Annotated in this window: 50 protein-coding genes (1 of these 50 cut by a window edge); 31 read left to right on the top strand and 19 right to left on the bottom strand. The window is 72.4% G+C overall.

All coding sequences use genetic code 11. From position 1 onward, the window contains the following. Window positions 1–806, bottom strand: partial view of a dihydropteroate synthase gene (gene folP / locus ACIQMV_RS28865; RefSeq protein WP_402596275.1) — the 5' portion only. Its footprint begins 151 nt before the window's first position; only the first 806 of its 957 coding nucleotides appear in the window; the start codon lies at window positions 804–806; its stop codon lies off the left edge, out of view. Between the two features lie 101 nt (window positions 807–907). Then, window positions 908–2743, bottom strand: coding sequence for a phosphatidylglycerol lysyltransferase domain-containing protein (locus ACIQMV_RS28860; protein WP_402596274.1), 1836 nt, complete (start codon window positions 2741–2743; stop codon window positions 908–910). Between the two features lie 203 nt (window positions 2744–2946). Between ACIQMV_RS28860 and ACIQMV_RS28855 the strand changes: the two genes are divergently transcribed. Together ACIQMV_RS28855 and ACIQMV_RS28850 are read left to right on the top strand one after the other, a co-directional pair. Next, window positions 2947–4074 (top strand): alpha/beta hydrolase, encoded by a 1128-nt coding sequence (locus ACIQMV_RS28855; protein WP_402596273.1) that lies wholly within the window; start codon window positions 2947–2949, stop codon window positions 4072–4074. Between the two features lie 184 nt (window positions 4075–4258). Further along, window positions 4259–5707, top strand: coding sequence for a hypothetical protein (locus ACIQMV_RS28850; protein WP_402596272.1), 1449 nt, complete (start codon window positions 4259–4261; stop codon window positions 5705–5707). A 97-nt stretch (window positions 5708–5804) separates the two neighbouring features. Here ACIQMV_RS28850 and ACIQMV_RS28845 read toward each other — a convergent pair whose 3' ends face one another. Further along, complete coding sequence (locus ACIQMV_RS28845) at window positions 5805–7142, bottom strand: PH domain-containing protein (RefSeq protein ID WP_402596340.1); 1338 nt, start codon at window positions 7140–7142, stop codon at window positions 5805–5807. A gap of 98 nt (window positions 7143–7240) precedes the next feature. Then, window positions 7241–7747: a PH domain-containing protein gene (locus ACIQMV_RS28840; RefSeq protein WP_402596271.1), complete on the bottom strand. Its 507-nt coding sequence runs from the start codon at window positions 7745–7747 to the stop codon at window positions 7241–7243. Window positions 7748–7778: 31 nt separating this feature from the next. Between ACIQMV_RS28840 and ACIQMV_RS28835 the strand changes: the two genes are divergently transcribed. Next, on the top strand, window positions 7779–8930 hold the full coding sequence (locus tag ACIQMV_RS28835; protein WP_401776408.1) for an NADH-quinone oxidoreductase subunit D: 1152 nt from the start codon (window positions 7779–7781) through the stop codon (window positions 8928–8930). Here the strand turns inward: ACIQMV_RS28835 and ACIQMV_RS28830 are convergent. Then, window positions 8895–10004 carry an SAM-dependent methyltransferase gene (locus tag ACIQMV_RS28830; RefSeq protein WP_402596270.1) on the bottom strand — a complete coding sequence of 370 codons (1110 nt, stop codon included), beginning with the start codon at window positions 10002–10004 and terminating at the stop codon, window positions 8895–8897. The two genes, ACIQMV_RS28835 and ACIQMV_RS28830, sit on opposite strands and share 36 nt — an antisense overlap. Window positions 10005–10142: 138 nt before the next feature. Here ACIQMV_RS28830 and ACIQMV_RS28825 point away from each other — a divergent pair, with 138 nt between their 5' ends. From ACIQMV_RS28825 to ACIQMV_RS28815, 3 genes are all read left to right on the top strand, one after another. Further along, window positions 10143–11348 carry a sensor histidine kinase gene (locus ACIQMV_RS28825; RefSeq protein ID WP_402596269.1) on the top strand — a complete coding sequence of 402 codons (1206 nt, stop codon included), beginning with the start codon at window positions 10143–10145 and terminating at the stop codon, window positions 11346–11348. Window positions 11349–11444: 96 nt separating this feature from the next. Continuing rightward, complete coding sequence (locus ACIQMV_RS28820; protein WP_141359589.1) at window positions 11445–12116, top strand: response regulator transcription factor; 672 nt, start codon at window positions 11445–11447, stop codon at window positions 12114–12116. A 32-nt stretch (window positions 12117–12148) separates the two neighbouring features. Beyond that, complete coding sequence (locus tag ACIQMV_RS28815) at window positions 12149–12817, top strand: AAA family ATPase (RefSeq protein ID WP_402596268.1); 669 nt, start codon at window positions 12149–12151, stop codon at window positions 12815–12817. Window positions 12818–12868: 51 nt separating this feature from the next. On the opposite strand, the gene ACIQMV_RS28810 is transcribed toward ACIQMV_RS28815, so the two are convergent. Then, complete coding sequence (locus tag ACIQMV_RS28810; RefSeq protein WP_402596267.1) at window positions 12869–13975, bottom strand: DUF5937 family protein; 1107 nt, start codon at window positions 13973–13975, stop codon at window positions 12869–12871. A 785-nt stretch (window positions 13976–14760) separates the two neighbouring features. Then, window positions 14761–15966 carry a threonine aldolase family protein gene (locus ACIQMV_RS28805; protein ID WP_402596266.1) on the bottom strand — a complete coding sequence of 402 codons (1206 nt, stop codon included), beginning with the start codon at window positions 15964–15966 and terminating at the stop codon, window positions 14761–14763. A 197-nt stretch (window positions 15967–16163) separates the two neighbouring features. On the opposite strand from ACIQMV_RS28805, the gene ACIQMV_RS28800 reads away from it, so the two are divergent. From ACIQMV_RS28800 to ACIQMV_RS28755, 10 genes are all read left to right on the top strand, one after another. Beyond that, the gene (locus ACIQMV_RS28800; RefSeq protein WP_402596265.1) at window positions 16164–17096 is read left to right on the top strand and encodes a Rossmann-like and DUF2520 domain-containing protein; all 933 of its coding nucleotides are present in this window, start codon (window positions 16164–16166) and stop codon (window positions 17094–17096) included. A gap of 8 nt (window positions 17097–17104) precedes the next feature. Next, window positions 17105–18115: a pantoate--beta-alanine ligase gene (gene panC / locus ACIQMV_RS28795; protein WP_141366382.1), complete on the top strand. Its 1011-nt coding sequence runs from the start codon at window positions 17105–17107 to the stop codon at window positions 18113–18115. Next, on the top strand, window positions 18112–19842 hold the full coding sequence (locus ACIQMV_RS28790; RefSeq protein WP_402596264.1) for an L-aspartate oxidase: 1731 nt from the start codon (window positions 18112–18114) through the stop codon (window positions 19840–19842). The genes panC and ACIQMV_RS28790 overlap by 4 nt, the downstream gene beginning before the upstream one ends. 5 nt (window positions 19843–19847) lie before the next feature. After that, window positions 19848–20825, top strand: coding sequence for a carboxylating nicotinate-nucleotide diphosphorylase (gene nadC / locus ACIQMV_RS28785; RefSeq protein ID WP_141359583.1), 978 nt, complete (start codon window positions 19848–19850; stop codon window positions 20823–20825). A 5-nt stretch (window positions 20826–20830) separates the two neighbouring features. Beyond that, on the top strand, window positions 20831–21628 hold the full coding sequence (locus ACIQMV_RS28780; protein ID WP_141359582.1) for a type III pantothenate kinase: 798 nt from the start codon (window positions 20831–20833) through the stop codon (window positions 21626–21628). 76 nt (window positions 21629–21704) lie between these two features. Continuing rightward, window positions 21705–22514 (top strand): hypothetical protein, encoded by an 810-nt coding sequence (locus ACIQMV_RS28775; protein ID WP_402596263.1) that lies wholly within the window; start codon window positions 21705–21707, stop codon window positions 22512–22514. 54 nt (window positions 22515–22568) lie between these two features. Then, window positions 22569–22757, top strand: a complete 189-nt coding sequence (locus ACIQMV_RS28770; protein ID WP_401776425.1) for a hypothetical protein — start codon at window positions 22569–22571, stop codon at window positions 22755–22757. Between the two features lie 162 nt (window positions 22758–22919). Beyond that, window positions 22920–23384, top strand: coding sequence for a BlaI/MecI/CopY family transcriptional regulator (locus ACIQMV_RS28765; RefSeq protein WP_402596262.1), 465 nt, complete (start codon window positions 22920–22922; stop codon window positions 23382–23384). A 9-nt stretch (window positions 23385–23393) separates the two neighbouring features. Further along, the gene (locus tag ACIQMV_RS28760) at window positions 23394–23927 is read left to right on the top strand and encodes an amino-acid N-acetyltransferase (RefSeq protein WP_141359578.1); all 534 of its coding nucleotides are present in this window, start codon (window positions 23394–23396) and stop codon (window positions 23925–23927) included. A 217-nt stretch (window positions 23928–24144) separates the two neighbouring features. Further along, window positions 24145–24480, top strand: a complete 336-nt coding sequence (locus ACIQMV_RS28755) for an Lsr2 family protein (RefSeq protein WP_141359577.1) — start codon at window positions 24145–24147, stop codon at window positions 24478–24480. Here the strand turns inward: ACIQMV_RS28755 and ACIQMV_RS28750 are convergent. Then, a complete protein-coding gene (locus tag ACIQMV_RS28750; RefSeq protein WP_402596261.1) occupies window positions 24459–25145 on the bottom strand; it encodes an SCO3374 family protein in 687 nt (228 codons plus the stop codon). The genes ACIQMV_RS28755 and ACIQMV_RS28750 overlap by 22 nt on opposite strands. Window positions 25146–25597: 452 nt before the next feature. Between ACIQMV_RS28750 and ACIQMV_RS28745 the strand changes: the two genes are divergently transcribed. Together ACIQMV_RS28745 and ACIQMV_RS28740 are read left to right on the top strand one after the other, a co-directional pair. After that, window positions 25598–28123, top strand: a complete 2526-nt coding sequence (locus ACIQMV_RS28745) for an ATP-dependent Clp protease ATP-binding subunit (RefSeq protein WP_141359575.1) — start codon at window positions 25598–25600, stop codon at window positions 28121–28123. Window positions 28124–28559: 436 nt separating this feature from the next. Continuing rightward, the gene (locus ACIQMV_RS28740) at window positions 28560–29138 is read left to right on the top strand and encodes a M23 family metallopeptidase (protein ID WP_402596260.1); all 579 of its coding nucleotides are present in this window, start codon (window positions 28560–28562) and stop codon (window positions 29136–29138) included. A 58-nt stretch (window positions 29139–29196) separates the two neighbouring features. Here ACIQMV_RS28740 and ACIQMV_RS28735 read toward each other — a convergent pair whose 3' ends face one another. Beyond that, window positions 29197–29793 carry a TetR/AcrR family transcriptional regulator gene (locus tag ACIQMV_RS28735; protein WP_141359573.1) on the bottom strand — a complete coding sequence of 199 codons (597 nt, stop codon included), beginning with the start codon at window positions 29791–29793 and terminating at the stop codon, window positions 29197–29199. A gap of 150 nt (window positions 29794–29943) precedes the next feature. On the opposite strand from ACIQMV_RS28735, the gene ACIQMV_RS28730 reads away from it, so the two are divergent. Next, complete coding sequence (locus ACIQMV_RS28730) at window positions 29944–31536, top strand: MDR family MFS transporter (RefSeq protein ID WP_402596259.1); 1593 nt, start codon at window positions 29944–29946, stop codon at window positions 31534–31536. 274 nt (window positions 31537–31810) lie between these two features. Here the strand turns inward: ACIQMV_RS28730 and cseC are convergent, their stop codons facing one another. The 5 genes from cseC to ACIQMV_RS28705 form a co-directional block, all read right to left on the bottom strand. Beyond that, window positions 31811–33160, bottom strand: a complete 1350-nt coding sequence (gene cseC / locus ACIQMV_RS28725; protein WP_402596258.1) for a two-component system sensor histidine kinase CseC — start codon at window positions 33158–33160, stop codon at window positions 31811–31813. An 11-nt stretch (window positions 33161–33171) separates the two neighbouring features. Next, complete coding sequence (cseB, locus tag ACIQMV_RS28720) at window positions 33172–33873, bottom strand: two-component system response regulator CseB (RefSeq protein ID WP_141359570.1); 702 nt, start codon at window positions 33871–33873, stop codon at window positions 33172–33174. A gap of 210 nt (window positions 33874–34083) precedes the next feature. Further along, window positions 34084–34749: a hypothetical protein gene (locus ACIQMV_RS28715; RefSeq protein WP_402596257.1), complete on the bottom strand. Its 666-nt coding sequence runs from the start codon at window positions 34747–34749 to the stop codon at window positions 34084–34086. Then, the gene (locus ACIQMV_RS28710; RefSeq protein ID WP_100568556.1) at window positions 34737–35276 is read right to left on the bottom strand and encodes a SigE family RNA polymerase sigma factor; all 540 of its coding nucleotides are present in this window, start codon (window positions 35274–35276) and stop codon (window positions 34737–34739) included. Before ACIQMV_RS28710 ends, ACIQMV_RS28715 begins: the two co-directional genes overlap by 13 nt. A 390-nt stretch (window positions 35277–35666) precedes the next feature. Next, entirely contained in the window at window positions 35667–36653 is a 987-nt protein-coding gene (locus ACIQMV_RS28705; protein WP_141359568.1) for an A/G-specific adenine glycosylase, read from the bottom strand. Between the two features lie 203 nt (window positions 36654–36856). Between ACIQMV_RS28705 and ACIQMV_RS28700 the strand changes: the two genes are divergently transcribed. Continuing rightward, window positions 36857–37705: a hypothetical protein gene (locus ACIQMV_RS28700; RefSeq protein WP_402596256.1), complete on the top strand. Its 849-nt coding sequence runs from the start codon at window positions 36857–36859 to the stop codon at window positions 37703–37705. Window positions 37706–37883: 178 nt separating this feature from the next. Here the strand turns inward: ACIQMV_RS28700 and disA are convergent, their stop codons facing one another. Both disA and radA read right to left on the bottom strand, forming a co-directional pair. Then, window positions 37884–39008, bottom strand: a complete 1125-nt coding sequence (gene disA, locus ACIQMV_RS28695) for a DNA integrity scanning diadenylate cyclase DisA (RefSeq protein WP_141359566.1) — start codon at window positions 39006–39008, stop codon at window positions 37884–37886. An 82-nt stretch (window positions 39009–39090) separates the two neighbouring features. Next, window positions 39091–40500, bottom strand: a complete 1410-nt coding sequence (gene radA, locus ACIQMV_RS28690; protein WP_402596255.1) for a DNA repair protein RadA — start codon at window positions 40498–40500, stop codon at window positions 39091–39093. Between the two features lie 254 nt (window positions 40501–40754). Between radA and ACIQMV_RS28685 the strand changes: the two genes are divergently transcribed. After that, window positions 40755–42575 (top strand): hypothetical protein, encoded by a 1821-nt coding sequence (locus ACIQMV_RS28685; RefSeq protein WP_402596254.1) that lies wholly within the window; start codon window positions 40755–40757, stop codon window positions 42573–42575. Between the two features lie 95 nt (window positions 42576–42670). Here the strand turns inward: ACIQMV_RS28685 and ACIQMV_RS28680 are convergent, their stop codons facing one another. After that, window positions 42671–43510 (bottom strand): hypothetical protein, encoded by an 840-nt coding sequence (locus tag ACIQMV_RS28680; RefSeq protein WP_402596253.1) that lies wholly within the window; start codon window positions 43508–43510, stop codon window positions 42671–42673. A gap of 107 nt (window positions 43511–43617) precedes the next feature. Here ACIQMV_RS28680 and ACIQMV_RS28675 point away from each other — a divergent pair, with 107 nt between their 5' ends. The 4 genes from ACIQMV_RS28675 (at window position 43618) to ilvD (ending at window position 48121) form a co-directional block, all read left to right on the top strand. Beyond that, window positions 43618–44544, top strand: a complete 927-nt coding sequence (locus ACIQMV_RS28675; RefSeq protein WP_402596252.1) for a Ppx/GppA family phosphatase — start codon at window positions 43618–43620, stop codon at window positions 44542–44544. 63 nt (window positions 44545–44607) lie between these two features. Then, window positions 44608–45435, top strand: a complete 828-nt coding sequence (locus ACIQMV_RS28670; protein WP_402596251.1) for a sugar phosphate isomerase/epimerase family protein — start codon at window positions 44608–44610, stop codon at window positions 45433–45435. Then, window positions 45432–46037: a TetR/AcrR family transcriptional regulator gene (locus tag ACIQMV_RS28665; RefSeq protein ID WP_225076874.1), complete on the top strand. Its 606-nt coding sequence runs from the start codon at window positions 45432–45434 to the stop codon at window positions 46035–46037. Before ACIQMV_RS28670 ends, ACIQMV_RS28665 begins: the two co-directional genes overlap by 4 nt. A 230-nt stretch (window positions 46038–46267) precedes the next feature. Beyond that, the gene (gene ilvD, locus ACIQMV_RS28660; protein WP_402596250.1) at window positions 46268–48121 is read left to right on the top strand and encodes a dihydroxy-acid dehydratase; all 1854 of its coding nucleotides are present in this window, start codon (window positions 46268–46270) and stop codon (window positions 48119–48121) included. Window positions 48122–48192: 71 nt separating this feature from the next. Here the strand turns inward: ilvD and ACIQMV_RS28655 are convergent, their stop codons facing one another. Beyond that, complete coding sequence (locus ACIQMV_RS28655; protein WP_402596249.1) at window positions 48193–50406, bottom strand: serine/threonine-protein kinase; 2214 nt, start codon at window positions 50404–50406, stop codon at window positions 48193–48195. Between the two features lie 182 nt (window positions 50407–50588). Here ACIQMV_RS28655 and ACIQMV_RS28650 point away from each other — a divergent pair, with 182 nt between their 5' ends. From ACIQMV_RS28650 to proC, 6 genes are all read left to right on the top strand, one after another. Beyond that, the gene (locus ACIQMV_RS28650; protein ID WP_141359558.1) at window positions 50589–50927 is read left to right on the top strand and encodes an SH3 domain-containing protein; all 339 of its coding nucleotides are present in this window, start codon (window positions 50589–50591) and stop codon (window positions 50925–50927) included. Between the two features lie 43 nt (window positions 50928–50970). Next, on the top strand, window positions 50971–51474 hold the full coding sequence (locus ACIQMV_RS28645; RefSeq protein WP_401776455.1) for an EamA/RhaT family transporter: 504 nt from the start codon (window positions 50971–50973) through the stop codon (window positions 51472–51474). Window positions 51475–51559: 85 nt separating this feature from the next. Then, entirely contained in the window at window positions 51560–52339 is a 780-nt protein-coding gene (locus ACIQMV_RS28640; protein ID WP_402596248.1) for a class I SAM-dependent methyltransferase, read from the top strand. 59 nt (window positions 52340–52398) lie between these two features. Next, window positions 52399–53196, top strand: a complete 798-nt coding sequence (locus tag ACIQMV_RS28635; RefSeq protein ID WP_402596247.1) for an ABC transporter ATP-binding protein — start codon at window positions 52399–52401, stop codon at window positions 53194–53196. Beyond that, complete coding sequence (locus ACIQMV_RS28630; protein WP_141359554.1) at window positions 53193–53966, top strand: ABC transporter permease; 774 nt, start codon at window positions 53193–53195, stop codon at window positions 53964–53966. Before ACIQMV_RS28635 ends, ACIQMV_RS28630 begins: the two co-directional genes overlap by 4 nt. A 77-nt stretch (window positions 53967–54043) precedes the next feature. Continuing rightward, entirely contained in the window at window positions 54044–54853 is an 810-nt protein-coding gene (gene proC, locus ACIQMV_RS28625) for a pyrroline-5-carboxylate reductase (RefSeq protein ID WP_141359553.1), read from the top strand. 47 nt (window positions 54854–54900) lie between these two features. On the opposite strand, the gene trpS is transcribed toward proC, so the two are convergent. Then, the gene (gene trpS, locus ACIQMV_RS28620; protein WP_141359552.1) at window positions 54901–55902 is read right to left on the bottom strand and encodes a tryptophan--tRNA ligase; all 1002 of its coding nucleotides are present in this window, start codon (window positions 55900–55902) and stop codon (window positions 54901–54903) included. Window positions 55903–56548: the final 646 nt, after the last annotated feature.

Below are 56548 nucleotides of genomic sequence, written 5' to 3'. Positions count from 1 at the left end.
ACCTCGTGGACGCGCACGGCCCAGGCGCCGGCGTGCGCGGCGAGGGCGGAGACGGCGGCGGTGGCGGCGTCGCGCTCGCGCGCGGGCGGGGGCGCGCCCTCCGGGCCTGCCAGCACCCGCCCGAGGAACCGCTTGCGGGAGGCGGCGACCAGGACGGGGTGGCCGAGCCCGCGCAGGCGGTCGAGGTGGGCCAGGAGCGTGAGGTCGTGCCCGGCCTCCTTGGAGAAGCCGAGACCGGGGTCGACGACGATGCGGTCGGCGGCGATCCCGCCCTCCAGGACGGCCTCCACGCGCGCGTGCAGCTCGTCGACGACCTCGGAGACGACGTCCTCGTACACCCCGCTGACGTTGCCGCCCTCCAGGAAGCCGCGCCAGTGCATCACGACGAAGGGGGCGCCCGCCTCCGCGACCACGGGGATCATGGCGGGGTCCGCGAGGCCGCCGCTGACGTCGTTGACGAGGGCGGCACCGGCCGCGAGGGCCTGTTCGGCGACGCGGGCGCGCATGGTGTCGACGGAGATCGTGACACCCTCGGCGGCGAGGCCGCGCACCACGGGGATGACGCGCCGCAGTTCCTCGTCCTCGTCCACGCGGGTGGCGCCGGGCCGGGTGGACTCGCCGCCGACGTCGATCAGGTCCGCGCCCTGGGCGACCAGGTCCAGGCCGTGCTTGACGGCGGTGGTCGTGTCGAACCAGCGGCCTCCGTCGGAGAAGGAGTCGGGGGTCACGTTCACGACCCCCATGACCGCGCACCGGCCCCACGCCGGAAGGCCCGCCACGCGGCCGCGCCCGCTGAAGTTGCTCATACGTTCAGCGTAGGCCCCGTCCCTGCCCCCCTCGTGCCGTGGCCCGGGCGGAGCCTCCCTGTGCTGGAGGGGGCGGGAGGTCCGCCCGGGCCGGTCGGGGGTCATGCCGCGCGCACGTCCCCTTCCGCCACCGAGTGCGCGCAGGCGCTCCGGGCGGCGGAGCGGCGGCGCAGGAAGCGCGGCAGCGGCAGAGCGAGGTCGACGAAGCCCTCGGCCTGCATGGCGGCGAAGCCGATGCGGGGCAGGTCCGAGGAGGCGCGGTAGACGACGAACCGCGGCTCCCAGCGGGGCTGGAACTTGGCGTTGAACTTGTACAGCGACTCGATCTGGAACCAGCGGGAGAGGAAGACCAGCAGCCCGCGCCAGGCGCGCAGCACCGGGCCCGCGCCGATCTTCTCGCCCCGCGCCAGCGCCGAGCGGAACATCGCGAAGTTCAGCGATATGCGGGTGATGCCGAACTTCGGGGCGGCCTGGAGCGCCGCCACGATCAGCAGTTCGTTCATGCCGGGGTCGGCCGAGCGGTCGCGCCGCATCAGGTCCAGGGACACGCCGTCCCCGCCCCACGGCACGAAGTGCAGGATCGCCTTCAGATCGCCGTACTCGCCCGGCTCCTCGTCCTGCTTGTGGGCGGTGGCGATGAGGCACTCGCCGTCGGCCGGGTCGCCGATCCGGCCGAGCGCCATGGAGAAGCCGCGTTCGGTGTCGGTGCCGCGCCAGTCCTCGGCGGCCCGCCGGACCCGCTCCAGCTCGGTGCCGCCGAGGTCACGGATGCGCCGCACCCGGGTTTCGTAGCCGGCTCGCTCGATGCGCTTGACCATCTGGCGGACGTTGCGCATCGCGCGTCCGGCGAGCGAGAAATCCGCGACGTCGACCACCGCCTCGTCGCCCAGTTCCAGGGCGTCCAGACCGGTCTCCCGGGTCCATACCTCGCCGCCGGTCTCGGAGCAGCCCATCACGGCGGGCGTCCAGGAGTGGGCCTTGGCCTCGTCCATGAAGCGCTCGATGGCACCCGGCCAGGCCTCGACGTCGCCGATGGGGTCGCCGCTGGCGAGCATCACGCCGGAGACGACGCGGTACGTCACCGCCGCCTTGCCGCTGGGGGAGAACACGACCGCCTTGTCGCGGCGCAGCGCGAAGTGGCCGAGGGAGTCGCGGCCGCCGTGCCGGTCCAGCAGCTCACGCAGCCGGGTCTCGTCCTCCTCGGTCAGACGCGCCGCCGGGTGCTCGGGCCGGAAGGCCAGATAGACGGTGGTGACGGCGGTGAGCCAGCCGAGAGCGCCGAGGGAGAAGGCGACGGTCCAGGAGGTGTTGCCCTGGTAGTCCACCGGGCCCTCGAAGCCGATCAGGCCGTAGACGACATGGGTGAGCCGGTCCGCCACGCTGGGGTCGCCGACCATGCGGTGCGTGTGCACGCTGACGATGATCAGGCCCAGGGCCAGTGAGCCGGCGCTCATGAGGACGAAGTTGGCCAGCGCCCGCCAGCGGCTGCGCGGGTCCGGCAGCGCGGCGAACTCGCCGCGGTGGATCAGCAGCGGCGCGAGCAGCGCCAGCGAGATGACCACCCCGACGATCGAGTGCCGGTAGACGAACTCCGCCGCCGCACCGGCCGGCAGCAGGACCACCGCCGCGCGCCAGGCCCGGCGCTTGCGCCGTTTCAGGCCGTGCGCGAGCAGCAGCAACAGCACGCCCACGCTGAGCGAGAGCGCCGCGGCGAACGGGCCGAACGAGCCCGGCAGCACCTCGGCCAGGGCGTGCATGCGGCTGTGCCGGAAGCGCGGGAAGACCCCCGCGGCGATGTCCAGGAGACCGACGACCGCGCAGGCCCTGGCGACCAGCACGGGGACGGCCTCGGGGCGCGGGCCGCGGAGTATGCGCCGCACCCTGCTCGATCGGTCCGGAACCCCGTCCGACAATTCCCCATCTATCCTGACAGACATCGCATCCCGTAGTTCTGCGAGAGACCTTGAATCCGGTGCCGATCCGGGCATCCGGCGACATTGCGCCCTCTAGGACGGTGTCTCGGGGAGAGAGGTTCACTCCCCACCGGAAAGTCGGGTCAAAGGGCAGGGAAAGTCCAAGGCAAGCCCTCGCAAGGAAGCGTCGGCGGGCCCTGGGCGGGAAGCGCAGGCAGGAAAAGCCCATGGGTCTCATGAGCAACAAAGTGCTGGTACTGGCGATCCTCTGCGCCGTGCTGCTGTTCGTCGGCACGGTGTGGCTCTGGCCGCGTCTGGCCCACGGCACCTGGCGCGCGGTGACCGGACGCGTCGGCATTCTGCTGGCCACGCAGGTGGCGGTTTTCGCCTGCGCCGGACTCGCCGCCAACCAGGCCTTCGGTTTCTACGCCAGCTGGGCGGACCTGTTCGGGCAGGAGAACGCGCCCGGGGTTGTCATGAACAACTCGGCGCACGGCCGCACCGGCGGACCCCTCCAGGTGATCGGCACCCAGCATGTGCGGCTGGACAACGGCGACCGACCGGACGTCTCCGGCCAGATCCAGCAGGTCGCCATCGTGGGCCGTACGACGCACATCGCCTCGCCCGCGTTCGTCTACCTGCCCCCGGAGTACTTCCAGCCGCAGTACCGGACCCGTACCTTCCCGGCGGCCGTGGTCCTCACCGGCTACCCGGGCACCGCGCAGTCGCTGATCAGCAAGCTGCGCTACCCGCACACCGCGCAGGAACTCGCCAGGACCGGGCGGATGCAGCCGATGATCCTGGTGATGCTGCGGCCCACGGTGGCGCCGCCGCGTGACACGGAGTGCGTGGACATCCCGGGCGGCCCGCAGACCGAGTCGTTCTTCGCCAAGGATCTGCCGGACGCGGTTCTCGCGCACTACCGGGTCGGAAAGAAACCGGGCAGCTGGGGCATCGTCGGCGACTCCACGGGCGGTTACTGCGCGCTGAAACTCGCCCTGCATCATCCCGAGGTGTATGCCGCGGGCGCGGGCCTGTCCCCGTACTACAAGGCGCCCACCGACCCGACCACGGGTGATCTTTTTCAAGGGGACAGGAACCTTCGGAATCGTGCCGATCTGATGTGGAGCATCAAGCACCTGGCGGCGCCCGACACTTCGCTGCTCGTCACCAGCAGCAGGCTCGGCGAGACCAACTACAGGTCGACGCTCAGGTTCATCGACGCGGTGAAGGCGACGAACAGGACGCGGATCGCGTCCATCATCCTCGACAGCGGCGGCCACAACTTCAACACCTGGCGGCGCGAGATCCCCGCGACGTTGCAGTGGTTGAGCGACCTGCTCGGCGACCACTGAAAATGATCTTGTTGAAACGCCGGCGGAAGTGAAGGAAGGAGAGCGGGCCGGAGCGACGGAAGGCGAGGGGAGAAGCGGAGGAAAACGCGGCCGGAACTTCCGCTGTCACATGAAGGTTTCGTTATGGCTGTCTTTTTGCGGGGCGGCCCGGCATGATTCGCGTACGCGCGGTAAGTTTCTGGCCATGCCACGTGGACGTCACCGCCATTCCCCACCCCTGCACAGGCTGTTGCCTTCCTCGGCGATCGCCGGCGTCGCTGTCGTCTGCGCCCTTGGTCCCTGGGCGTTCACGGACGCGGTGGTGCTGCGGTTGCTCGCCGGGACCGCCGCGGTGACCGCTGTTCTCGGCGCGTTCGTCATGCGCCGCTGGGACGCGCAGGCCGGACGGCGGGTAGCCGACCTCACGCGCGCGCGTGCGAGCGACGAGTGGCGATTCGAGGAACGGGTCGCGGAACTCGAGACCGACCTCGAGGAATCGCGCGAACTGCGCGGCCGCCTCGAGCAGAAGCTGCGCGCCAGGCGCACGGAGCTCGCGGGGCTGCGCAACGAGCACGCGTCGCTGCTGCGGCGGTACGCCACGGCGGAGACCGAGCGCGCGAGCGCGCTGGAGGGCCGCCGCCTGCTGGAGATCGAGACCGACTCCGACATGCTCGCGCTGCCCGCCGCGCCGACGGCCGCTCCGGACGACGCGGGCACGGAGACGCACGAGTCCGCGGCCCCCGCGACCGGGCCCACCGAGGAGAAGCCGGGGGCCGCGGCCCCCGCCGTGTTCTCCCCGGAGGGGTCCGAGCTGTACCTGCGTGCCGAGGCCGCGCTGTCGCGGTTGGGCAAGGGCGGCGCCCGGGCGGCGCGGACGGACGAGGCCACGAAGACGGGCTCCTCCGAGGAAGCTGACTCGGCGTCGGAGACCGACCCGGTGCGGGAGACGGCCGTGACGGCGGACGGCGACGCCGACCCGGATCCCGCGCGGGAGACCGGGACGGGCGAGACGCCCGAGCATGCGGCCGCCACGCCCGAGCATGCGGCCGCCACGCCCGAGACGGCTGAGACGACCGAGGCGGCCGACCCGAGTGACCCCGCCGAGGTGACCGGGGTGGCTGAACCCGCCGGACCCGCCGGACCCGCCGGACCCGCCGGACCCGCCGGACCCGCCGGACCCGCCGGACCCGCCGGACCCGCCGGACCCGCCGGACCCGCCGACCCGGCCGAAGCTGCCGACCGGTCCACCGCCGCCGATTCGGGCGAGCAGGCCGCACCGGTCCCCTCCGCCACGGCGGTCGAGCCGGCCAAGGCCGCGCCGCAAACGCAACTGCCCTCCGGGCACTTCACCGTGCCGACCGCGGTGGCCGTCGTACCGGCCGCGCCCGCGCGGCGCCCGCTGGTCGAGGGCGGATTCGACTTCTTCGGCACGAAGAAGGAAGCGGCGGACACCGGGCCGGGCACCGTCCGGAACGACGGCCTCGCCGACGTGGTGGGCCAGGAGGCGCTCGCCCTGCACAAGGCGGAGGCCGAGTCCCAGTACAAGCCGGCCGACGCCGACGCGCCGGCCGCCGGCCGTCAGATCATCGACCTGACGGCCCACGACGAGACGGAACGGATCGACCTTCCGGGGTTGCGCACCGCGGCCTCCTGACGGCCGTCTCCCACGTCACACCGCGACGCCGGGCGCCCGCCCGGCGTCGCGCTCGTTTCATCCGCCGGCCCGCCATCCGCCGGCCCGCATCCGCCGGTCAGGTCATCCACCGGTCGGGTCGAGCGCTCCGGCGGCCCGTGCGCGACCTCTCCGCCTGGGCCCGCAGCAGTCGGGCCGCCTCCTGAGCGTCCCGCAGGCGGGCCGTCACGGTCTTGTCGGCCCCGTTGTCCACGTGCACGCCGGCGAGGCCCCACACGCGCTGCCAGGGCCCCTGCCGCAGCCGTACGCTCTGCACCTTCGCGTGCGGCACCAGCGCGAGCCGGCGCCGCAGCAGTCCGTGCCGCGCGGCGAACACCGCGTCGGTGACGGCGATCCCGTGCCCGCGCCACCACACCGGCGCGCACCACCGGGCGCGCCGCGGCGGCCGGAGCAGTTCGGTGGCCTGCGGCACCGTCACCCCGGGCAGGACCCGGGCGATCACCGACTCGGCGACCTCCCGCGGAGCGACCGGCAGCAGCACGGAGTTCGACGACCCGGCGACGTCCAGCTCGACCCGCACCCAGCCGCGCCGGCGCCACAGCAGCGGTTCCACGATCCGCACGGTCTGCACCCGCCCCGGCGGCACCGTCTCGTGCGTGCGGTCCAGCAGTCCCCGGTCGATCCGCAGCCCGTCGGGCGATTCGCTCACCTGCCAGTCGTACTCGGCGGCGAAGCGCCCCGCGCTGTTCGCCACGGCGCTGCCGAGCAGCGGCAGGAAGGTGGCGAGCACCGTCCACAGGCTGTGGGTGGCCAGCCACAGCAGCGGCGGTACGACGGCGGCGGCGACCAGCGATCCCCAGGTCGCGCCGGTCAGCAGCAGCGAGACGGCGATCACGCGCCCGGGTACGCGCACCAGCTCCCGCGCGGGTGCCTCGCCGACCTCGTGCGCCGTCTCGGGCGCGAACCCGGCTGCGCGCGCGAGCAGTTCGGCGCGCAGTGCCCGGGCCTCCTCCTCGCCGAGGAAGGCGAGTTCGTCCTTCTTGTCCGTCCCTACGACGTCGAGTTTCAGCTTGGCCACCCCCGCGACCCGTGCGAGCAGCGGCCGGGTGACGTCGACGGCCTGGATCCGCTCCAGCCGGATGTGCGCGGTGCGGCGGAAGAACAGCCCGGTACGGATGCGCAGTTCGGTGCCGGTCACCGCGAAGTGCGTGAACCACCAGGACAGGAAGCCGTAGAGGGCGGCCACGGGTATGACGACCGCGAGCCCGATCAGCAGCGTGGTCGTCGTCAGCCGCGTCAGGTGCCGCTGCGCCTGGTCGGGGTCGTGCACGGCCCAGCCCGTGAGCACGGCGACCGGCGCCCACGCCCGTCTCAGGGGCGTGACGGGATGCAGCCGCCGTTCGGTCACGGGCCGCCCGTCGCGCACGGCCGTGTCGCTCACGGCCTTCTCGGACATGTCCCCGTCGCTCACGGCCTCTTCGGGCACGGCTTCTTTGCGTAGGGCTTCTCCGCGTACGGCCTTTTCGCGTATGGCCTCTTCGTCCTCCGCCGCCGTCACAGCCCCGCCGATCGTGCCTCGCCGAGTTCGGTGAGCCGGTCGCGCAGCCGTTCCGCCTCGGCCGGGTCGAGGCCGGGGATGGTCGCGTCGGTCGCGGCGGCGGCCGTGTGCAGTTGCACGGTGGCCAGCCCGAAGTGCCGCTCGACGGGTCCGGAGGTGACCTCGACCAGCTGCATCCGCCCGTAGGGCACGACGGTCTCCCCGCGCCACAGCACACCCCGGCTGATCAGCAGGTCGTCGGCGCGCTCGGTGTACCGCCACGAGCGCCAGTTGCGGCCCAGCAGCACCCAGCCCCACGCCATCACCGCCAGCGGCAGCAGCGCGAACGCCGACCAGGCGGGACCGGCCAGCAGGCCCGGCAGCAGCCCCGCGGCCAGGGCGAACAGGCCCATCCACACCACCAGCAGCAGCCGGCGCATCCGCAGCAGGCCGCGCGGCAGCGCTCTCCAGGCCGGCTCGCCGTCGGCCGCCGCCCGTTCGTCCTCCGGGATCCCCGTTTCCATGGGGCAAGCGTACGTACGAGAGACTGTGTCCATGACTCCCACGAAGGAGACCACGGTCGGGATCGGCGGCGCCGCGGAGAGCACCGACATGGTGCTCAACATCGGGCCCCAGCACCCGTCCACGCACGGTGTTCTGCGGCTGAAGCTGGTGCTGGACGGCGAGCGCATCATCCGCGCCGAGCCGGTGATCGGCTATATGCACCGCGGCGCGGAGAAGCTGTTCGAGGCACGGGACTACCGCCAGATCATCATGCTGGCCAACCGCCACGACTGGCTGTCGGCCTTCTCGAACGAGCTGGGCGTGGTCCTCGCCGTGGAGCGGATGCTCGGCATGGAGGTGCCCCCGCGCGCGGTGTGGACGCGCACCCTGCTCGCCGAGCTGAACCGGGTGCTCAACCACCTGATGTTCCTCGGCTCCTACCCGCTGGAGCTGGGCGGCATCACCCCGGTCTTCTACGCGTTCCGGGAACGCGAGGTCCTCCAGAACGTCATGGAGGAGGTCTCCGGCGGCCGGATGCACTACATGTTCAACCGCGTCGGCGGCCTGAAGGAGGACCTGCCGGCCGGCTGGGCCACGCGCGCGCGTGCCGCGGTGGCCGCCGTGCGCTCGCGGATGGACGTCTTCGACGACCTGGTGCTCGGCAACGAGATCTTCCGGGGCCGCACCCGGGGCGTGGGCGTCCTCTCCCCGCGGGCCGTGCACGCCTACGGCGTGAGCGGTCCCATCGCGCGCGCCTCGGGCGTCGACTTCGACCTGCGCCGCGACGAGCCGTACCTGGCGTACGCGGAGGTGCAGGACACCCTGAAGGTGGTCACCCGGCAGGAGGGCGACTGCCTGGCCCGCTTCGAGTGCCTGCTGGAGCAGACCCACAACGCGCTGGACCTCGCCGACGCCTGTCTGGACCGGCTGGCCGAGCTGCCGCCCGGCCCGATCAACCAGCGGCTGCCGAAGGTCCTCAAGGCACCCGAGGGGCACACGTACGCGTGGACCGAGAACCCGCTCGGGATCAACGGCTACTACCTGGTCAGCAAGGGTGAGAAGACCCCGTACCGGCTCAAGCTGCGCTCGGCGTCGTACAACAACATCCAGGCGCTCACCGAGCTGCTGCCGGGCACGCTGGTGGCAGACATGGTGGCCATCCTGGGGTCAATGTTCTTCGTGGTCGGGGACATCGACAAGTAGGGCCGCCGCGTCCGCCTCCGCGAGGCCGACAGGCTGCACCAGCCAGCCGAAGTCGCCGAGCCCGCCCGCCGCGGTGAGTTCGGCGGCCTCCCCGGCGCGTGCGAGGGCGCGTACGTACTCCGAGGGGTGCGTGGAGGCGAGCGTGAGCGGGGGGCGTTCGCCGGTGATGCCCAGGGCGTGCAGGGCCTCGCGCTGGGTCAGCAGCCGGGCGCCCGGAGGCGCGCACGCGGCGCAGGCGTCCAGAGCGACGTGCGCTGTGATGTCGCACGAGCCGTCCGGCACGGGCGCCGTCTCCCGGCCTTCCCGGAAGCCGGTGAGCGTTCCGAAGGGCGGTCGCGCGCCGGCCGTGTGCGCGTAGTCGACGGCGACCGCGAGACCCCGCTCGACCCGCGAGACCGCGTCGGTCCAGGCGGTGTCGCGGGGCAGCCCGATCTCCGCGCGCAGACCCTGCTCGGCGGGCAGCGGCCACCACCGGGCCAGCCACCGCGCCTGCGCCCCCGACAGCGGCTCCCCGAGCCGTTCCGCGCCGTCACGCCGGACCAGGACCCGCCGGGGTACGCCCGCGGAGTCCACCTCCGCGACCTCCAGCGGCACGTTGTCCAGCCACTCGTTGGCGAACAGCAGCCCGGTGATCCCCCGCGGGGCCTGCCCCGACCATGCGATCCGGGCGTCCAGGCCCTCCGGCCGGGCGGCGATCTCGACCGCGTGCACGCGCGTGCGTGCCGCCACGTCCGCCGGGAGCGCGCCGAGCACGCCCGTGGCCAGCTCGCCCCGCCCGGCCGCCATGTCGACGAAGTCGAGCGCCGCCGGGCGGCCCAGCGCCACGTCGACCCGGCACAGCAGCCGCGCCACGGCCGCCGCGAACAGCGGCGAGGCGTGCACGGACGTACGGAAGTGACCGGCCGGGCCCTCGGGCCGCCGGTAGAAGCCGTCCGGCCCGTACAGGGCCTCCTCGGTCGCCGCCCGCCAGCCGTGCCACTCCCCGGCCCGGCCCTCCGCCGTGCTCTGCGCCGTAGTGCGCCGGGTGCTGCCGGCCGTGGTGCGCGCGGTGCTGCCCGCCGTGTCGTCCGCCACCCCGACAGACTAGGGTCCGTCCGGCGGAGCGAGGCGCACAAGTGATCACTGCCTCCACCTTGGGGAGTACGAGGGGCCCGTACGGATCGGCCCTTCGGTTGACCCCCACACCTGTGCCGCTTCCCTACTCTGGGTTACGTGCAGCGCCTCTATGACTTCCTCCGCAGGCACCCGATGTGGGTGGACGGCTCCTGGGCCCTCATCCTCCTCGGGCTTTCCGGCGTGAGCGTGTCGAGCATCAACGGGGCGCCCGGCCACCACGGTTCGGTCGGCGCGACCCTGGCGCTGTCCCTCGTGCTGTGCGTGGTCGTCGCACTGCGCCGCCGGGTGCCGGAGAAGATGCTGGTGCTGGCGGGCGCGGCGGGTGTGGCGCAGCTCGTCCTGGACGTCGAGACGATGGTCGCCAACTTCGCCATGCTGGTGATCATCTACACGGTCGCCGCGATAGGCGCCCGCTGGGCCTCCCGGTTCGCCCTGGCCGGCGGGCTGTGCGCGGCGACCCTCGCGCAGATGCGCTGGCCGCAGCACGACGCGAGCGCCCTGAGCAACGTCGCGATAGCCGTCTTCCAGACGGTGCCGTTCGCCCTCGCCTGGGTGCTCGGCGACTCCATGCGCACCCGCCGCGCCTACTTCGCGCAACTGGAGGAGCGCGCCGCCCGTCTGGAGAAGGAACGCGAGGCGCAGTCCAAGGTCGCGGTCGCCGCCGAACGCGCCCGGATCGCGCGTGAGCTGCACGACGTGGTCGCGCACAACGTGTCGGTGATGGTGGTGCAGGCCGACGGCGCCGCCTACGTCCTGGACGCCGCGCCCGACCAGGCCAAGAAGGCCCTGGAGACGATCTCCTCCACCGGTCGCCAGGCCCTCGCCGAGATGCGCCGCCTGCTGGGCGTGCTGCGCACCGGCGAGCACCAGGAGAGCGGCGAGTACGTGCCGCAGCCCGACGTCGACCAGATCGAGGACCTGGTCGAGCAGTGCCGGGGCTCCGGACTGCCCGTCGACTTCCGGATCGAGGGCACCCCGCGCCCGCTGCCCAGCGGGGTCGAGCTCACCGCGTACCGCATCGTGCAGGAGGCCCTCACGAACACCCGCAAGCACGGCGGACCCAACGCGGGCGCGAGCGTGCGTCTGGTCTACTTCGACGACGGCCTCGGACTGCTCGTCGAGGACGACGGCAAGGGCGCGCCGCACGAGCTGTACGAGGAGGGCGGCGCCGACGGCGAGGGGCACGGCCTGATCGGCATGCGCGAACGCGTCGGCATGGTCGGCGGCACCCTGGACGCGGGTCCGCGTCCCGGCGGAGGCTTCCGCATCAGCGCCCTGCTGCCGCTCAAACCGGTGCACTGACGCCGGCGCACACCCCGCGGACCCCGGTCACGCACCCGCCCGCCAGCCGACGACGAACGGACCCGAACCGCCGATGACGAACGGAAGAGGACCCCGATGACGATCCGCGTGATGCTCGTGGACGACCAGGTGCTGCTGCGCACGGGATTCCGGATGGTGCTCGCCGCCCAGCCGGACATGGAGGTCGTCGCGGAGGCGGGCGACGGTGTCGAGGCCCTCCAGGTGCTGCGCGCCACCGCCGTCGACGTGGTGCTGATGGACGTGCGCATGCCGAAGCTGGACGGTGTGGAGGCCACCCGCCGCATCTGCTCCGAGCCCGACCCGCCGAAGGTGCTCATCCTGACCACCTTCGACCTCGACGAGTACGCCTTCTCCGGGCTGAAGGCGGGTGCCTCCGGGTTCATGCTCAAGGACGTGCCGCCCGGCGACCTGCTCGCCGCGATCCGTTCCGTGCACAGCGGCGACGCCGTCGTCGCGCCCTCCACCACCCGCCGGCTGCTCGACCGGTTCGCCCCGATGCTGCCCACGGCCGGCAAGGAGCCCCAGCACAAGGAGCTCCAGCGGCTCACCGAGCGCGAGCGCGAGGTCATGGTCCTGGTCGCGCAGGGCCTGTCGAACGGCGAGATCGCCGCCCGGCTGGTGCTGTCCGAGGCGACGGTGAAGACCCACGTGGGCCGCATCCTGACCAAGCTGGGGCTGAGGGACCGGGTGCAGGTGGTGGTCCTGGCCTACGAGACGGGGCTCGTCCGGGCCGGCGGACACGGCTGAACGGCGTACGCGGCCGTCGGTAGGGTCTGCGCATGCTCCTGTGGATCAACGGCCCCTTCGGGGGCGGCAAGACACAGACCGCACACGAGATCCAGCGCCGTCTGCCCGGCAGCGTCGTCTGCGATCCCGAGCATGCCGGGTTCGGCCTGCGCCGCATGCTGCCACCCGGACTGCGCGCGGACTTCAGGGACTTGGTGGCCTGGCGGCAAGGGGTGGTGGAGGTCCTGGACCTGGCCCTCACCCGGCACGAGGGGGTCGTGATCGCCCCCATGACCGTCACGGACTCGGGTCAGTTCGCCGAGACCGTCGGGCGGCTGCGCGAACTGGACCACGACGTACGGCACTTCACGCTCCTCGCGGAACGCGAGACCGTTCTGAAGCGGCTGCGGGAGCGCGGGTTCGGTCACCTCGTCGGGCATGTCGCCGGGAAGAACTCCGGTCCGGGCCGGGAGAGCTGGGCCGTGCGGCAGCTCGACGACTGCCTCGAGCGGCTGCGCGAGCCGGAGTTCGCCGAGCACCTGTGGACCGACCACTCGACCGTGCCGAAGACCGCGGACCGGATCGCCGTCCTGGCCGGCCTGACGCTGCGGCCCAACACCGAGGGCCCGCTGCGGACACGGCTGCGGCAGGCGAAGGTCGGTGTCCGGCGCATCCGGTTCGACGGGCCCCGGCGCACGCCGGACTCCGGCTCAGCTGACTAGTGCTGTGGCCGGAAAGGTTTGCCGAGCCGGTGAACCTTTCCGGTCACAGCACTAGCGCAGCACGCCTTCGAGGAAGTCGCTGCCCAGCCGGGCGACCATCGCGACGTCCAGTTGGTGCAGCACGTACCGCCCCCGGCGCCGGGTGGTGACCAGGCCTGCCTTCTTCAGCAGGCTCAGGTGCCGGGATATCTCCGGCGCGGTCATGCCGTGCACCTGGGCCAGCTCGCTGGTGGTGAACGCGCTGCGGGCCAGGCTGCGGCACAGCCGCATCCGCACCGGGTGGGACAGGGCGGTCATCCGCAGGGTCAGCTGCTCCACCGAGGGCGGGGCGGCGAGCTCCGGGGAACCGACCGGGTAGTGCAGCACCGGCTGCCAGCCGTACCGGTGCAGCACCATCAGGTGGGGCCAGCCCAGGCTCGTCGGCACGAGCAGCAGGCCGCCCTCCGCCGTGGCCGTGCGGCCCTCGCCCAGCTTGTCGACGGTGATCCGGCAGCCCGCCTCGTCCAGCGTCACCGCCGGGGACACCGCCGCAAGGGCCTCGGCCAGGCCCTTGCGGCGCAGCAGCTCCGTCTTGTGCCGGGTGTCGGCCGCGAGCTGGTGGCGCAGCCGGGACCAGGTCTGCGCGAAGAACGCCTCGTCGCAGTCCTCGAGGAACTGCCGCAGCCAGGCCCTGATGCGCGGCGGGTCGGCCAGCAGCCGCTCGGTGAAGCGGACCTGCTGCGGCCCGCGCGCCGCGGCCAGCTCCACGGCGCGGCGGCGAAGACCGGCGTCGGCGAGCGGTCCCGGGCCCGGCAGGCCGTACGGCAGGGCGCAGGTGAACTCCAGGGCGGCGTCCACGAACTGCTCGTCGGACAGCTTGTCGAGGATGTCCAGTTCGTCGGCGAGCGTCGCGCCCGGGAGCGTGGAGCCGCCGGGCACGCCCGCGCACGGCAGGAAGAGGTCGGAGAACGTCGTCCGCCACAGGAAGTCCGCCTCGCACATCCGGTCGGCCAGGTGCGAGTCGAGCCGGGCGGTGACGCCGGTGACCCAGCCCTGCAGACCGGGGTGGTGTCCCGGCTCCGACAGCGCGTGCAGCGCCATGCAGAGCTCGGCCAGGGGCGCGGGCACGACGGCCACCCTCTCCGGCCGCAGCCCCGCGATATCGATCCGCACGCTCATGCCCCCATGGTGCCCGCCCCCACTGACAACACGTCCGCCCGCCGCCCAGAACCGCCCCGCCCACGCCCGGCCCGACCCCCACCGACGACCCCGGCGGCCCGCCCCGGCCCGGCACCCGCGCCTGCCCCGGCCGGCACCCGCGCCTGCCCCGCCCGCCGCCTGCGAGCGGCTGGTGGGGGGTGAACAGCAGGATTGCCGGGCCTGTACCGGCGCCTTGGCGCAGTCTTGGGACGCCTGGCGTGGCGGTTCCGCCGGCGCCCGCCGCCCCGACCGTCCGCCGACGCCGGGCCCTGCCCAGGGCCGACCGGCGACGCGGTGGCCCACCCACGCCGGACACTCGCGCCCTCCCACGCCGGGCCCGAGGGCGGCAAGTGGTGCGCGCGAGCCGAGGGACGGGCGGCGTTCTGGGCGGTGTCCCGGCACAGACCCGGAACGCCCGGCGTGGCGGAACGGCCCACGCCCGCCGCTTGTCTCCGGCCCGCCCGGCCCGCCCAACCCCGCCCCGTCGCCGCAGCCGTCGCCCGGCTCGCTGCCCGTGCCCAAGCCGCCCCGTCGCCGCAGCCGTCGTCCGTGCCGTGCCCAAGCCGCCCCGTCGCCGCAGCCGTCGTCCGTGCCGTGCCCAAGCCGCCCCCGCCGCCGCGGCCGCCGTCCGTGCCGCGCGCTGCCCGCGGTCGGCGCGCGCGGGTGGCACGTGGTGTGCGAGCCGAGGGACGAGCGGCGTTCCCCGTGGTGTACCGGGTGGTCGTCCGGACCGCGGGTGGACGCGGCTCGGTGGGGCTGGTGGGTTACTCGTCGAGCTCCTTGGGGAGGCGGGCGGTGAAGTCGGCGACCGCTCCTCGCACGTCGGCCGCGGTCCAGGCCAGGCCCTCGGCCCGGACGGAGACCTCGGTGCGGGCCAGGCGGGGGGCCGGGGCGTCCCAGCCGCCGGTGAAGAGCATCGTGCCCGTCTCCTCCGCGGTCCGGATCGCGGTCCGGGCGACCGCCTCGGCGTCGTACGGCAGCCAGACCTGGAACTCGTGGGTGTGCGGCTCGGCCGGGTGGACGTGGCTCCAGGGCAGCCCCGCCGCGGCGAACCCCTCGCGCAGCGCGGCGGCCACCACGCGCGCGTGCCGCACGTACTCCGGCAGCCGGGGCAGCTCCCGCTCCAGCCCGGCCAGTGCCGACAGCGCCGTCGGGAACTGCTGGAAGACGTTGCCGCCGTACCGGTGCCGCCAGGCCTTGGCCTCCTCCACCAGCTCCCGCGGCCCGGCGAGCGCCGCGCCGCCGTAACCGGCGAGGGACTTGTAGAACGACACGTACACGCTGTCGGCCAGGTCCGCGATCTCCTCCAGCGGCCGGCCGAAGTGCACGGTGGACTCCCACAGGCGCGCGCCGTCGAAGTGCACCACCGCGTCCCGCTCGCGTGCCGCGTCCACGAGCTCGAGGAGCTCCTCCCACGTGGGCAGCAGGAACCCGGCGTCCCTGAGGGGCAGTTCGAGCATCAGCGTCCCGAAGGGCTCGTCGAGGGTGCGCACCTCCTCGGCGGTCGGCTGGCGCGGCTCGCTCGTCACCCGCACCGGCCGCAGCCCGGCGACCTGGCTGAAGGCCTGCCTCTCGTGCACCTCGGGATGGGCCAGCGCGTGCAGCGCGACCGCCGGGTTGCCGGTGCGGCCCGCCCAGCAGCGCAGGGCCACCTGCTGGGCCATCGTGCCGGTCGGGAAGAAGGCGGCGGCCTCCTTGCCGAGCAGGCCGGCGACCTTCTCCTCCAGGGCCTCGACGACCCCGTTGCCGTACATGTCCGACGCCTCGTCGAGGTCGTACACCTCCCGCGCGCCGTCCAGCAGCGCCAGCCGCTCCCGGAGCGTCCCGAGGAACGCGGGGCGCGCCAGCACGCGCTCCGCGCTCCGGCACGCGGCCGCGCGCCGTTCCCGGAGCCGCTTGTGCCGCTCCCCGTCCGGGACCCGCTCTTCGGGCCGTACGTCTCGTGCGTCCTGCTCCGCCGTATCACTCATGTCCTGGATCATCGCGCGTCCGGGACACGGCGGTCACCCGCATTTCCCGCCCCGCGGCCCGTCGTCTCCCGCCCCGCGGCGCTGTGGGCCGACCCACAGCCTGAGGGCGACCGGACCGCCCCCGGAACCGATCGCGTTAACATGACGAGAAATCGTCCGGTACCCCGAGCGGACTGGAACGGGAAGGTCACCGTCGCGTGAGTAGTAGCCAACAACCAGACCCCAGGGACCGCCCCGCACGGCTCACCGTCGGCGTCGTCGGCGCCGGCCGGGTGGGCCCCGCCCTCGCCGCGTCCCTCCAGCTGGCCGGGCACCGCCCGGTGGCCGTCTCCGCGGTCTCCGACACCTCCAGGCGCCGTGCCGGGCTGATGCTCCCCGACGTGCCCATGGTGCCGCCCGCCGACGTGCTCGAGCGGTCCGACCTGGTGCTGCTGACCGTCCCCGACGACACCCTGCCCGGACTGGTCGCGGGCCTCGCCGAGACCGGCGCCGTACGGCCCGGGCAGCTGCTCGTGCACACCTCCGGGCGGTACGGCGCGAAGGTGCTGGACCCCGCCCTGCGCGCGGGCGCGCTGCCGCTGGCCCTGCACCCCGCGATGACCTTCACCGGCACGCCCGTGGACGTGCAGCGGCTGGCCGGCTGCTCCTTCGGCGTCACCGCCCCCGCGGAGCTGCGGCTGGCCGCCGAGGCCCTGGTCATCGAGATGGGCGGCGAGCCGGAGTGGATCGCCGAGGAGATGCGCCCGCTGTACCACGCGGCGCTCGCGCTCGGCGCCAACCACCTGGTCACGCTGGTCGCCCAGTCCATGGAGCTGCTGCGCGAGGCCGGCGTCGAGGCCCCCGACCATATGCTCGGCCCGCTGCTCGGCGCCGCCCTGGACAACGCCCTGCGCTCCGGCGACGCGGCCCTGACCGGACCGGTCGCGCGAGGGGACGCCGGCACGGTCGCCGCCCACGTCGCCGAACTGCGCCGGCACGCCCCGCAGACCGTCGCCGGCTACCTGGCGATGGCCCGCGCCACCGCCGACCGCGCGCTCGCTCACGGCCTGCTCAAGCCCGAGCTGGCCGAGGACCTGCTGGGGGTACTCGCCGGAGGCACGAACCTGCCCGAGAACGGGGAAGACCGATGAGCCGTCGCATGTTCGAACTCGCCCCCACGGTGGACGATCTGGAGTACGTGCGCGACCACTACGCGGTCCAGGGACGCACCGCCGTCGTCATGACCATGGGCGCCCTGCACGAGGGCCACGCCGCCCTGATCCGCGCGGCCCGCGAGCGCGTCGGCCGCAAGGGCTTCGTGATCGTCACCGTCTTCGTCAACCCGCTCCAGTTCGGCGCGGGCGAGGACCTCGACCGCTACCCGCGCACCCTGGAGGCCGACCTCAAGGTGGCCGAGCAGGCGGGCGCCGACGCCGTGTTCGCGCCGTCCGCCGAAGAGATCTATCCGGACGGCGAGCCGCAGGTCAGGATCACCGCAGGCCCCATGGGCGCACGCCTGGAGGGCGCCAGCCGGCCCGGGCACTTCGACGGCATGCTCACCGTCGTCGCCAAGCTGCTGCACCTCACCCGCCCCGACGTGGCCCTGTACGGGCAGAAGGACGCCCAGCAGCTCGCCCTGATCCGCCGCATGGTGCGCGACCTCGACATGGGTGTGGAGATCGTCGCCGTACCGACCGTGCGCGAGGACGACGGACTGGCCCTGTCCAGCCGCAACCGCTACCTCTCCCCGCAGGAGCGGTACACCGCCCTGGCCCTCTCCCAGGCCCTGTTCGCGGGCCGCGACCGGCACGCGGCCCAGGAGGCGCTGCGCGCGCGGGCCCGTGAGGTGCCCTCCACGCGTGCGCGTGCCGAGGCCCTGAGCGCCCTCGGGGAGTCCCGCGCGGCGGCCGACGCCGCGGCCGTCGCCAAGGCCTCCCCGGGCGCCGCGGCGGCCGTCCGCGCGGCCGCCCAGCTGGTCCTGGACGAGGCCGCGCGCCTCGACCCGCCGCTGGAACTCGACTACCTGGCCCTGGTCGACCCGTCCGACTTCACCGAGATCGGCGACGGCTTCACCGGCGAGGCCGTTCTCGCCGTCGCCGCGCGGGTCGGGGCGACCCGGCTGATCGACAACCTCCCGCTCACCTTCGGAACCCTGGGAGCCGCCTCGTGACCAGCACAGGCATACGACTGCACGCGCCCGCGCCCGGCTGGTCCATCGCGGCGGACGTCGTGGTCGTCGGCTCCGGCGTCGCCGGCCTCACCGCCGCCCTGCGCTGCGAGGCGGCCGGCTTGACGACCGTCGTCGTCACCAAGGCCCGCCTCGACGACGGCTCCACCCGCTGGGCCCAGGGCGGCATCGCCGCGGCCCTCGGCGAGGGCGACACCCCCGAGCAGCACCTGGACGACACCCTGGTGGCGGGCGCCGGCCTGTGCGACGAGGAGGCCGTACGGATCCTCGTCACCGAGGGCCCCGACGCCGTACGCCGGCTGATCTCCACCGGCGCGCACTTCGACACCGACGGCGAGGGCGGCATCCAGCTCACCCGCGAGGGCGGCCACCACCGCCGCCGGATCGCGCACGCGGGCGGCGACGCGACCGGTGCGGAGATCTCCCGCGCCCTCGTCGAGGCGGTACGCGCGCGTGGAGTGCACACCGTCGAGAACGCGCTCGTCCTGGACCTGCTCACGGACGCCGAGGGCCACACCGCGGGCGTGACCCTGCACGTCATGGGCGAGGGCCAGCACGACGGCGTGGGCGCCGTGCACGCGCCCGCGGTGGTCCTCGCGACCGGCGGCATGGGCCAGGTCTTCTCCGCGACCACCAACCCGTCCGTCTCCACCGGCGACGGCGTGGCGCTCGCCCTGCGCGCGGGCGCCGAGGTCTCCGACCTGGAGTTCGTGCAGTTCCACCCGACGGTGCTCTTCCTCGGCGCGGACGCGGAGGGCCAGCAGCCCCTCGTCTCCGAGGCGGTGCGCGGCGAGGGCGCCCACCTGGTCGACGGCGACGGCGTGCGCTTCATGACCGGGCAGCACGAGCTGGCCGAACTCGCGCCCCGGGACATCGTCGCCAAGGGCATCATGCGGCGGATGCAGGAGCAGGGCACCGAGCACATGTTCCTCGACGCCCGGCACTTCGGCGCCGACATGTGGGAGCACCGCTTCCCGACGATCCTGGCCGCCTGCCGTGCCCACGGCATCGACCCGGTCACCGAGCCCGTCCCGGTCGCGCCGGCCGCCCACTACGCCTCCGGAGGCGTGCGCACCGACTCCCGCGGCCGGACGACCGTGCCGGGCCTGTACGCGTGCGGTGAGGTGGCCTGCACCGGCGTGCACGGCGCCAACCGCCTCGCCTCCAACTCCCTCCTGGAGGGCCTGGTCTACGCCGAGAGCATCGCCGCCGACATCGCGCGGGAGCGGTCGGGGAACGGCCTGCACGCGCGCGTGCCGGAACCCGTTCCGTACACCGAGCGGCCCTCCCACCCCCTGCTCGCCCCCGAGACCCGATTCGCCATCCAGCGGATCATGACCGAGGGGGCGGGCGTGCTGCGGTCCGCCGCGTCGCTGGCCCGGGCCGCCGACCAACTGGAGCGGCTGCACGCCGAGGCCCGCTCGGCCCTGGAGGAGAACGGCAAGACCGCCGAGCCGGGCGTCGACACCTGGGAGGCCACGAACCTCATGTGCGTGGCCGGCGTCCTGGTCGCCGCCGCCCGGCTGCGCGAGGAGACCCGCGGCTGCCACTGGCGCGAGGACCGCGCCGAGCGGGACGACACCCACTGGCGCCGCCACATCGTCGTACGGCTGAACCCCGACGGCACATCCGCCGTGCACACCACGGACACCGCAGAGTTCCCCCCGACCCGCCCCGGGGCCCCGGCCCCGCGTCCTCTGGAGCAGTGACACAAGTGAGCAGCGAAGACCTTCCCCTCGCCCCGAGCGGCGGCTGCGGCGACGGCTGTGCCTGCGGCGCGGACGCCGACGAGGAGTACCTGGAGTGCGGGCTCGACCCCGCGCTCGCCCAGCTCCTGGCGGACGCCGGACTCGACCCCCTCGAGGTCGAGGACATCGCGAACGTCGCCATCCAGGAGGACCTCGACAACGGCGTGGACGTGACGACGGTCGCGACCATCCCCGAGGACGCCGTGGCCACGGGCGACTTCACCGCGCGCGAAGCGGGCGTGGTGGCCGGCCTCAGGGTCGCCGAGGCGGTGCTCTCGGTGGTCTGCACGGACGAGTTCGAGGTCGAGCGGCACGTCGAGGACGGCGACCGCGTCGAGGCCGGGCAGAAGCTGCTGTCGGTCACCACGCGCACGCGTGACCTGCTGACCGGCGAGCGCAGCGCGCTCAACCTGCTGTGCCGCCTGTCCGGCATCGCGACCGCCACGCGCGCCTGGGCGGACGCCCTGGAGGGCACCAAGGCGCGCGTGCGCGACACCCGCAAGACCACGCCGGGCCTCAGGTCGCTGGAGAAGTTCGCCGTCCGGTGCGGCGGCGGCGTGAACCACCGCATGTCGCTGTCGGACGCGGCCCTGGTCAAGGACAACCACGTGGTGGCGGCCGGCGGCGTGGGGCAGGCCTTCAAGGCCGTACGGGAGGCCTTCCCGGACGTGCCGATCGAGGTCGAGGTCGACACCCTGCACCAGCTGCGCGAGGTCGTGGACGCCGGCGCCGATCTGATCCTGCTGGACAACTTCACGCCCGGCGAGTGCGAGGAGGCCGTGGCCATCGTCGACGGCCGGGCACTGCTGGAGGCGTCGGGCCGACTGACTCTGGGGAACGCCGGGGCGTATGCCGAGACGGGCGTCGACTTCCTGGCCGTCGGGGCCCTGACCCACTCCTCGCCGATCCTGGACATCGGCCTGGACCTGCGCGAGGCGGAGTGACGGCCATGCTTCTGACGATCGACGTCGGCAACACGCACACCGTGCTGGGCCTGTTCGACGGGGAGGACATCGTCGAACACTGGCGCATCTCCACCGACGCGCGCCGCACGGCCGACGAGCTGGCGGTGCTGCTTCAGGGCCTGATGGGCATGCACCCGCTGCTCGGCGACGAACTGGGCGAGGGCATTGACGGCATCGCGATCTGCGCGACCGTCCCGTCGGTGCTCCAGGAACTGCGCGAGGTGACGCGGCGCCACTACGGCGACGTACCCGCCGTGCTCGTCGAACCCGGCGTCAAGACGGGCGTGCCGATCCTGTTCGACAACCCCAAGGAGGTCGGCGCCGACCGCATCATCAACGCGGTGGCGGCGAACGAGCTGTACGGCGGCCCGGCGATCGTCGTCGACTTCGGTACGGCGACGACCTTCGACGCGATCAGCGCGCGCGGGGAGTACGTCGGCGGGGTCATCGCGCCCGGCATCGAGATCTCCGTCGAGGCGCTGGGCGTCAGGGCGGCGCAGCTGCGGAAGATCGAGGTGGCCCGCCCGCGCAGCGTGATCGGCAAGAACACGGTCGAGGCGATGCAGGCCGGGATCATCTACGGGTTCGCCGGGCAGGTCGACGGCGTGGTCAGCCGGATGGCCCGGGAGCTGGCCGACGAACCGGACGACGTGACGGTGATCGCGACGGGCGGGCTGGCGCCGATGGTGCTCGGCGAGTCCTCGCTGATCGACGAGCACGAGCCGTGGCTGACCCTCATCGGGCTGCGACTGGTCTACGAGCGGAACGTCTCGCGCCTCTGAGCGGGGCGGCGACACCCTCGCACGCCACACCCGCGCCTTATGTCGAATTTGTCTGATTAGCGCGTATCGTCGGCCTATGCCTACGCCATACGGAACCCGCGGCGGCATGGCGTTCGGCGCGGAGGAGCTGCCTGTGCTCCGCCGCGCCCTCGCCCTCGCCCTTCAGCCCCGTCCCGCCAGCGCCGAAGACGTGCAGGAGTGCCGCCGGCTCGCCGAGTCACTCGACGAGGCGATGCACGAGGTTGTCCGGCTGCGCGCGTTCCTGGTGGCCGATCTCACCCGGTACCGCGCCGCCCTCCCCGGCGCGGCCGCCGGCTACCTCGTGCTCCTCGCCGACTGCCTGGACGCGGGCCACCGGCCCACGGCCGACGACCTGGCCGCCCTGGGTGCCCTGCGCGGCGCCCCGGCCGCCGCGGCCCTCCTGCGCCGCTGCCGGACGCTCACCCCGCCCGTGGCGCCCCCTGGCGAGTCGGCCTCCGCGCACCCGGTCCCGGCCACCCACCCGGCCCCCGCCGAACCGCCGGCCCCGGCCCCCGCCGAACCGCCGGCCCCGGCCGCCCGGGCCGCCGCCCCGGTCCATCCGGCCGGCCCACTCCGCACCGGTCAAGCAGCCCCGTCGGCCGTCACGGCCTCCCTCGGCGTGCTTCAGGCGCTCATGGGCGGTCCGCCGGGCGGCCGGGGGGCGCAGCAGGAGGACGGCGGGGACGAGAAGCCCGCCCAGAAGCCCGCTGCGAAGCCGGGGGAACGGCCCGCCCCCGCGCAGCCCGGGACGGCGCCCGCGCCGAAGCCCGTTCGGCGGCCCGTGCCCACGCCGGGCGAGGTCTTCCCGCGGCGGAAGCCGGGCCCGCCCTCCGGGAAGCCGCAGCAGTGTCTCGCGGCGGTGTGACGCTCCGGACCACCCCGCCCCTGTTTGTCCCGCCACCGTGACTACTCTGGATCCATGGACTACGTCTCCGCACTCGTTCCCCCGGTCGTCATGGCCGCGTTCTTCATCGCTCTGGTCAGGGTGATCGTGAAGACCCAGGGCGGGGCCGCCAAGGCCAAGGAGGACGCGGCCGTGGACGCCGCCCTCGCGCGCGCACAGAGCGGCTCCCAGACCTCCGGAGCCGGCGCGCCCACCGACGCCTGAAGCGGCGTACGGCCCCCGTGTGAGGACACCTCACCACGGGGTCGTACGCCCTTTTTGTTCGCGTTTGACACCGAAGGCGTATGTTCGGCACGCCATTGACGGGTTCTCCCACTAGGGTGCTGAGTTGTGCCTCGGCCCCTGGGAGAACTCGAAGACGCGGTCATGACGCGGGTGTGGAAGTGGAACCGCCCGGTGACCGTTCGAGAGGTCCTGGAAGACCTTCAGCGCGAGAGGTCCATCGCGTACACCACGGTGATGACCGTTTTGGACAATCTCCATCACAAGGGCTGGGTGCGCCGCGAAGCCGAGGGCCGGGCCTATCGATATGAGGCCGTCTCCACCCGTGCCGCCTACGCCGCCGCACTGATGAACGACGCCTGGTCCCAGAGCGACAACGCCGCCGCCGCTCTCGTCGCCTTCTTCGGGATGATGAGCGACGAACAGCGGCAGGCCCTGCGGGATGCCGTGCGCATCGTCGAAGGCACCGCCGAAGGCCCCATCCGGGGAACCGGTACACCCGAAGTCGCCGGTGAAGTCCCGGATAGCGCCCAAGCCCCGGATACCGTCCCAGCTCCGGAAACCCGTGACGAGAACCCCGGCTCGGCACGGGACGGCCGCGGGCGATAGCGTCCGCTCATGTCCGTAGAACGCCCCGAAGAGACCGCAAAATCCATCACCGTCCGACGGGCCCGGACCGGCGATGTCCCCGCAGTGCGCCGACTGCTGGACGCCTACGTTCGCGGGCGCATCCTGCTCGACAAAGCCACGGTGACGCTTTACGAGGACATCCAGGAGTTCTGGGTCGCCGAACGGGACGACAACGCCGAGGTCGTCGGCTGCGGCGCACTGCACGTGATGTGGGAAGACCTGGCGGAAGTGCGCACTCTCGCGGTGAAGCCCGGTCTCAAGGGCGCCGGGGTCGGACATCGGCTGCTGGAGAAGTTGCTCGAGACGGCACGCCGGCTCGGCGTTCGCCGCGTATTCTGCCTGACCTTCGAAGTGGACTTCTTCACCAAGCACGGCTTCGTGGAGATCGGCGAGACGCCCGTCGACGCCGATGTCTACGCGGAGCTGCTGCGTTCCTATGACGAGGGCGTCGCGGAGTTCCTGGGTCTCGAACGAGTGAAACCGAACACCCTGGGCAACAGCCGGATGCTTCTGCATCTGTGATCCACATTCCGGCCGGCCGGGCATGCCCGCGTTCCCTATGTCCGAAACGCGCATGTTTCCGGACGGGGTGAGTGCCTGGTCTCTCCCAGGGGTTTGTGTTTTTCCCGCAAAAGCGGTTTGCTTTCCGACGTACTGCTGCACTGCATATAACAGGGGACGGCGAATCGGCGGACACCGACCATCCCCGGTCCTCACGTTATCGATGAAAGGAAATCCGGTGGCACAGAAGGTTCAGGTCCTTCTTGTCGACGACCTCGACGGCGGCGAGGCGGACGAGACCGTGACGTTCGCGCTGGACGGCAAGACATACGAGATCGATCTCACCACCGCCAATGCGGACAAGCTCCGTGGCCTTCTCGAGCCGTACCTCAAGAGCGGCCGGCGCACCGGGGGCCGCGCTTCGGGCGGACGTGGAAAGGCGCGTGCCGCTTCCGGCGGCAGCCAGGACACCGCGCAGATCCGCGCCTGGGCGAAGGAGAACGGCTACGAGGTCAACGACCGCGGCCGGGTCCCCGCGTCCATTCGCGAGGCCTACGAGAAGGCCAACGGCTGATCAGGGGCCTGTGCCAGGCCCTCGTGGAACGGGAACGGCTGGGCGCACGCGCGCCGCAGCCGGATCCGGTGGACGTGTGTCGCCACCGTGTCCACCAGACGTACGAGATCGGGGGTGCCCCCACCGGCCCCCACGGCCGACAGTGTCGGCAGCGAGGCCTCGACCTCGCACGCGGACCCAGGGGGCCGCAGCCACACGGCGGCCCCCTGTGAACCGGAGCGGCCGGGGCTGACCGGCCGCGGCCCGAGCGGACCGGCGCCCGGAGGCGGCGGCGCGTCCATCAGCGCGCCCGCGCCCAGGGCCACCAGGTCCAGGCCCAGCACCGACGGGCCCCACTCCAGCCACTCCAGCAGCCCCGGCAGCTCCTCCGCGCTGCCCGCCGCCATCAGCAGCCGCATCCGGTCCCCCCGCAAGGCCACCGGAGAGCCGGGCCCCAGATGGCGCAGCGCCGCACGCCCGGCCTCGGCGGGCACGTCCAGGACGTCGAAGTGGCGGCCCACCACAAGTCGTACCGGTGCTCCGGGCACCGTGGCCCAGCCCAGTTCGTTCTCGTACCAGTGGCGCCGGCACAGCCGGTGCCGCGACTGCCGCCCCCCGTCGCCGGGGACCGGCGGCCGACGGGGAGACGGAACCGGAACGGGGACCGTGGAAGGGCTGCCGACCATGCCTGAGAAACCATCCGAAACACGCTGGAGTTACGCTCGGTATCAGCGTGTGTGCGAAATGTCGTGGGCGAGAGGGGCGCGCGGGGGCGGGAAAGGGCGCAAGGTTGTTCGCCCATAGCTGAGGGAACCCGGTCACGCGGCATGCATGGTCAGTCGGTACGGGTAAGAGATGCCTAGTGGGAGGGGGCGACACGCAGGCGGCACCCGGGCAGCGGAGTCTCACGTTCGCCATCGGCGTACTGGCGACTGGGGTAACTGCCTGGCCTGCGGGAACATCGTCTCGCACCATCGGGTTGGAGCAGATGTCGGCGTTCGGGGTCAGGAGGCAGTGTTGGTTCTCGGTCCGGTGTCGGCAGTTGGAATGAGCGGTCCCCGCTTGCGGGACTAAGCTGCGGAAGGACAGGGAGGGGAAGTTCCCCCCACTGCCTGACCGCTCTGAGGAGCGATTAACGATGTTCGAGAGGTTCACCGACCGCGCGCGGCGGGTTGTCGTCCTGGCTCAGGAAGAAGCCCGGATGCTCAACCACAACTACATCGGCACTGAGCACATCCTCCTGGGCCTGATCCACGAGGGTGAGGGTGTCGCCGCCAAGGCCCTTGAGAGCCTCGGGATTTCGCTCGAGGCGGTCCGCCAGCAGGTGGAGGAGATCATCGGCCAGGGCCAGCAGGCGCCCTCCGGCCACATCCCCTTCACTCCCCGTGCCAAGAAGGTCCTGGAGCTGTCGCTCCGGGAGGCCCTTCAGCTGGGCCACAACTACATCGGCACGGAGCACATCCTGCTCGGCCTGATCCGTGAGGGCGAGGGCGTCGCCGCCCAGGTCCTGGTCAAGCTGGGCGCAGACCTCAACCGGGTGCGGCAGCAGGTGATCCAGCTGCTCTCCGGTTACCAGGGCAAGGAGACCGCCACCGCCGGCGGCCCTGCCGAGGGCACCCCCTCGACGTCCCTGGTCCTCGACCAGTTCGGCCGGAACCTCACGCAGGCCGCTCGCGAGTCCAAGCTCGACCCGGTCATCGGGCGCGAGAAGGAGATCGAGCGGGTCATGCAGGTGCTGTCCCGTCGTACCAAGAACAACCCGGTGCTGATCGGTGAGCCCGGCGTCGGCAAGACCGCCGTCGTCGAGGGCCTCGCCCAGGCCATCGTCAAGGGCGAGGTGCCCGAGACCCTCAAGGACAAGCACCTCTACACCCTCGACCTCGGTGCCCTGGTCGCCGGCTCCCGCTACCGCGGTGACTTCGAGGAGCGCCTGAAGAAGGTGCTCAAGGAGATCCGCACCCGCGGCGACATCATCCTGTTCATCGACGAGCTGCACACGCTGGTCGGTGCGGGTGCCGCCGAGGGCGCCATCGACGCGGCGAGCATCCTCAAGCCGATGCTGGCCCGCGGTGAGCTGCAGACCATCGGTGCCACCACCCTGGACGAGTACCGCAAGCACCTGGAGAAGGACGCGGCCCTGGAGCGCCGCTTCCAGCCCATCCAGGTCGCCGAGCCGTCCCTGCCGCACACGATCGAGATCCTCAAGGGTCTGCGCGACCGGTACGAGGCGCACCACCGCGTCTCCATCACCGACGAGGCGCTGGTCCAGGCCGCCACCCTGGCCGACCGGTACATCTCGGACCGCTTCCTGCCGGACAAGGCGATCGACCTGATCGACGAGGCCGGCTCCCGGATGCGCATCCGCCGGATGACCGCGCCGCCGGACCTGCGCGAGTTCGACGAGAAGATCGCCGCGGTCCGCCGGGACAAGGAGTCCGCGATCGACTCGCAGGACTTCGAGAAGGCCGCCTCCCTGCGCGACAAGGAGAAGCAGCTCCTGGCCGCCAAGGCCAAGCGGGAGAAGGAGTGGAAGGCCGGCGACATGGACGTCGTCGCCGAGGTCGACGGCGAGCTGATCGCCGAGGTCCTCGCCACGGCCACCGGCATCCCGGTCTTCAAGCTGACCGAGGAGGAGTCCAGCCGCCTGCTCCGCATGGAGGACGAGCTCCACAAGCGGGTCATCGGTCAGGTGGACGCCGTCAAGGCGCTCTCCAAGGCGATCCGCCGTACGCGTGCGGGTCTGAAGGACCCCAAGCGTCCGGGTGGCTCGTTCATCTTCGCCGGCCCGTCCGGTGTCGGTAAGACCGAGCTGTCCAAGGCGCTCGCCGAGTTCCTCTTCGGCGACGAGGACGCGCTGATCTCCCTCGACATGTCGGAGTTCAGCGAGAAGCACACGGTCTCCCGCCTCTTCGGTTCGCCCCCCGGCTACGTGGGCTACGAGGAGGGCGGCCAGCTCACCGAGAAGGTGCGCCGCAAGCCGTTCTCGGTCGTCCTGTTCGACGAGGTCGAGAAGGCCCACCCGGACATCTTCAACTCGCTGCTGCAGATCCTGGAGGACGGTCGCCTGACCGACTCCCAGGGCCGGGTCGTGGACTTCAAGAACACGGTCATCATCATGACGACCAACCTCGGCACCCGGGACATCTCCAAGGGCTTCAACCTGGGCTTCGCGGCCTCGGGCGACACGAAGACCAACTACGAGCGCATGAAGAACAAGGTGTCGGACGAGCTCAAGCAGCACTTCCGGCCCGAGTTCCTCAACCGCGTCGACGACGTGGTGGTCTTCCCGCAGCTGACTCCGAACGACATCCTGCGGATCGTCGACCTGATGATCGGCAAGGTGGACGAGCGCCTGAAGGACCGGGACATGGGCATCGAGCTCTCCCAGTCGGCCAAGGAGCTGCTGTCCAAGAAGGGCTACGACCCCGTTCTGGGCGCCCGGCCGCTGCGCCGGACCATCCAGCGCGAGATCGAGGACACGCTGTCGGAGAAGATCCTCTTCGGTGAGCTGCGCCCCGGTCACATCGTGGTCGTGGACACCGAGGGCGAGGGCGAGTCCCAGACCTTCACCTTCCGCGGCGAGGAGAAGTCCGCGCTGCCGGACGTCCCGCCGATCGAGCAGGCGGCCGGAGGGCCCGGGCCGAACCTGAGCAAGGAGGCGTAAGCCTCAGCGGCAACCGAAAGGGGCCGGTGCCTTCGGGCACCGGCCCCTTTCGCGTGCCCGTGTGCCCGCGGCCGAGGGGGCCGTCCGTGAGACGGGGGCCACATGGCCTCGGTCACAGGGAAAGAGGGCCCACCCCCGCTCACCGGTGACATGGCACACAAGCGCTCCGACCCGTACTACGGTGCTTAGTGGGGGACAGGGGCTGAAAAAGCGGACATGTAAGACAATGAAATGTTACGAAACGGGTCCTCTGCAGGGCATTTGTCCTGAATGGGGGAGACGTCAAGAGACGTACGACACTGCCCCCTCTTACTACGTTCCGTCGTAGTGGGGGTGTTTGAGCGGCAGTGACCGGCGGGGTTACCAAGGGATGGCCCGCCCGGCGAAGGCACATGCGTCCGGGTGGTCCTCATGTCCCCCACCCCCAGAGGTTTCGATGTTCCAGCGCGCCACGTCCCGTTCCGCCCGTACGACCAAGCTCCGTACCCGCGCCGCCGTCCTGGCCGCCGGTCTGGGGGTCTCCGTCGCCATGGGTGCGGGAGTAGCGTCCGCCGCCGAGACCACGGCGGCCCCCCACGCCGCCGTCGCGCAGGCCGCCGCCTGGACGGCGCCGGTGAAGCAGTTCGCGCTCAGCGCCGGCTTCAACCAGGCCGGCGGTCACTGGGTACACAAGCACAGCGGCCAGGACTTCGCCGTGCCGACCGGCACCAAGGTCGTCGCCGCGAACGCCGGCACCGTCGTCAAGGCCGGTCCCAACGGCGCCGGCGACGGCCCCGCCTACGGCAACGCCGTCGTCATCAAGCACGCCAACGGCACGTACTCCCAGTACGCCCACCTCTCGCGCGTCGACGTGAGGATCGGCCAGGCCGTCGCCACCGGTCAGCACATAGCCCTGTCCGGCAACACCGGCAACTCCACCGGCCCGCACCTGCACTTCGAGATCCGTACCACCCCGAACTACGGCTCCGCGCTCAACCCGCTCGCCTTCCTGCGCTCGCAGGGCGTGGCCGTCTGACCGGCCGAACAGCGCACCGCACCGCCGCCCTGCCGACCAACGGCGGGCGGCGGACGCGTCAGGACTCCCGCGCGCCCCGGTGTGCCTGAGTCACCAGGTCGATGGCGACCTCGAGCACGGCCTTGCGCCGCTCCTCGGGGTCGCCTTCGATGTCCTGCATGACGAACATCCCGGCGTGCAGCGTGAAGATGGCGCTGACGCAGCGGACCTGGTCGGCCAGGTTCGCGCCCGGGTCGATGATGATGTCCCGCAGGCCGCGCATCCGGTCCTTGAAGGCGTCCCCGATGCGCAGCTCCCGCACGGTCGCCTGGTTCTCCTGCATGAAGCGGAACAGCGGCGCCGCGTCGGCGAGCGCCTGGTCGTAACGGCGGACGATCTCCTGCTTGGTCTCCAGTGTGTGCGGCTGCCGCCGCCCCCACTCGATCAGCTCCTCCATCGGACGCGTGAGGCTTTCGAACAGGCTGACGAGGATCTCTTCCTTCGTCTTGAAGTGGTAGTACAGGGCCGCCTTGGTGACGTCGAGACGCTCGGCGATCTCGCGCAGGGAGGTCTTCTCGTAGCCTTGCTCGGCGAAGAGTTCGAGCGCCACGTCCTGGATGCGCTGGCGGGTGTTTCCGCGGCGCTGCTGCCTGGTGCCGTCCATCGTGACGTCCATCCTCGTACTCCTCGAGCTCCCTGGACACCTTGCCTGCCGGCCGGTCGGCAAAACTTACTTGACGACCGGCTAGCTGGAGGTCTACTTTCCAGAGTGTAGTCAACTTGCCGGGCGGCAAGTAAGTCCCAATCGACTGGGGGAGCAGGACGGATGGCGGACAGCGCGAAAGCCGGGCCCGAGACGGCTCAGGCCGGCAAACAACCCAGGAGCGTGCGGGTCGTCCTGCTCGCCCTCATGATCGCGATGATGCTCGCGATGCTCGACAACATGATCGTGGGCACCGCGATGCCGACGATCGTCGGTGAGCTCGGCGGCCTTCAGCACCTTTCCTGGGTGGTCACCGCCTACACCCTGGCCACCGCGGCGGCCACCCCGCTGTGGGGCAAGCTCGGCGACATGTACGGGCGCAAGGGCGCCTTCATGACCTCGATCGTCATCTTCCTGCTCGGGTCCGCGCTGAGCGGCATGGCCCAGAACATGGGCGAGCTGATCGGCTTCCGCGCCGTCCAGGGCCTCGGCGCGGGCGGTCTGATGGTCGGTGTGATGGCCATCATCGGCGACCTGATCCCGCCGCGGGAGCGCGGCAAGTACCAGGGCATGATGGCCGGCGTCATGGCGCTCGCGATGATCGGCGGCCCCCTGGTCGGCGGCACGATCACCGACAACTGGGGCTGGCGCTGGTCCTTCTACATCAACCTCCCCCTCGGCGCGGTGGCACTCGTCGCGATCAGCGCCGTACTGCACCTGCCGAAGAAGCGCTCCCAGGCGCGGATCGACTACCTGGGTGCCGTGCTGCTGACCGTGGGCATCAGCTCCATCGTGCTCGTCACCACCTGGGGCGGTACGGAGTACGCCTGGACCTCCGCGCGGATCATGGAGCTCATGGCGATCGGCGTCGTCGCGCTCGTCGGGTTCGTGCTCTGGCAGACCAAGGCCGCCGAGCCGATCGTGCCGCTGCACATCTTCCGCAGCCTGAACTTCAGCCTGATGTCGCTGATCGGCTTCATCACCGGCTTCGTGATGTTCGGCGCGGTGCTGTTCCTGCCGCTGTACCAGCAGTCGGTGCAGGGCGCCTCCGCGACCAACTCCGGTCTGCTGCTCCTGCCGATGCTGGCCGCGATGATGGTCGTGTCGCTGATCGCGGGCCGGGTCACCACCAACAGCGGCCGGTACAAGGTCTTCCCCATCGTCGGCAGCGTTCTGATGATCGCCGGGCTGTACCTGCTGTCCCTCATGAACACCGGCACCACCCGCCTCACCTCCGGCCTCTACATGGCCGTCCTGGGCGCGGGCATGGGCTGCCTGATGCAGATCACCATGCTGGTCGCGCAGAACAGCGTGGAGCTGAGGGACATGGGCGTGGCCTCCTCGTCCACCACCCTCTTCCGTACGCTCGGCTCCTCCTTCGGTGTCGCGATCATGGGCGCGCTGTTCAACAACCGCGTCCAGCACGAGATGGCCGAGCGGGCCGGCGCCCTGGGCCGCGGGATCACCGAGCAGTCCGCGCAGCTGGACGCGGCGAGCCTCGCCAAGCTGCCGGCCCAGGCCCGCGAGGCCTACCAGCACGCGGTGTCCGCCGGCACGCACTCGGCGTTCCTGCTGGGCGCCGTGGTGGCGGTGGTCGCGCTCGTCGCGGCGGTGTTCGTCAAGGAGGTCCCGCTGAGGGGGGCGGGACCGGCCACGGGGGACCGCGCCGACGCGGGCGAGGCGCAGGCACGTCAGGACGTGGCGGAGGCCGTCTGACCGCCCGAGCCGAACGTGGGTGACCGAGGGGCCCGTGGAAGTCCGCCGGAAGCGGATTTCCACGGGCCCCCGGCATGTCCGCCCCGGCCCGCGGCCGTCCGCCCTCCTCTGCCGCAGGATCACGGCGGGGGCGGCCCCGTACGCCACGCCCGGCCGGCGCCCGGTGGCCGGCCCCGCAGCGTCCCGGTCGGCACCGCGGTGGCCGGGGACCGCGCGTCCCCGGGGCCCGGAGGCAAGTGCCCGGGGACGGCCCTCGTGCGTCGGCCGCCGGGCGTCACTGCCCCGGAAGCAGGGGATGGCTGCCCGTGTTCGTCGGGGCGTGTTCGGGCAGCCACAGGACGGCGACGGCGCCCTCGGCCGGGATGTGGTCAGGGGCGCCCGCGGGACGGACGTTGCGGAAGGTCAGACGGGCGCCGAGGACGCGGGCCTGCCCCGCGGCGATGGTCAGGCCGAGGCCGTGGCCGTGCCCGGCGCGGTCCCTGCTGCCGGTGCGGAACCGGCTCGGGCCCTCGGCGAGCAGGTCCTCGGGGAATCCGGGGCCGTGGTCGCGCACCCGGATGACCCGGCCCTCGACGGTCACCTCGATCGGCGGCTTGCCGTGCTGGGCGGCGTTGGCGAGCAGGTTGAACAGCACCCGCTCCAGCCGCCGCGGGTCGGTGGTGACCTCGGACTCGTGCACCACACGAACCTCGACGTCCGGGTCCTTGGCCGCCACCCGCCGGGCGACGAACTCGCCCAGCACGATGTCCTGGAGTTCGGCCCGCTCCGAGGCGCCGTCGAGCCGGGCCACCTCCAGCACGTCCTCCACCAGCGTGCGCATGGCTTTCGCGCGGTCCAGGACCAGTTCCGTCGGCCGGCCGGGCGGCAGCAGCTCGGCCGCGGTCAGCAGCCCGGTCACCGGGGTGCGCAGCTCGTGCGCGATGTCCGCCGTGACCCGGCGCTCCGCCTCCAGCCGCTGCTGGAGCGCGTCCGCCATCGCGTCCACCGCCCGCGCGAGGTCGTCGGTCTCGTCGCGTACGACACCTCCGATGGCGTCCCGGACCCGTACGTCCGTCTCACCCTTGGCGACCTGGTTGGCCGCGGTCGCCGCCTTGCGCAGCCGCCGCGAGAGCTGACCCCCTATGAGCACGCCCAGCGCGCTGCCGCCGAGGACGACCGTGATGGAGCCGATGACCAGGGCCTGGTCGAGGTCGTTGAGGATGTTCGTGCTGCGGTCGGTGAAGTGCGTGTGCAGGGACAGCACGTGGCCGTCCTTGACCGGTACGGCCGCCCAGATGTCGGGCAGCTTGCCGGCGCGGTCGGTGACGTATGTCGCACGCCGGCCCTGCTCGACCTTCTCCCGCAGCTCGGAGGGCAGTGCCGGGTCGTCGATCCTGATGCCGGGGAAGTTCGGCCGCCCCGACAGTTCGAAGTTGCGCTGGGCGATCTGGACCCGCTCGTCCGCCAGGTCGCGCGCGTTGTCCATCATCGACACCCGTGCCGCGTTGTGCACGACCAGGCTGAGCGCGACCGCCACCAGCGCGCCGACCAGCGCGATGGCCGCGCTGAGCTTCCACCTCAGCCCCGTGCGGATGTCCGCGCGTTCCAGGCGCTCGGGGAGCAGGCGCCGTGTGATCCCGGGCATGACCGCCCCGCTCAGGCCTTCAGCTTGTAGCCGAAGCCGCGCACCGTCTCGATGCGGTCCTGGCCGATCTTCGTACGCAGCCGCTGCACATGGACGTCGACCACGCGGGTGTCGCCGCCCCAGCCGTAGTCCCACACCCGCTCCAGGAGCTTGTCCCGGGAGAGCACCGTGCCCGGAGCCGAGGAGAATTCGAGCAGCAGCCGCATCTCCGTGGGCGTGAGCGCCACCGGCTGCCCGGCCCGGCGCACCTCCATCCCCTCGGTGTCGATCTCCAGGTCGCCGAAGCTCAGGACCCCGCCGTCCACCGCGGCCGGGTCCGCGTCCGCCCGGACGCCGCCGGCGTGCCCGAAACGGCGCAGCACGGCGCGGATGCGGGCGACCAGGACGGCGCCGTCGAACGGCTTGGTCACGTAGTCGTCGGCGCCCGCCTCAAGACCCAGCACCACGTCGATGGAGTCCGCCCGCGCCGAGAGCATGATCACCGGAACGGTCGACTCGTCGCGGATGCGGCGGCACAGGCTGACCCCGTCGAGGCCGGGAACCATGACGTCCAGCAGCGCGATGTCGGGCCGCCTGGCCCGGAACGCCTCCAGGCCGGACAGCCCGTCGGGCATCGCCGTGACCGCGAAGCCGACCCGCTCCAGGGCGAGCTGTGTGGCCTCGCGGATGACGTCGTCGTCCTCGACGAACAGGACGTGGGTCTGTTCTGCCATCCGGGTGCTCTCAGTCCTCGTGTGCTTCTCGTCGTGCGCTCTGGTCGTGCGCTCTGGTGTTCGTGCGCTCCTGGCCCACCGTGCGGGCACGTCCGCGGCCGGACGCGTCCATCCGTGACCGGTTCACCGGGAGACCGGACGGGTGGCCCCGGCCGCCTCACGCCCTCGCCATTGTCGCGCGGCCGCCGCCCGGGCTCCCCCACGCTGCCGTCAGTGGCCGGGAACCGGCGTCGCGATGCCCCCGGCGGCCTTGCTGTACTCGTTGCGCGTGCTGAACTCCTTGGTGAACCGGCCCGCCGACCAGCGGTACGTGATCACGTCCTCGCCGGACGGACTCGACACCGGGTCCCCCCGCGCGTACACCTGCTTGGTCACCACGAGGTCGCCGCGGTCGATCTCGGCGTAGACCGGGGGCTCCTCGGCCGTGAAGACGTTCTCGTACCGGCCCCCCTGCTCGCGGTACACATAGGCACCCACACCCACCGCGTCTCCGCAGGTCAGCACGTTGACGACGATGTCCTCGGCCGATCCCGAGGTCAGGTCGCCGTACGACACGTCGACGGGGTAGTCCTCGGCCACACACGGCTTGAGGCCGCGCTTGACCGCCGCCGAGACCTGCGGGTCGTCCATGATCAGCCGGACCGCGTCCACCTGCTGGGCCCGGCCGGTGGGGTCGGGGGAGGGGGCCGGGACGGTGCCCGCCACCGAGCCGGCGCGGGCCGGTCCCTCGTCGCGCGCGCCGGTCCCCCCGGTGCCGCAGGCGGACGCGGAAAGGGCGAGGGCGGCGAGCACGGCCGTCGCCGTGATCGCCGCCTGCAAGGTGTCCCGGGCGCGCCTGGGCCCCGAGCCTGTACCCCTGCCGGTCAGGCCGCGCAACGCTCCCGCTCCTCACGCTCCAGCGCGCGTGCGTCCAGATCGCGCGCCTCCAGCTCCTCGCGGAGCCGGGCGAGCGCCCGGTGCAGCGTGCTCTTGACCGTACCCGCCGACATGCCGAGGGCGGCGGCCGTCTCCTCCGTGGACATCTGCTCCCAGTGTCGCAGCACCACGACACTGCGCTGTTTGGGAGCGAGCACTTTCAGGATGTCCATGAGGAGCGCGCGGTCGGCGTGCTGCTCGGTGGAGTCCTCGACGCGGGCGTCCGGGAGCTGCTCGGTGGGGACCTCCTCCAGCTTCCGGGCCCGCCACCACTCGGTCCGCGTGTTGATCATCACGCGGCGCAGATAGGCGTCCGCGAGCCGCTTGTCGGCGATGCCCTCCCAGCGTCCGTAGGTCCGCGCGAGTGCCGTCTGGAGCAGGTCCTGGGCTTCGACCGGGTCCGGTACCAGCCGGCGCGCACTGCGCAGCAGCGCGTCCTGCCGGGTACGCACGTACTCCTCGAACTCGAGCACCTCTCCCTGCGCCATGTACGACCGCCTCCGATCCCCGTTTCCCGACCCGCCTGCCGCCGGTCTCCAAGCCGTGAGTGGACGGGCTGTGGTCGGCAGCCGTCCGGTGCCTGTCAGGCACGCAAATGAAGGTACGGAGGCGTTGTCACGGCGCTGTCCGAAGCAGCCTGCGGCCAGCCCTCGGCTGTGCGTCGGTTGTGTAACGGAAGTAGGAACGGGGTAAAGCGGTGTCCCGATTGGTCCCCTTTGAGGGTGATTTGAGGGGTCGGGGGGTGTGCGGGTGTGTGACACGAACAGCCGCGACGCGCCCTGAAGGCGTGGCGGGCCTGTGGGGTGACTTCGAATCAGGTGTCCGGGGTCGGATGCGGGGTGTCAGGTGCCGGGTGTCAGGGGTCGGGTGACGGAAGGTCAGGTCAGCGGCAGTCGGTACAGTCCGCCCGGCAGCGGCTCCACCAGGCCGTCCGCGACGAGACCGTCCAAGGCGCGGGCCCGCTGGACCGGCTCGTGCCAGACCCGGTCGAGCACCGGCTGCGGGACGGGCGCGTGGGCCTCGCGGAGCACGGCGAGCAACTTGCCGCGGACCTGCCGGTCCGTGCCGGCGTACGTCTGCCCGCGGCGCGGCGGCCCGTCGTGCGCGGGCTTGCCCGCGAGCCGCCAGGCGCAGTGCGCGGCGATCGGGCAGCGCGGGCACGACTCGTTCTTCGCCGTGCACACCAGCGCGCCGAGCTCCATGGAGGCGGCCGCCCAACGGGCCGCGGTCCCCTCGTCCTCGGGCAGCAGGGCGCGTGCCAGACGCCGCTCGGCGGCGGTCGTGGCGTTCGGCGGGTACTGCACACCGGTGACCGCGCGGGCCAGCACCCGGCGGACGTTGGTGTCCAGGACGGCGTGTCGCTGTCCGTAGGCGAAGGAAGCGACCGCAGCGGCCGTGTACTCGCCGATGCCCGGCAGGGCGAGCAGTTGCGCGTGCTCGGTCGGCACGTCGCCGCCGTGCCGTTCCGTTATGGCGACCGCGGCGCCGTGCAGGCGCAGGGCGCGGCGCGGGTAGCCGAGCCGGCCCCAGGCGCGGACGGCCTCGCCCGGCGCCTCCTTGGCGAGGTCGGCGGGCCGGGGCCAGCGGTCGAGCCACTGCTCGTAGACCGGCAGCACACGGCTCACCGGCGTCTGCTGGAGCATGAACTCGCTGACCATCACGCCCCAGGCGCCGGCGTCGGAGCGTCGCCAGGGCAGGTCGCGGGCGTGGTCGTCGAACCAGGTGATGACCTGGGTGTGCAGAGTCGGGCCGAGGGAGGTGCCGGAGGCCTCGGCGCCGGCGGGCGTGCCGGTGCCCGTCCGGGCACCGGTGGCGTTGGCCGGGGTGTCGGGGCTGCTGTGCGGGGGCAGTGTGGGCGCAGTCATGGCCTTCCGATCCTGCCACGTGGGGGTGGGCGGCCGTGTGACCCGGCGCGGGCCGGTGTCGTCACGAACCGTGCCCGGGTGATCACGGCGAGGCCAAAGCGGCCCGTGAATATGGGCGTTGCCGTGATGATGATCCGGAAAAGTTGTCGCCGGCGCGGCGGGTGGGGCCGGGGAAGCCGACGATCTCTCGTACAGTTTGGGCCGTGGGATCTCTGCGCAATCCGGTCGGTCCGCTTCCCGCCTCCATCTACTGGCGACGGCGGCTCGTCATGCTGTCCGTGGTCGCCCTGCTGGCGCTGCTGATCGTCTGGATCGTCCCCCTGGGGGGCGGGGGCCGCAAGACCAACGGCGAGGGGCCGGACGGCAAGCATCCGGCGCCCTCGGCCTCGACCATCACGCCGGGTCCCTCCGGTTCCGGTCCCGCGATCAGCCAACATCCCGGCGGCCGGGAAGAGTCCGGCGGCGGTGACTCGGGTGGATCGGGGTCCGGGACCGGCGGCATCGGGGGCACCGCCGGTTCCGACGGCGACGGCGCCGGGGGGAGCGGAGACGGCGCCGGTTCCGGTTCCGGCGGGTCCGCCGGCGGCGGGGACGAGGGTGCCAAGGGCCGCGGCGGTCCGGGTGCGGTGCTGCCGGCCGGCAGCACGTTGCCCAACTGCACCGCGAACGCGGTGAAGGTGACGCTGCGCAGCGTGGGCAACTCCTACGGGCCCGGCCAGACGCCGGTGTTCGAGCTGACCGCCGCGAACTCCTCCGGAAGCGACTGCAAGGTCGATCTCGGGCCGAAGTCCGCGGTGGTGACGATCAGCCAGGCCGAGAGCAGCTCCGCCTACTGGTCCTCGGCCGACTGCCCCACGACGGCCGGGAGCCGGCTGTACCGGGTGCCGGCGGGCAGCGCCATCACCTACACCGTCCGCTGGGACCGCAAGCCGAGCGCCCCGCAGTGCGCGACACCGCCGGCCGGGTCGGCCGGGGCGGGCACCTACCTGGTCGAGGCGAAGGCGCCGGGGTACGCGAAGCAGCGGACGTCGTTCGTGCTGTCGGAGGACTGAGCGACCCGGGGCCGAGCGACCCGGGGCCGAGCGACCCGGGGCCGAGCGACCCGGGGCCGAGCGACCCGGGCCGACCGGGCCGAGGGTGACCGAAGAGAGCCAGGAGGGTCAACGGTCACCGAAGAGGCCCGAAGAGGCCCGAAGAGGCCCGAGGCGGGCCGGCCGTGGCCGGCGTCGGTCAGACGTAGCGCTCCAGGATCGACGACTCCGCCAGCCGCGACAGGCCCTCGCGGACGCTCCGCGCCCGCGCCTCGCCCACACCGTCCACCGTCTGGAGGTCGTCGACGCTCGCGGCGAGCAGTTTCTGCAGGCCGCCGAAGTGCTCGACCAGGCGGTCGATGATGGCGCCGGGCAGCCGGGGCACCTTGGCCAGCAGGCGGAAGCCGCGCGGGGAGACCGCGGAGTCGAGGGTCTCCGGAGAGCCGGTGTAGCCCAGGGCGCGGGCGACGGTGGACAGTTCGAGAAGCTCGGCGTGGGAGAGCTTGTCGAGCTCGGCCAGGGCCTCCTCGACCGTGCGGGAGCGCTTGGCGGTGGGCTCGGGGACGTAGTCCCGCACCACCAGTTCGCGCTCCGGCTCCACGCCCGCGATCAACTCGTCGAGCTGGAGGGCCAGGAGCCGGCCGTCGGTGCCCAGCTCCACCACGTACTCGGCGATCTCGGTGGCGATACGGCGCACCATCTCCAGGCGCTGCGCGACCGCCGAGACGTCCCGGACCGTCACCAGGTCCTCGATCTCCAGCGCCGACAGCGTGCCCGCCACCTCGTCCAGGCGGAGCTTGTAGCGCTCCAGGGTCGCCAGGGCCTGGTTGGCGCGGGAGAGGATCGCCGCGGAGTCCTCCAGGACGCGCCGCTGGCCGTCGACGTAGAGGGCGATCAGCCGCATGGACTGCGAGACCGAGACCACGGGGAAGCCGACCTGCTTGCTGACCCGGTCCGCCGTACGGTGCCGGGTGCCGGTCTCCTCGGTCGGGATCGTCGGGTCCGGAACCAGCTGCACGCCCGCGCGCAGGATCTTCGACAGGTCGGACGAGATCACGATGCCGCCGTCCAGCTTGCACAGCTCCCGCAGCCGGGTCGCCGTGAACTCGACGTCCAGGACGAAACCGCCCGTGCACATCGACTCCACGGTCTTGTCGGCGCCGAGCACGATGAGCCCGCCGGTGTTGCCGCGGAGCACCCGTTCGAGGCCGTCCCGCAGGGCCGTGCCAGGTGCCACGGCGCTCAGGGAGGCGCGCATCAGGCCATCGGCGCCGGAACTCCCGCCGGACTTTCCGGGAGCTGCTGCCCGGTCGTTGGCTGCCACTGCACTCCTCCGGTCGCAGGTTCTTCAGGCGCTGCCGTTTCGCACACTCGGTTCGTACGGACGGGCGAGACCAGGGCAAAGTCTACCGGCGCTCCTCCTGCTCCCGTGGGGCGTCCCGGCGACGCGAGCGGGGCAGGACCCGCAGCGCGTCGCCTATGTCGGCCACTTCCAGGACCTTCATCCCCGCCGGGACCTTGCCCGGGTCGCCCGGCACGAGGGCGTGCGTGAAGCCCAGGCGGTGGGCCTCGGCGAGCCGGCGCTGCACGCCGGTGACCCGCCTGACCTCGCCCGCCAGACCCACCTCGCCGATCGCGACCAGGTTCTTCGGCAGCGGGGTGTCGCTCGCCGCCGAGGCCAGCGCGAGGGCGACCGCGAGGTCCGCGGCCGGCTCGGAGAGCTTCACCCCGCCGACCGTCGCCGAGTAGATGTCCCGCTTGCCCAGCGCGCTGATCCGGCCCCGCTGCTCCAGCACGGCCAGCATCATCGAGACCCGGGAGGTCTCCAGGCCCGACGTCGTGCGGCGCGGGGAGGGGATCTGGGAGTCGACGGTGAGCGCCTGCACTTCCGCGACCAGGGGGCGGCGGCCCTCCAGGGTGACGGTCAGGCAGGTGCCGGGCACGGGCTCCGCCCGGCGGGTCAGGAACAGGCCGCTCGGGTCGGCCAGGCCGGTGATGCCCTCGTCGTGGAGTTCGAAGCAGCCGACCTCGTCCGTCGCGCCGTAGCGGTTCTTGACGCCGCGGACCAGGCGCAGGCGCGCGTGCCGGTCGCCCTCGAAGTGCAGCACCACGTCGACCAGGTGCTCCAGCAGGCGCGGGCCCGCGATGGCGCCGTCCTTGGTGACGTGGCCCACCAGGAGCGTGGACATGCCGCGTTCCTTGGAGGCGCGGATCAGCGCGCCCGCGACCTCGCGGACCTGCGCCATGCCGCCGGGCGCGCCGTCGATCTCGGGCGAGGCGACCGTCTGCACCGAGTCCAGGATGAGCAGGGAGGGCTTGACCGCGTCCAAGTGGCCGAGGACGGCGGCCAGATCGGTCTCGGCGGCCAGATACAGGTGGTCGTCGATGGCGCCGATGCGGTCGGCGCGCAGGCGGACCTGGCTCGCGGACTCCTCGCCCGTGACGTAGAGCGTGCGGTGCTCGTCGCTGGCGGACTTGGCCGCCACGTCCAGCAGCAGCGTGGACTTGCCGACCCCGGGCTCGCCCGCGAGGAGGACGACGGCGCCGGGGACGAGCCCGCCGCCCAGGACCCGGTCGAGTTCGGGCACGCCGGTGGGGCGGGCGGTGGCCTGGCGGCCGTCGACCTGGCCGATGGGCACCGCGGAGGTGGTGACCCGGCCCGGCGTCGTCGTACGGACCGCGGGCGTGCCGTACTCCTCGACCGTGCCCCAGGCCTGGCACTCGGGGCAGCGGCCGAGCCACTTGGCCGTCTGCCAGCCGCACTCCGTGCAGCGGTAGGACGGGCGGTCCTTGGTGGTCTTGGTACGGGCAGCCATGGGGAAAACCGTAACCGCCGGCACCGACAGCCCGGCCGCCGGTGGCCCGGTGCGGGCCCCGCGCCGGACCCTGTGCCGGACATCGTGCCGGACCCCGGGCCGGCCCCGCGCCCCGCCGTCGTCGGGCGGGCACACTCGAACGGGTCATGGAACCCGAGGTTCCGTTCCCCTTAAGAGGGATCGTTTCACCCGTACGGATTAAAAGTGCTCAAGGTGCACAGAGGGACGATCCCGGGCCGCCTACGGTCGCACAGGTGATGAGCAGCAGTCCGGACACCTCGCCCCGCACGACCGGTGCGCATCGGGCACACCGCGAGGCGCGCGACCGCGCTGCCGCGCACGCCGTGGCGTGCCGCCTGCCCGCGCGCTACGAGCCTTATCTCGACGGCCTGTTCACCTACTGCCTGTCCGTGCTGTGCGACCACGAGGCGGCGACCGCCGCCCTCGGGGACGCGCTGGTGTTCGCCGAGCGGCGCGGACAGCGCGGACCCGGGACCGCGGGCGAACGCCGGGCCTGGCTGTACGCGCTGGCCCGCTGGGCGTGCCTGCGCAAGCTGGCCGAGGCCAAGCAGAAACGTCAGGGCACGCACGCCGCGGGCCGCACCGGCGGCGACCGGCACGCCGCCGCGCGGGCCGTACCGCCGCCCGTCCCCGACGAGGTCCGGCGGGAGCGGCGCCGCGAACTCGCCCAGCTCGCCTGGCCGGAGGCCGCCGGCACCACCCCGGAGCAGCGCGAGGCGCTCGAACTCGCCGTACGCCACCACCTCGCCGCACACGAGGTCGCCGCCGTCCTCGGCATGGGCCTCGCCGCCGCGCGGGAACTGCTCGCCGCGGCCGCCTGCGAGGTGGAGCGCACCCGTGCGGCGCTCGCCGTGGTGGAGACCGGCACCTGCCCGAGCGTGTCCCGCCTCACCGGGGACAGCCGGCTCGTCCTCGGCGCGGCACTGCGGCGCGAACTCGTCCGGCACGTCGACGACTGCCCGCGCTGCCGCCGTACCGCCGAGCGCGCCCTGCCCGGTCAGTGGCCCGGCGCCACCGTCACCCCCGCCGAACTGCCCGTACTGCCCGCGCCCCGCGCGGCCCTCCACAAGGCCCTGGCCCACCACCCGCGCGCGCGGAGCACCGCTCCCCGGTTCGACCGGCGCGGCTTCCCGATGGACCCGAAGGACCGCGCCGCCCGCAGGGACCGACTCCGCGCGCGTGCCGTCACGACCACGGTGGTGGCCACGGTGGTGGCCGCGCCGGTGCTGGCCCTGTGGGCCGCCTACCGCGGCGGCCCGGCCGGCGAGGGCCCCGACGGTCCCGCCGCCAGCGCGCACGAGGGGCACGGCCCCGGCGTCCTGGGCGGCGACGGGGCCGGCAGGGGCTACGAGAACACCGGCAACGCGGGGCCCGGGCCCGACACCCGCTTCGGCACGAGCGGCCGGCCGGACGTCTCCGTGGAGGTCATCAGCGTCACGGGCGCCGGCCACAAGGACGGCCGCCTGACGGTGAGCGCCGACAACACCGGTGACACCACCCTGATCACGCTCACCGCCGCCGGGGCCGGCCCGGTCCACTGGTCCGCGTCCACCGGCGCGGCCTGGCTCTACCCGAGCCGCTCGTCGGGGACCCTCCAGCCCGGCGAGTCGTTGACGATCAAGGTGTACGTCGACCACCTGCGCGAGCCCTCCGGCCGCTGGAGCGCGCGTGTGGCGATCGCGCCCGCCGGTGCCGTCGTCTCCATCGACGGCTACGGCACGGCACCCAGCCCCTCCGGAGCCGGGCCCAGGCGCCCGGCCGACCCGCCCGCGACGTCCGGCCCACGCCCCACGCCGACCACTCCGGCGCCCTCCGAGCCCACCCCCACCCCGACCGACCCGCCGTCGACGACCGACCCCACGCCCACTCCCACCGAGCCGTCGCCGACCGACCCGGACAGCACGCCCCCGCCGTCCGCGGGCGGCGACACACCCAGCGCGGCCGAGGGCCGGCCGGGGGGACGGCGCGAGGGCAGGGCGTGCGACGGCTCGGGCCGGCACGCCAAGCGCGACCGCGGATGCCCGGCCCCGGCCTCTGCGGGCGGCCGCCGGTAGCGGGCCCCGATCGCCGGAGGGTCCGCCACCGGCGATCGGGGCCGGGCACCTGCGGGGCCTTCAGGCGAGCCGCCGAGGCGGCGGCCGGCGGCCCGTCAGACGGCCGGATCCGCCGGATCCGCCGGATGCGGCGCCACCAGCGGCAGCCCGGAGGCCAGACGCTGCTCGCACAGCTCGACCAGGCGGTCGTAGCCGGCCTTGCCCATCAGCTCGGTCAGCTCGGCCCGGTAGGAGACGTACACCGGCTCGCCCGCGCCGTGCGCCGACGTCGCCGAGGTGCACCACCAGTGCAGGTCGTGACCGCCCGGACCCCAGCCCCTGCGGTCGTACTCCCCGATCGACACCTGCAACACGCGTGTGTCGTCGGGCCGGTCGATCCACTCGAAGGTCCGCCGGATCGGCAGCTGCCAGCACACGTCCGGCTTCGTCTCCAGCGGCTCGCGGCCCTCTCGCAGGGCCAGGATGTGCAGCGAGCAGCCCATGCCGCCGGCAAAGCCGGGCCGGTTCTGGAAGATGCACGAGCCATGGAAGGGGCGCGTCTGCCGGGAGCCCTCCTCGTCCTCGGCCACCCAGCCGTTCTCCACGCCCTCGGCATGGTTCTGCCAGATGTCCGGTGTGAGCCTCGCCACGTGCTCGGCGACCCGCTTCTCGTCGTCCTCGTCGGAGAAGTGGGCGCCCAGGGTGCAGCACCCGTCGTCCGCGCGGCCCGCCTGGATGCCCTGGCAGCCGCTTCCGAAGATGCAGGTCCAACGAGAGGTCAGCCATGTCAGATCACAGCGGAAGACCTGCTCGTCGTCCGCCGGATCCGGGAACTCCACCCACGCGCGCGCGAATTCGAGCCCCTTCTCGTCGGATTCCGCGCCCCGCTTCTTCGGCCTCACTGCTTTCGCCGGGTTCGCCGATTTATCGGTCTTCGCCTTTTTCGTCTTTGGCACCCGTCCAGGGTAAGTCGCCGGGCAGCCGTGCCGGCACCCTCCCGAGCCGTGCCTCGCACACAGCGCCGGGGGCGGACGACGTGCCAGGTGGCAGTAGCGTTCCGTACATGAGACTCGGTGTCCTCGACGTGGGCTCGAACACGGTGCATCTGCTGGTGGTCGACGCGCACCCCGGTGCGCGTCCGCTGCCCGCGCACTCGCACAAGGCCGAACTGCGGCTCGCACAGCTCCTCGACGCAAGCGGCGCGATCGGCTCCGACGGCGTCGACAGACTCGTCGCCGTGGTCCGCGAAGCACTCCAGGCCGCCGAGGACAAGGGCGTCGAGGACCTGCTGCCGTTCGCCACCTCCGCCGTGCGCGAGGCGGACAACGCCGACGACGTCCTCGCGCGCGTGCAGGAGGAGACCGGGGTCAGGCTCCAGGTGCTCAGCGGTGCGGAGGAGGCGCGCCTCACCTTCCTCGCCGCCCGCCGCTGGTTCGGCTGGTCGGCCGGGAAACTGCTGGTCCTGGACATCGGCGGCGGCTCACTGGAGATCGCCTACGGCATCGACGAGGAGCCCGACGCGGCCGTGTCGCTGCCGCTCGGCGCGGGCCGGCTCACCGCCGGCTGGCTGCCCGGCGACCCGCCCACCGCGGACGACGTCAGGGCGCTGCGCCGCCATGTGCGCGCCGAGATCGCGCGCACGGTCGGCGAGTTCAGCCGCTTCGGCGCCCCCGACCACGTCGTCGCCACCTCGAAGACCTTCAAACAGCTCGCACGGCTGGCCGGCGCCCCCCGCTCCACCGAGGGGCTGTACGTCCAGCGCGAGCTGAAGCGGGAGTCCCTGGAGTCGTGGGTGCCGCGGCTGTCCGGCATGACGTCCGGCGAGCGCTCCGAACTCCCCGGAGTCTCCGACGGCCGGGCCGGACAGCTCCTGGCCGGAGCCCTGGTCGCCGAGGGCGCCATGGACCTCTTCGGCGTGGAAAGCCTGGAGATATGCCCGTGGGCCCTCAGGGAGGGAGTGATCCTGCGGCGTCTCGACCACATGGGATGACGAAGGCCACAACCGCGGCCGCGGGCCCCGCCCCCACCCACCGCACCCCGTAACCTGTCCCTCGTGGTGGAACCCGAACCCGTACGCATTCCGGATGCGAAGGTCGCGCTTTCGACGGCCTCCGTCTACCCGGAGTCGACGGCGACGGCCTTCGAGATCGCCGCACGCCTCGGATACGACGGCGTCGAGGTCATGGTGTGGACCGACCCGGTCAGCCAGGACATCGAGGCGCTGCGCAGACTCAGCGACTACCACCGGATACCGATCCTCGCCGTGCACGCCCCCTGCCTGCTGATCACCCAGCGGGTGTGGTCCACCGACCCCTGGACCAAGCTCCAGCGCGCCCGGGCGGCCGCGGAGAAGCTCGGCGCGAGCACGGTCGTGGTCCACCCTCCCTTCCGCTGGCAGCGCCAGTACGCCCGTGACTTCGTCGCCGGGGTCTGGCGGATGGCGAGCGAGACGGATGTGCGCTTCGCGGTGGAGAACATGTACCCCTGGCGCTACCGCGACCGCGAGATGCTCGCCTACGCCCCTGGCTGGGACGTCACGAAGGACGACTACCGCCACTTCACGATCGATCTCAGCCATGCCGCGACGGCCCGCACCGACGCGCTCCAGATGGCCGACCGCATGGGCGGCCGGCTCGGCCATGTGCACCTCGCCGACGGCAGGGGCTCGGCGAAGGACGAGCACCTGGTGCCCGGCCGTGGCTCCCAGCCCTGCGCCGAACTGCTGGAACGTCTCGCCACCTGTGGTTTCGACGGCCATGTCGTGATCGAGGTCAACACCCGTCGGGCCATGTCCAGCGCCGAGCGCGAGGCCGACCTCGCCGAGGCCCTGGCCTTCACCCGGCTGCACCTGGCCTCCGCGGTGAAGGTGCCCGGGCGATGACCGGCGCCACCACCCGCCGCCGTGGCCGCCCCCGCCGTGAGGAGGCCGCCGACACCCGCGACCGCATCCTGACCGTGGCCCGCGAGGAGTTCTCCGAGCGCGGCTACGAGAAGACCTCGGTACGCGGCATCGCCAAGGCCGCCGGAGTGGACTCCGCCCTGGTCCACCACTACTTCGGCACCAAGGAGCAGGTGTTCGAGGCGGCGATCGAGGTCGTCCTCGCGCCCGCGCTGAACGCCCCGGAGGCGCTCGTCGACGGTCCGCTCGACGGCGTCGGAGAGCGGTTCGCCCGCTTCTTCTTCGGCATCTGGGAGAGACCGGCCACCCGTACGCCCCTGCTGGCGATCGTCCGCTCCGCGCTGAGCAACGACACCGCGGCCGCCGTCTTCCGCCGCCTGATCGTCTCGCAGCTGCTGCGGCGCATCGCTGGCCGGTTCGACCTGCCCGACGCGGAGCTGCGCGCCGAGCTGGCGGCCGCGCAGCTGGTGGGCTGCGCGATCCTGCGGTACGTGATCAAGGTGGAGCCGCTGGCGACGGCGGACGTGGAGCAGATCATCGCGCGGGTGGCACCCGTGGTGCAGCGGCACCTCACGGGGACGTGACGCCCGGACGGCTTTCGCGCGCCCCTGCCGATCCGGGACGCGTAGCCCGCCGCCCGATGTGTGCGCCCCCCGGCGATCCGGGACGCACACTCCCGCTGCCCCGAGACACGCGTCCCGTATTCCGGACAGCGCGTCCCGACCCCTGGATGACCGGCGTAGGCTCGACTGAGCCAGAACTCTGCCGGCGACTCCCTGCCGCCGGGCAGAACTTCCCGAAGGAGCTAGCGACGATGCCCGAGCTGAGGTCCCGCACAGTCACCCACGGCCGCAACATGGCGGGCGCCCGCGCCCTTATGCGCGCCTCCGGTGTACCCGGTGCGGACATCGGCCGGAAGCCGATCATCGCGGTCGCCAACAGCTTCACGGAGTTCGTGCCCGGTCACACCCACCTCCAGCCGGTCGGCCGGATCGTCAGCGAGGCGGTCCGGGAGGCGGGCGGCATCCCGCGCGAGTTCAACACCATCGCGGTCGACGACGGCATCGCCATGGGCCACGGCGGCATGCTGTACTCGCTGCCCTCGCGCGACCTGATCGCGGACAGCGTCGAGTACATGGTCGAGGCGCACTGCGCCGACGCCCTGATCTGCATCTCCAACTGCGACAAGATCACCCCGGGCATGCTGATGGCGGCCCTGCGCCTGAACATCCCCACGGTCTTCGTCTCCGGCGGGCCCATGGAGGCCGGCCGTGCCACGCTCGTCGACGGCACCGTCCGCACGCTCGACCTGATCGACGCGATCGCCGACGCCGCCAACGACAAGATCTCCGACGAGGACATCCTCCGCATCGAGGAGAACGCCTGTCCGACCTGCGGCTCCTGTTCCGGCATGTTCACCGCCAACTCGATGAACTGCCTGACCGAGGCGATCGGTCTGTCCCTGCCGGGCAACGGCTCGGTCCTCGCCACCCACACCGCCCGCCGCGCCCTGTACGAGAACGCGGCCCGCACGGTGATGGACCTCGCCCGCCGCCACTACGAGCAGGACGACGAGACGGTCCTGCCCCGCAACATTGCCACCTTCGCGGCCTTCGAGAACGCGATGGCCCTGGACATCGCGATGGGCGGCTCCACCAACACGATCCTGCACCTGCTGGCGGCGGCCCAGGAGGCCGGTGTCGAGTTCGGCCTGGAGCAGATCGACGCCGTCTCCCGCAGGGTGCCCTGCCTGGCGAAGGTGGCGCCGAACGTCACCAAGAACCGCACGTACTACATGGAGGACGTGCACCGCGCCGGCGGAATCCCCGCCCTGCTCGGCGAGCTGCACCGCGCGGGCCTGCTGAACGAGGACGTGCACGCGGTGCACAGCCCCTCCCTGGCGGACTGGCTCAAGACCTGGGACGTGCGCGGCGGCTCCCCGTCCCCGGAGGCGGTCGAGCTGTGGCACGCGGCCCCGGGCTGTGTGCGCTCGGCGGAGGCCTTCTCCCAGTCCGAGCGCTGGGAGGCCCTGGACACCGGCGCCGCCGACGGCTGCATCCGCTCCGCCGAGCACGCCTACTCCAAGGACGGCGGCCTGGCGGTGCTGAGGGGCAACCTGGCCGTGGACGGCTGCGTGGTGAAGACCGCGGGCGTCGACGAGTCGATCTGGACCTTCGAGGGCCCGGCGGTCGTCTGCGAGTCGCAGGAGGAGGCCGTCCAGAAGATCCTCACCCAGCAGGTCAAGGAGGGCGACGTCGTCGTCATCCGCTACGAGGGCCCCAAGGGCGGCCCCGGCATGCAGGAGATGCTCTACCCGACCTCGTACCTGAAGGGCCGCGGCCTAGGCAAGAGCTGCGCGCTGATCACGGACGGCCGCTTCTCCGGCGGCACCTCTGGTCTGTCCATCGGCCACGCCTCGCCCGAGGCGGCCTCCGGTGGCACGATCGCGCTCGTCGAGGACGGCGACCGCATCCGTATCGACATCCCGAACCGCTCCATCGACCTGCTCGTCGACGACGCGGAGCTGTCCCGCCGTGAGCAGGCCCTGAACGGCGCGTACGTCCCGAAGGACCGCGACCGGAAGGTGTCGGCGGCGCTGCGGGCCTACGCCGCGATGGCCACCAGCGCCGACAAGGGCGCCGTGCGGGACGTGTCGAAGCTGGGCTGACGGCTGACGCGGCCTGAACACGCGGACCCGAAGGGGGGCCGCCTCCTGCGAGGCGGCCCCCCTTCGTCAGGTCACCAGGACGACGGGTCGTGGCCGTCGACGGCGAAGACGGTGCCGTCGGGGGCGCCGGCGTAGACACGGCCCTGGACGATCACGGGCGCGGGCAGCTCCGCCGCTACCCGGTCCGTGTGCGCGCCGAGCCGCGGCCGGGTCTGGCCGACGATCCGCCCGGTGCGGGCCCCGACCGCCAGCAGTCGCCCGTCCCCGGCGAGGAAGTACACGTGGCGGGCGTCGGCGATCGGCATGGAACCCCGGCTCACGGCCGTCTCCAGCCGCCACCGCACCTTCCGCGCCGCCAGGTCGACCGCGTCCAGCGAGCCGCCGCCGCCCAGCAGGTGCACCACGTCGCCGCGCACGCTCGCCTGCACCGTGTCGCGGGGAACGGGCAGCGCGACCCGGACCGACGCCTTGGTCCGCGGCGTGTAGCGGACCACGGCGTCCACCCGCCCGAAGGCCGGCTCGGCGGAGAGCAGGACGAGGGAGCCGTCCCGGCTGCCGACGGGCGTCAGCATTCCGGGCAGCCGGGCCTCCCAGCGCACATCGCCCGTCGCCGGGTCCACCGCGACGACCCGGGTGGACGTCCCGTCGGCCGACGAGCTCACCGCGTACGCCAGCGGATCCCCGGCGAACGCGAAGAAGTGCGGCAGAGGAAGACCGGGCACCGGCCGGCTCCACTTGGTCTCGCCCGACGCGGCGTCGACCGCGCGCACCAGCCCGTCCGTGCCCGTGAGCAGCACCATTCCGCCGACGCTGCGCACTCCGCTGTAGGCCGGCACGTCCGACTGCCAGCGCGGCCTGCCCGAGTCGGGGTCCAGCGCCTCCAGACGCAGGCCGTGGTCCGTCATCGGCTGCACCAGACCACCCGCGACGACCGGCGGCACACCGGTGACCATCTTGGGTACGGAGTGCCGCCACAGCAGGCTGCCGTCCGCCGGATCGAGGGCGTAGACCAGTCCGGGCCGCGCGCAGAACAGCTTTCCGGCCCCGTACGAACACGGGGAGGTGCCGTCGCCGGACACGGGCCTGGCCACCCACTCGGAGAACGCGGCCGAAGTGGCTGCGGGCAGAGTGCTCTCCGGCGCCGAGTTGTGCGCAGACATCCCGAGGTCGAGCAACTGGACCGTGGCGAGTCCGCCGCCGCCGACGACCAGGACCAGGGCCCCGGCGGCCACGGCGAGCCGCCGAGAGCGCGGGCGCCGCCCGGTGAGAATCCCCGTCAGCCGCCCGGACCGCCGCCCCGTACGGTCTCCCGGCTTGCCCTCGGCGTCACCGGCAGGGGGCTCGGCCGGGGACGCGTCACCGCGGTGGTTTCCGTCCGCGTCCGGCCCGCCGGTTCCGGAGAACACCCCGGTCCCAGCGGTCCGCGGCTCCGGTATGAACGCCTGCGTGTCGTACGAGGCGGCCGCCGAGCGCAGTTCCCGCATCAGCTCGTCCGGGGTGGGGCGGTCCTCGGGCTCCTTGGCCAGGCAGCGCAGCACCAGCGGCGCCAGGTCCTCCGGCACCTCGGTCAGGTCGGGCTCGTCGTGCACGACCTGGTAGGCGACGATGTACGGACTGTCGGAGTCGAACGGCCCCCGCCCGGTCGCCGCGTGCACCAGCACGGAGCCGAGCGCGAAGATGTCCGCCGCGGGCCCGACCTCCCGCGGCCGGCGGAACTGCTCGGGCGCCATGAAGGGCGGCGTACCGATCAACTTGCCGGTCTCGGTGCGCAGTTCGCTGTCCTTCGGGCGGGAGATGCCGAAGTCGATGACCTTCGGCCCGTCCTCGGCGAGCAGCACGTTGCTCGGCTTGAGATCGCGGTGGACGACCCCCACCCGGTGGATGTCGCGCAGCGCCTCGGCGAGCCCCGCCATCAGCCGCCGCAACTGGGCGGGAGGCAGCGGCCCGTTCTGCTTCACCTGGTCCGAGAGCGTGGGGCCGGGAATGAACAGGGTGGCCATCCAGGGCCGTTCGGCCTCCGGGTCGGCGTCGACGACGGGCGCGGTGAAGGCGCCGCTGACCCTCCGGGCCGCCGCGACCTCCTGCCGGAACCGCCCCCTGAACTCGGGGTCCCAGGCGTACTGGGCGTGCACGACCTTCACCGCGAGCCGCAGACCCGAGGTGCTGCGGGCCAGATGCACCACGCCCATGCCGCCGGAGCCCAGGCACGACTCGAGGCGGTAGTGACCGGCGTACTCCGGAAGTTCCGCTTCCGCGCCCGCACCGGTGTTGCGCTGTGGCGTCATGGACCACCCCCCGTGCTGTTCGTTCGCGCGTGCGACGCACGGAGCCTAGTCGATGACCCGAACCGGACCGAGGCGGCTTGCGGGACTCCACGTGCGAATCGCGTACATGTGTTTTGCAACGCGTTCCCGGGGAATCAAACGGGGCCCATGGCAGTCATGGGGTGTTACGGGGGAGGTTTCTCATGTCTGTCGACCGTGCCGAAGAACAAGCCGGGGAGCGTGTCGAGGAGGCCGGCGACGCGGCGGCGGCAACCATCGCGACCGCGGCGGCCGTGCAGTACTACCCGGTCGCGCCGGGCGTCCAGCTCAACGTCCGCAGCGGCCCCGGCACCGGCTACAGCATCGTCCGCACCCTGGGCGCGGGCGCCCAGGTGCCGGTCTACTGCCAGACGCCGGGTACGACCGTGTCGGGCTACTACGGCACATCGAACATCTGGAACAACATCGGAAGCGGCCAGTACGTCTCGGACACCTATGTGAAGACGGGCAGCGACGGCTACGTGGCCGGCCGCTGCGGCTGATCCCCGACGGAGCTCGCGGACACCCCGGAGCCATAATCGACCCGTGAGCGACGACAACGGCACCCCGGGCACCCCCGCGGGCTCCGCAGGGCCCCGCCCCGAGCCCCTGCGCTTCTTCGGCACCACCTGGGTGGACCACGACAACGGCTACACCGCCCGCCGTATCGGCGTCGCCGCCGGCTCACTCGCCGCGGCGGCCGTCTCCTGCTTCGTGCTCCGCTTCGCCTACCAGGGACTCCAGATCGCCGGCTCGGGCGCCTTCGTGGAACTCCTGGTCGTGGTGATGTTCGCGGTGTGCAGCGCGCTCGCCTTCCGCCACACCTGGGACGGCTTCGGCAAGCGCCCCGACCCCGACCGCCAGTCCTCCCTGCGCGGCCTGCTCGCCGTCGGCTTCATCGGCTCCCTCCTCGCCTACTTCTTCCGCTCGCTCGTCGAGGCCCCCGGCGAGAAGCTGCACCGCAAGGAGTACGAACAGGCCCGCGAACAGTACGAACGCCGGACCACCCGCCGCTCGGGCAACCCTTCCAAGAAGCGCCGCCGCTCCTGACCGCGGGGGCCGCGCGGTCAGCGAACCGGTCCGCGCGGCCGGAACCCCTTGTCACGGGGAGGTCATGCGGTCGCACGATGGCCGTATGACCTCATCTCCGACGCCCACTCACGCGGACCGAGCCCACTCCTTCAACGCCGCAGCGGCCCAGTACGCGGCGAACCGCCCCTCCTATCCGCCCGCCCTCTTCGACGCGCTGGAGGAACTCACCGGCCGGCCCCTCGCCGGCGCCCGCGTGGCGGACATCGGCGCCGGGACCGGCATCTCGACCGCTCTGCTGCACAAGCGTGGTGCCGACGTGCTGGCCGTCGAGCCGGGCGACGGCATGGCGGCCCACTTCCGCCTCACCCGCCCCGGCATCCCGATCGTGCGGGGCGACGGCAACGCCCTCCCGCTCGCCGACTCCTGCGCAGACCTCCTCACCTACGCCCAGTCCTGGCACTGGACGGACCCCGACCGGGCCGTCCCGGAGGCCCTGCGGGTACTGCGGCCGGGCGGTGCCCTGGCACTGTGGTGGAACAGGGACGCCGCCGACATCGAGTGGATCGCGCGGCAGAACGACCGCCTCCGCCGCCTCTTCGGCATCGACCCCTACGCCGAGAAGGGGGCGGCCGCCACCCGCGCCGTCAAGGCACAGCCCACCGAGCGACTCCACTTCACCCGTCGCGCGGTCCGCTGGAGCCGCCGGGTCCCGCTCGACACCCACCTCGCCAACCTCGGCAGCCACTCACGCCTTCTGGTCTGCCCCGAGGGACACAGGGACACCTTCCTGGCCGAGGAGCGCGACCACCTGCTGGAGGTCTTCCCGGACGGTTTCGTGGAGGAGACCTACGACGTCCTCCTCCTCGTCGCCACCACACCCTGACGCTGCTCATCCCCTCACCCCACTTGACGGCGCCCTCTCCAGCGCGCATTAATCATCGCATGATGAATATTTCTTCGGGGCCACCCCGCCCCGAAACGGATGCCGTCCGAGCCGAAGCGCTCACCGTGGTCCGAGGCCCCCGCACCGTCCTGCGGGGCCTCGGCTTCACCGTCCCGCGCGGCCGCATCACCGGCCTCCTCGGCCCCTCCGGCTGCGGCAAGTCCACGCTCATGCGCGCCATCGCCGGCACCCAGGCCAAGGTCGACGGCACCCTGGAGATCCTCGGCCTGCCCGCCGGCCACGCCACCCTCCGCAACCGCATCGGCTACGTCACCCAAGCCCCCTCCGTCTACGACGACCTGACTGTCCGTCAGAATCTCGAATACTTCGCCGCGATCCTCGACCCCGGCCGCGCGGCGGCCGAACGCCGCCGGGACAACGTCAGCCGGGCCATCGCCGACGTCGACCTCACCGGTCACGCCGACGCCCTCGCCGGCAACCTCTCCGGCGGCCAGCGCAGCCGCGTCTCCCTCGCGGTCGCCCTCCTCGGCACCCCCGAACTGCTGGTCCTCGACGAACCGACCGTCGGCCTCGACCCCGTGCTGCGCCGCGACCTGTGGAACCTCTTCCACGACATCGCCGCCACCCGAGGCGCCACCCTCCTCGTCTCCTCCCACGTCATGGACGAGGCCGAGCGCTGCCACCAGCTCCTCCTCATGCGCGAGGGCCGGATCCTCGCCGACGACACCCCCGAAGCACTCCGGGCCCGAACCGGCACCGAGACCGTCGAGGCGGCCTTCCTGCACCTGGTCGACGAGGCGGTCGCAGCAGGCCGCGCCAAGGAGACAGCACGATGAGCACGAGCACCGCACCCCGCGCGCCCCGCGCCCTGAGCGCCGCCCGCACCACCGCCACCGCGGCCCGGGTACTGCGCCAGCTCCGCCACGACCCGCGCACCATCGCACTGATGCTGCTGGTCCCCTGCGTGATGCTGCTCCTGCTGCGCTACGTCTTCGACGGCAGCCCGCGCACCTTCGACAACATCGGCGCCTCGCTCCTCGGCATCTTCCCGCTGATCACCATGTTCCTGGTGACCTCGATCGCCACCCTGCGCGAACGCACCTCCGGCACTCTCGAACGCCTCCTCGCCATGCCGCTCGGCAAGGGCGACCTCATCGCCGGCTACGCGCTCGCCTTCGGCGCCCTCGCGATCGTCCAGTCCGCGCTGGCCACGGGACTGGCCGTCTGGTTCCTCGGCCTGGACGTCACCGGCTCGCCCTGGCTGCTCCTGCTGGTCGCCCTCCTCGACGCCCTGCTCGGCACCGCCCTCGGCCTCTTCGTCTCCGCCTTCGCCGCCTCCGAGTTCCAGGCGGTCCAGTTCATGCCGGCGGTGATCTTCCCCCAGCTCCTTCTCTGCGGTCTGTTCACCCCGCGGTCCGACATGCACCCCGTCCTGGAGGCCGTCTCCGACGTCCTCCCGATGTCCTACGCGGTCGACGCCATGAACGAGGTCCTGCGCCACACCGACGTGACGACGACGTTCGTACGCGACGCGCTGATCGTGGCGGGCTGCGCCCTGCTCGTCCTCGGCTTGGGAGCGGCCACCCTCAGGCGGCGAACCGCATAGCCCCACAGGACCGGAGGGTGTCCCGCCAGCCGGACAGTCCACCCGCGCTTCGGACCACCGGTGCGAGGATGAGCACCATGAGCCAGAAAGTCGCAGTTCTCGGCACCGGAAAGATCGGCGAAGCCCTGCTCAGCGGAATGATCCGAGCCGGCTGGACCCCTGCCGACCTGCTGGTCACCGCCCGCCGCCCGGAACGGGCCGAAGAACTCCGCGCCCGCCACGGAGTCACCCCGGTCACCAACGCGGAAGCGGCGAAAACCGCCGACACCCTGATCCTCACCGTCAAGCCCCAGGACATGGGCACCCTCCTCGACGAACTCGCCCCGCACGTCCCCGCCGACCGCCTGGTCATCAGCGGCGCCGCGGGCATCCCCACCTCCTTCTTCGAGGAGCGCCTGGCCTCCGGCACCCCGGTCGTCCGCGTCATGACCAACACCCCCGCCCTCGTCGACGAGGCCATGTCCGTCATCTCCGCCGGCACCCACGCCTCCGCCGAACACCTTGCCCACGCCGAGGAGATCTTCGGCGCCGTGGGCAAGACGCTCCGCGTCCCCGAGTCCCAGCAGGACGCCTGCACCGCCCTCTCCGGCTCGGGCCCGGCCTACTTCTTCTATCTGGTCGAGGCCATGACCGACGCCGGCATCCTCCTCGGCCTGCCCCGGGACAAGGCCCACGACCTGATCGTCCAGTCCGCGATCGGCGCCGCGGTGATGCTCCGCGACAGCGGGGAGCCCCCCGTGAAACTCCGCGAGAACGTCACCTCGCCGGCCGGCACGACGATCAACGCCATCCGCGAACTGGAGAACCACGGCGTGCGCGCCGCGCTCATCGCCGCGCTGGAAGCCGCCCGCGACCGCAGCCGCGAGCTGGCCTCCGGCAACAACTGACCGGCACCGGGCGGCCGGTACAGGCCGCCCGCCCAGCCGCCCTTCCCTCAGGCGGGCAGCAACCCGATCGCCCGGTACGCCGCGTCCACTCTCGGCCGCGCCATCTCCCTGGCCTTCTCCGCGCCCCTGCGCAACACCCCTTCCACATACGCGGGATCCGCGCACAGCTCCCTGTGCCTTGCCTGTACCGGCCTGAGAAGCTCGACCACGGCCTCCGCGGTGTCCTTCTTCAAAGCGCCGTACGACTCATATACACCGCCCAGGGCCTCCGGGTTCCCGCCCTGACAAGCGGCCAGGATCTCCAGCAGATTCGCCAGGCCGGGCCGCTCCTGCGGGTCGTAGACGACGTCCCGCCCGCTGTCGGTCACCGCCCGCATGACCTTCTTCTCCACGACCTCCGGCTCGTCGAGCAGATAGACGATGCCCGGCCCGGAGTCGTCCGACTTCCCCATCTTCGACACCGGGTCCTGAAGGTTCATCACCCGCGCCGCCACCTTCGGAGGCGTCGCCTTCGGCACCACGAACGTGTGCCCGTACCGCTGGTTGAACCGCACCGCCAGATCACGGGTCAGCTCCACGTGCTGCGTCTGGTCGTCACCGACCGGCACCTCGTCCGTTCCGTACGCCAGGATGTCCGCCGCCATCAGCACCGGATACGTCAGCAGCGACAGCCGTACACTCCCGCCCCGCCGCTGCTCGCGCGCCGCCTTCTCCTTGTACTGGATCATCCGCCGCATCTCGCCGTCCGTGGCCACGCACTCCAGCAGGTACGACAGCCGGGCGTGTTCGTCCACGTGGCTCTGTACGAACAGGGTGCACAGCTCCGGATCGAGCCCCGCCGCCAGCAGCAGCGTCGCGGCCTGCCGGCTGAGTCTGCGCACCCGCGCCGGGTCGTGGTCCACGGTCAGCGCATGCAGGTCGACGACGCAGAACAGCGCCTCCGACCGGTGCTGGTCCACCTCGGCCCACCGCCGCATGGCGCCCAGGTAGTTCCCCAGCGTCAGGTGTCCCGTCGGCTTGACCCCGCTGAAGACCCGAGTCCTCTCCACACTCCACCTCCTGGTCGAGCCGCCGTCCCCGGTCGGCCGGCCCCCGGAGTCCTGGAGGGAGATACGAGAACGGCCGCCGAGGCGGCGGCCGTTGGATGCATACGTGAGTACGGCCGCCGTCAGGCGGCCCACCACAGACGGGTGCACGTACGCGTAGTCATGGCCCCAGGATAGGACCTCGGGGTGCCGTTCGCCCGTGAGTTGACACACCTCGCGGGGATACGTAGTGTTCTCCGAGTTGCCCGACGTGAGAGCCGACTTCGGTCGGTCCCCGGACAACCTTTCCTGAGTACCACCCTTTACCTGACGGCAGTCGCAGTCTGTCTGTTGTCGTGTCATCGGAGTGCGTATTCATGGAATGAGGAATCCGCGCCCGAAAGGGCGCAGCCCCCGATTCGCACGGGAGCAGGGAATCCGCTAAAGTCTCACTCGTCGGAACGGCCCAACGGCCGCGAAGACAAACCCCGCTGACTGGGGGTCAGGCCGAAAAAGGATCTGATAGAGTCGGAACCGCCGGAAAGGGAAACGCGAAAGCGAAAACCTGGAAAGCACCGAGGAAATCGGATCGGAAAGATCTGATAGAGTCGGAAACACCGAAGGGAAGCCCGGAGGAAAGCCCGAGAGGGTGAGTACAAAGGAAGCGACC

Origin of the sequence: Streptomyces sp. NPDC091412 (genome assembly GCF_044756885.1) — a bacterium.
In the GTDB taxonomy this organism is placed as follows: domain Bacteria; phylum Actinomycetota; class Actinomycetes; order Streptomycetales; family Streptomycetaceae; genus Streptomyces.
Note: the sequence above shows the minus strand (reverse complement) of the source record. Positions and strands in the feature narration are given on the sequence as shown.

Bases quoted from the DNA above. Each gene is read 5' to 3' on its own strand.
- ACIQMV_RS28860 (WP_402596274.1), bottom strand. From the start codon at position 2,743: ATGTCTGTCAGGATAGATGGGGAATTGTCGGACGGGGTTCCGGACCGA.
- ACIQMV_RS28855 (WP_402596273.1), top strand. From the start codon at position 2,947: ATGGGTCTCATGAGCAACAAAGTGCTGGTACTGGCGATCCTCTGCGCC.
- ACIQMV_RS28850 (WP_402596272.1), top strand. From the start codon at position 4,259: ATGCCACGTGGACGTCACCGCCATTCCCCACCCCTGCACAGGCTGTTG.
- ACIQMV_RS28845 (WP_402596340.1), bottom strand. From the start codon at position 7,142: ATGTCCGAGAAGGCCGTGAGCGACACGGCCGTGCGCGACGGGCGGCCC.
- ACIQMV_RS28840 (WP_402596271.1), bottom strand. From the start codon at position 7,747: ATGGAAACGGGGATCCCGGAGGACGAACGGGCGGCGGCCGACGGCGAG.
- ACIQMV_RS28835 (WP_401776408.1), top strand. From the start codon at position 7,779: ATGACTCCCACGAAGGAGACCACGGTCGGGATCGGCGGCGCCGCGGAG.
- ACIQMV_RS28820 (WP_141359589.1), top strand. From the start codon at position 11,445: ATGACGATCCGCGTGATGCTCGTGGACGACCAGGTGCTGCTGCGCACG.
- ACIQMV_RS28815 (WP_402596268.1), top strand. From the start codon at position 12,149: ATGCTCCTGTGGATCAACGGCCCCTTCGGGGGCGGCAAGACACAGACC.
- ACIQMV_RS28810 (WP_402596267.1), bottom strand. From the start codon at position 13,975: ATGAGCGTGCGGATCGATATCGCGGGGCTGCGGCCGGAGAGGGTGGCC.
- ACIQMV_RS28805 (WP_402596266.1), bottom strand. From the start codon at position 15,966: ATGAGTGATACGGCGGAGCAGGACGCACGAGACGTACGGCCCGAAGAG.
- panC (WP_141366382.1), top strand. From the start codon at position 17,105: ATGTTCGAACTCGCCCCCACGGTGGACGATCTGGAGTACGTGCGCGAC.
- ACIQMV_RS28780 (WP_141359582.1), top strand. From the start codon at position 20,831: ATGCTTCTGACGATCGACGTCGGCAACACGCACACCGTGCTGGGCCTG.
- ACIQMV_RS28775 (WP_402596263.1), top strand. From the start codon at position 21,705: ATGCCTACGCCATACGGAACCCGCGGCGGCATGGCGTTCGGCGCGGAG.
- ACIQMV_RS28770 (WP_401776425.1), top strand. From the start codon at position 22,569: ATGGACTACGTCTCCGCACTCGTTCCCCCGGTCGTCATGGCCGCGTTC.
- ACIQMV_RS28765 (WP_402596262.1), top strand. From the start codon at position 22,920: ATGACGCGGGTGTGGAAGTGGAACCGCCCGGTGACCGTTCGAGAGGTC.
- ACIQMV_RS28760 (WP_141359578.1), top strand. From the start codon at position 23,394: ATGTCCGTAGAACGCCCCGAAGAGACCGCAAAATCCATCACCGTCCGA.
- ACIQMV_RS28750 (WP_402596261.1), bottom strand. From the start codon at position 25,145: ATGGTCGGCAGCCCTTCCACGGTCCCCGTTCCGGTTCCGTCTCCCCGT.
- ACIQMV_RS28745 (WP_141359575.1), top strand. From the start codon at position 25,598: ATGTTCGAGAGGTTCACCGACCGCGCGCGGCGGGTTGTCGTCCTGGCT.
- ACIQMV_RS28740 (WP_402596260.1), top strand. From the start codon at position 28,560: ATGTTCCAGCGCGCCACGTCCCGTTCCGCCCGTACGACCAAGCTCCGT.
- ACIQMV_RS28735 (WP_141359573.1), bottom strand. From the start codon at position 29,793: ATGGACGTCACGATGGACGGCACCAGGCAGCAGCGCCGCGGAAACACC.
- ACIQMV_RS28730 (WP_402596259.1), top strand. From the start codon at position 29,944: ATGGCGGACAGCGCGAAAGCCGGGCCCGAGACGGCTCAGGCCGGCAAA.
- cseC (WP_402596258.1), bottom strand. From the start codon at position 33,160: ATGCCCGGGATCACACGGCGCCTGCTCCCCGAGCGCCTGGAACGCGCG.
- cseB (WP_141359570.1), bottom strand. From the start codon at position 33,873: ATGGCAGAACAGACCCACGTCCTGTTCGTCGAGGACGACGACGTCATC.
- ACIQMV_RS28710 (WP_100568556.1), bottom strand. From the start codon at position 35,276: ATGGCGCAGGGAGAGGTGCTCGAGTTCGAGGAGTACGTGCGTACCCGG.
- ACIQMV_RS28705 (WP_141359568.1), bottom strand. From the start codon at position 36,653: ATGACTGCGCCCACACTGCCCCCGCACAGCAGCCCCGACACCCCGGCC.
- radA (WP_402596255.1), bottom strand. From the start codon at position 40,500: ATGGCTGCCCGTACCAAGACCACCAAGGACCGCCCGTCCTACCGCTGC.
- ACIQMV_RS28675 (WP_402596252.1), top strand. From the start codon at position 43,618: ATGAGACTCGGTGTCCTCGACGTGGGCTCGAACACGGTGCATCTGCTG.
- ACIQMV_RS28665 (WP_225076874.1), top strand. From the start codon at position 45,432: ATGACCGGCGCCACCACCCGCCGCCGTGGCCGCCCCCGCCGTGAGGAG.
- ilvD (WP_402596250.1), top strand. From the start codon at position 46,268: ATGCCCGAGCTGAGGTCCCGCACAGTCACCCACGGCCGCAACATGGCG.
- ACIQMV_RS28655 (WP_402596249.1), bottom strand. From the start codon at position 50,406: ATGACGCCACAGCGCAACACCGGTGCGGGCGCGGAAGCGGAACTTCCG.
- ACIQMV_RS28650 (WP_141359558.1), top strand. From the start codon at position 50,589: ATGTCTGTCGACCGTGCCGAAGAACAAGCCGGGGAGCGTGTCGAGGAG.
- ACIQMV_RS28640 (WP_402596248.1), top strand. From the start codon at position 51,560: ATGACCTCATCTCCGACGCCCACTCACGCGGACCGAGCCCACTCCTTC.
- ACIQMV_RS28635 (WP_402596247.1), top strand. From the start codon at position 52,399: ATGATGAATATTTCTTCGGGGCCACCCCGCCCCGAAACGGATGCCGTC.
- ACIQMV_RS28630 (WP_141359554.1), top strand. From the start codon at position 53,193: ATGAGCACGAGCACCGCACCCCGCGCGCCCCGCGCCCTGAGCGCCGCC.
- proC (WP_141359553.1), top strand. From the start codon at position 54,044: ATGAGCCAGAAAGTCGCAGTTCTCGGCACCGGAAAGATCGGCGAAGCC.